General features: G+C 44.3%; 42 protein-coding genes and 1 tRNA gene (1 of these 43 running past the window's edge). 32 read left to right on the forward strand and 11 right to left on the reverse strand.

The annotated features are described in order from the left end of the window. The 11 genes from IQ457_RS12995 to IQ457_RS13045 all read left to right on the forward strand — a co-directional run. A partial coding sequence (locus IQ457_RS12995) for an EF-Tu C-terminal domain-related protein (protein ID WP_446737548.1) occupies positions 1 to 70 on the forward strand: 70 nt, incomplete at its 5' end. 542 nt (positions 71 to 612) lie between these two features. Next, positions 613 to 688: transfer RNA gene (locus IQ457_RS13000), tRNA-Trp, on the forward strand. A gap of 51 nt (positions 689 to 739) precedes the next feature. Next, positions 740 to 1,228 (forward strand): preprotein translocase subunit SecE, encoded by a 489-nt coding sequence (gene secE / locus IQ457_RS13005; RefSeq protein WP_068405077.1) that lies wholly within the window; start codon positions 740 to 742, stop codon positions 1,226 to 1,228. 70 nt (positions 1,229 to 1,298) lie between these two features. Beyond that, positions 1,299 to 1,829, forward strand: coding sequence for a transcription termination/antitermination protein NusG (gene nusG / locus IQ457_RS13010; protein WP_068405079.1), 531 nt, complete (start codon positions 1,299 to 1,301; stop codon positions 1,827 to 1,829). A gap of 87 nt (positions 1,830 to 1,916) precedes the next feature. Then, positions 1,917 to 2,348: a 50S ribosomal protein L11 gene (rplK, locus tag IQ457_RS13015; RefSeq protein WP_068405081.1), complete on the forward strand. Its 432-nt coding sequence runs from the start codon at positions 1,917 to 1,919 to the stop codon at positions 2,346 to 2,348. Beyond that, the gene (gene rplA / locus IQ457_RS13020; RefSeq protein WP_144297916.1) at positions 2,349 to 3,050 is read left to right on the forward strand and encodes a 50S ribosomal protein L1; all 702 of its coding nucleotides are present in this window, start codon (positions 2,349 to 2,351) and stop codon (positions 3,048 to 3,050) included. It begins immediately after the preceding gene. Positions 3,051 to 3,477: 427 nt separating this feature from the next. Continuing rightward, positions 3,478 to 4,005 (forward strand): 50S ribosomal protein L10, encoded by a 528-nt coding sequence (rplJ, locus tag IQ457_RS13025; protein WP_025652244.1) that lies wholly within the window; start codon positions 3,478 to 3,480, stop codon positions 4,003 to 4,005. A gap of 126 nt (positions 4,006 to 4,131) precedes the next feature. Beyond that, complete coding sequence (gene rplL, locus IQ457_RS13030) at positions 4,132 to 4,506, forward strand: 50S ribosomal protein L7/L12 (RefSeq protein WP_200663822.1); 375 nt, start codon at positions 4,132 to 4,134, stop codon at positions 4,504 to 4,506. 803 nt (positions 4,507 to 5,309) lie between these two features. Further along, positions 5,310 to 9,428, forward strand: coding sequence for a DNA-directed RNA polymerase subunit beta (rpoB, locus tag IQ457_RS13035; protein WP_200663824.1), 4,119 nt, complete (start codon positions 5,310 to 5,312; stop codon positions 9,426 to 9,428). 167 nt (positions 9,429 to 9,595) lie between these two features. Continuing rightward, positions 9,596 to 13,816, forward strand: a complete 4,221-nt coding sequence (gene rpoC / locus IQ457_RS13040) for a DNA-directed RNA polymerase subunit beta' (protein ID WP_144297919.1) — start codon at positions 9,596 to 9,598, stop codon at positions 13,814 to 13,816. A gap of 262 nt (positions 13,817 to 14,078) precedes the next feature. Further along, a complete protein-coding gene (locus IQ457_RS13045; RefSeq protein WP_200663826.1) occupies positions 14,079 to 14,621 on the forward strand; it encodes a DUF6586 family protein in 543 nt (180 codons plus the stop codon). A gap of 133 nt (positions 14,622 to 14,754) precedes the next feature. Here IQ457_RS13045 and IQ457_RS13050 read toward each other — a convergent pair whose 3' ends face one another. Continuing rightward, positions 14,755 to 17,442 (reverse strand): penicillin-binding protein 1A, encoded by a 2,688-nt coding sequence (locus IQ457_RS13050; protein WP_200663829.1) that lies wholly within the window; start codon positions 17,440 to 17,442, stop codon positions 14,755 to 14,757. Between the two features lie 193 nt (positions 17,443 to 17,635). On the opposite strand from IQ457_RS13050, the gene IQ457_RS13055 reads away from it, so the two are divergent. The 11 genes from IQ457_RS13055 (at position 17,636) to IQ457_RS13105 (ending at position 34,524) form a co-directional block, all read left to right on the forward strand. Beyond that, positions 17,636 to 18,691, forward strand: coding sequence for a type IV pilus assembly protein PilM (locus IQ457_RS13055; protein WP_200663830.1), 1,056 nt, complete (start codon positions 17,636 to 17,638; stop codon positions 18,689 to 18,691). Beyond that, positions 18,691 to 19,344: a PilN domain-containing protein gene (locus IQ457_RS13060; RefSeq protein ID WP_144297925.1), complete on the forward strand. Its 654-nt coding sequence runs from the start codon at positions 18,691 to 18,693 to the stop codon at positions 19,342 to 19,344. The genes IQ457_RS13055 and IQ457_RS13060 overlap by 1 nt, the downstream gene beginning before the upstream one ends. Then, positions 19,341 to 20,069 (forward strand): type 4a pilus biogenesis protein PilO, encoded by a 729-nt coding sequence (locus IQ457_RS13065; RefSeq protein ID WP_144297926.1) that lies wholly within the window; start codon positions 19,341 to 19,343, stop codon positions 20,067 to 20,069. The genes IQ457_RS13060 and IQ457_RS13065 overlap by 4 nt, the downstream gene beginning before the upstream one ends. Continuing rightward, a complete protein-coding gene (locus tag IQ457_RS13070) occupies positions 20,069 to 20,602 on the forward strand; it encodes a pilus assembly protein PilP (protein WP_068405097.1) in 534 nt (177 codons plus the stop codon). The genes IQ457_RS13065 and IQ457_RS13070 overlap by 1 nt, the downstream gene beginning before the upstream one ends. Positions 20,603 to 20,629: 27 nt before the next feature. Then, the gene (gene pilQ / locus IQ457_RS13075) at positions 20,630 to 23,014 is read left to right on the forward strand and encodes a type IV pilus secretin PilQ (RefSeq protein WP_200663831.1); all 2,385 of its coding nucleotides are present in this window, start codon (positions 20,630 to 20,632) and stop codon (positions 23,012 to 23,014) included. Positions 23,015 to 23,179: 165 nt separating this feature from the next. After that, positions 23,180 to 23,743 (forward strand): shikimate kinase AroK, encoded by a 564-nt coding sequence (gene aroK, locus IQ457_RS13080; RefSeq protein WP_200663832.1) that lies wholly within the window; start codon positions 23,180 to 23,182, stop codon positions 23,741 to 23,743. 62 nt (positions 23,744 to 23,805) lie between these two features. Continuing rightward, entirely contained in the window at positions 23,806 to 24,921 is a 1,116-nt protein-coding gene (aroB, locus tag IQ457_RS13085) for a 3-dehydroquinate synthase (protein ID WP_200663833.1), read from the forward strand. A gap of 172 nt (positions 24,922 to 25,093) precedes the next feature. Then, positions 25,094 to 26,221 (forward strand): hypothetical protein, encoded by a 1,128-nt coding sequence (locus IQ457_RS13090; protein WP_200663834.1) that lies wholly within the window; start codon positions 25,094 to 25,096, stop codon positions 26,219 to 26,221. 817 nt (positions 26,222 to 27,038) lie between these two features. After that, the gene (gene gltB / locus IQ457_RS13095) at positions 27,039 to 31,502 is read left to right on the forward strand and encodes a glutamate synthase large subunit (RefSeq protein ID WP_200663835.1); all 4,464 of its coding nucleotides are present in this window, start codon (positions 27,039 to 27,041) and stop codon (positions 31,500 to 31,502) included. Between the two features lie 135 nt (positions 31,503 to 31,637). Further along, the gene (locus IQ457_RS13100; protein ID WP_200663857.1) at positions 31,638 to 33,059 is read left to right on the forward strand and encodes an FAD-dependent oxidoreductase; all 1,422 of its coding nucleotides are present in this window, start codon (positions 31,638 to 31,640) and stop codon (positions 33,057 to 33,059) included. Between the two features lie 229 nt (positions 33,060 to 33,288). Next, complete coding sequence (locus tag IQ457_RS13105) at positions 33,289 to 34,524, forward strand: FUSC family protein (RefSeq protein WP_200663836.1); 1,236 nt, start codon at positions 33,289 to 33,291, stop codon at positions 34,522 to 34,524. Positions 34,525 to 34,656: 132 nt separating this feature from the next. Here the strand turns inward: IQ457_RS13105 and IQ457_RS13110 are convergent, their stop codons facing one another. Beyond that, positions 34,657 to 35,778: an ABC transporter substrate-binding protein gene (locus IQ457_RS13110; protein WP_200663837.1), complete on the reverse strand. Its 1,122-nt coding sequence runs from the start codon at positions 35,776 to 35,778 to the stop codon at positions 34,657 to 34,659. Between the two features lie 383 nt (positions 35,779 to 36,161). Between IQ457_RS13110 and IQ457_RS13115 the strand changes: the two genes are divergently transcribed. Further along, entirely contained in the window at positions 36,162 to 36,425 is a 264-nt protein-coding gene (locus tag IQ457_RS13115) for a hypothetical protein (RefSeq protein ID WP_200663838.1), read from the forward strand. A gap of 88 nt (positions 36,426 to 36,513) precedes the next feature. Here IQ457_RS13115 and IQ457_RS13120 read toward each other — a convergent pair whose 3' ends face one another. The 3 genes from IQ457_RS13120 to parC all read right to left on the reverse strand — a co-directional run bounded on the left by IQ457_RS13120 (position 36,514) and on the right by parC (position 40,810). Beyond that, complete coding sequence (locus IQ457_RS13120) at positions 36,514 to 37,341, reverse strand: Cof-type HAD-IIB family hydrolase (RefSeq protein WP_200663839.1); 828 nt, start codon at positions 37,339 to 37,341, stop codon at positions 36,514 to 36,516. Positions 37,342 to 37,535: 194 nt separating this feature from the next. Continuing rightward, entirely contained in the window at positions 37,536 to 38,513 is a 978-nt protein-coding gene (locus IQ457_RS13125) for an NYN domain-containing protein (RefSeq protein WP_200663840.1), read from the reverse strand. After that, entirely contained in the window at positions 38,510 to 40,810 is a 2,301-nt protein-coding gene (gene parC / locus IQ457_RS13130; RefSeq protein WP_200663841.1) for a DNA topoisomerase IV subunit A, read from the reverse strand. Before parC ends, IQ457_RS13125 begins: the two co-directional genes overlap by 4 nt. Before the next feature lie 741 nt (positions 40,811 to 41,551). Here parC and IQ457_RS13135 point away from each other — a divergent pair. The 5 genes from IQ457_RS13135 (at position 41,552) to IQ457_RS13155 (ending at position 48,242) form a co-directional block, all read left to right on the forward strand. Further along, positions 41,552 to 43,279, forward strand: a complete 1,728-nt coding sequence (locus IQ457_RS13135; RefSeq protein WP_200663842.1) for an AMP-binding protein — start codon at positions 41,552 to 41,554, stop codon at positions 43,277 to 43,279. Positions 43,280 to 43,821: 542 nt separating this feature from the next. After that, complete coding sequence (locus IQ457_RS13140; protein ID WP_446737549.1) at positions 43,822 to 45,543, forward strand: AMP-binding protein; 1,722 nt, start codon at positions 43,822 to 43,824, stop codon at positions 45,541 to 45,543. A gap of 225 nt (positions 45,544 to 45,768) precedes the next feature. After that, on the forward strand, positions 45,769 to 46,485 hold the full coding sequence (gene rph, locus IQ457_RS13145) for a ribonuclease PH (RefSeq protein ID WP_068403634.1): 717 nt from the start codon (positions 45,769 to 45,771) through the stop codon (positions 46,483 to 46,485). Positions 46,486 to 46,558: 73 nt separating this feature from the next. Further along, positions 46,559 to 47,050 carry a hypothetical protein gene (locus tag IQ457_RS13150; protein ID WP_200663844.1) on the forward strand — a complete coding sequence of 164 codons (492 nt, stop codon included), beginning with the start codon at positions 46,559 to 46,561 and terminating at the stop codon, positions 47,048 to 47,050. A gap of 343 nt (positions 47,051 to 47,393) precedes the next feature. Further along, positions 47,394 to 48,242, forward strand: coding sequence for a hypothetical protein (locus IQ457_RS13155; RefSeq protein WP_200663845.1), 849 nt, complete (start codon positions 47,394 to 47,396; stop codon positions 48,240 to 48,242). 265 nt (positions 48,243 to 48,507) lie between these two features. On the opposite strand, the gene hemJ is transcribed toward IQ457_RS13155, so the two are convergent. The 6 genes from hemJ to serB all read right to left on the reverse strand — a co-directional run bounded on the left by hemJ (position 48,508) and on the right by serB (position 54,205). Beyond that, the gene (hemJ, locus tag IQ457_RS13160) at positions 48,508 to 48,942 is read right to left on the reverse strand and encodes a protoporphyrinogen oxidase HemJ (RefSeq protein ID WP_200663846.1); all 435 of its coding nucleotides are present in this window, start codon (positions 48,940 to 48,942) and stop codon (positions 48,508 to 48,510) included. A gap of 104 nt (positions 48,943 to 49,046) precedes the next feature. Beyond that, on the reverse strand, positions 49,047 to 50,213 hold the full coding sequence (gene bioB / locus IQ457_RS13165) for a biotin synthase BioB (protein ID WP_200663847.1): 1,167 nt from the start codon (positions 50,211 to 50,213) through the stop codon (positions 49,047 to 49,049). A 322-nt stretch (positions 50,214 to 50,535) separates the two neighbouring features. Next, positions 50,536 to 51,042, reverse strand: coding sequence for an SCP2 sterol-binding domain-containing protein (locus IQ457_RS13170; RefSeq protein WP_068403625.1), 507 nt, complete (start codon positions 51,040 to 51,042; stop codon positions 50,536 to 50,538). Positions 51,043 to 51,253: 211 nt separating this feature from the next. Then, on the reverse strand, positions 51,254 to 51,643 hold the full coding sequence (aciT, locus tag IQ457_RS13175; protein ID WP_200663848.1) for an AciT family ciprofloxacin tolerance protein: 390 nt from the start codon (positions 51,641 to 51,643) through the stop codon (positions 51,254 to 51,256). 225 nt (positions 51,644 to 51,868) lie between these two features. Next, positions 51,869 to 52,879 (reverse strand): DUF368 domain-containing protein, encoded by a 1,011-nt coding sequence (locus IQ457_RS13180; protein ID WP_200663849.1) that lies wholly within the window; start codon positions 52,877 to 52,879, stop codon positions 51,869 to 51,871. A gap of 138 nt (positions 52,880 to 53,017) precedes the next feature. Further along, a complete protein-coding gene (gene serB, locus IQ457_RS13185) occupies positions 53,018 to 54,205 on the reverse strand; it encodes a phosphoserine phosphatase SerB (RefSeq protein ID WP_144297801.1) in 1,188 nt (395 codons plus the stop codon). 508 nt (positions 54,206 to 54,713) lie between these two features. On the opposite strand from serB, the gene IQ457_RS13190 reads away from it, so the two are divergent. From IQ457_RS13190 to IQ457_RS13205, 4 genes are all read left to right on the forward strand, one after another. After that, a complete protein-coding gene (locus tag IQ457_RS13190) occupies positions 54,714 to 56,219 on the forward strand; it encodes a hypothetical protein (RefSeq protein ID WP_200663850.1) in 1,506 nt (501 codons plus the stop codon). Between the two features lie 189 nt (positions 56,220 to 56,408). Beyond that, the gene (locus IQ457_RS13195) at positions 56,409 to 56,645 is read left to right on the forward strand and encodes a PA3496 family putative envelope integrity protein (protein ID WP_068403618.1); all 237 of its coding nucleotides are present in this window, start codon (positions 56,409 to 56,411) and stop codon (positions 56,643 to 56,645) included. A gap of 250 nt (positions 56,646 to 56,895) precedes the next feature. Continuing rightward, positions 56,896 to 57,453, forward strand: a complete 558-nt coding sequence (locus tag IQ457_RS13200; protein ID WP_068403615.1) for a UPF0149 family protein — start codon at positions 56,896 to 56,898, stop codon at positions 57,451 to 57,453. Positions 57,454 to 57,544: 91 nt separating this feature from the next. Further along, positions 57,545 to 57,671 carry the beginning of a YbjQ family protein gene (locus IQ457_RS13205; RefSeq protein ID WP_200663851.1) on the forward strand. It continues 344 nt past the right edge of the window, so only the first 127 of its 471 coding nucleotides appear in the window; it begins with the start codon at positions 57,545 to 57,547; its stop codon lies beyond the right edge, outside the window.

Below are 57,671 nucleotides of genomic sequence, written 5' to 3' on the forward strand. Positions count from 1 at the left end.
TCTTCGCTTCGCAATTCGTGAAGGCGGCCGTACTGTAGGCGCTGGTGTTGTTGCTAACGTTCTTAGCTAAGCATCAAAACCCTAACGCTATACAGTTATCTAAGCGTTAAGCAGTAAGAAAAAAGCCATCCTTGATTAAGGGTGGCTTTTTTTGTGGGGTATGAATGAGGATAAATATTTAAAAAGACATATAGTAAACATATCCTAAAAACGCGACGATATTGCTGATATCAATTTTTTGTAGCCTCTGTCTGCACAGGCACAGCAAGCAAGAAAAATTGATATCAGCAGTGTGTGATGTATCTATATTACTTTTCACTCACTATAGTAGAAGAGTAGGGCAGACAAAAACCAATCTCACCTTATATGGGTTTATACATGTACCTTAAAAAGCGCTTATTATCTGCTCGGTGTCTATTGTAATTCTTAACCGAGCTTGCTATATTAACGCTGCGATTCATTAGCACCCTTTATGATTAATTTTTATATTTCTCATATAAGTGGTTTAAGAATGACGCTTAAGAACAGTCATATTAGCATCGCAGCAGAATTTTATTCCTAAATGCTTGCATTCTATGCTCAATATTGTATAATGCTGTCCTTTACACCCATAGGCGATTGGCTCAATTGGTAGAGCATCGGTCTCCAAAACCGAGGGTTGTAGGTTCGAGTCCTACATCGCCTGCCATCTTCTTATCATATCTTTGTCATACCCCACCATCTCCGAAGTGAGTTCTTTATGAGCAATAATCAAGATAACCTCGAGACTAAGTTATCTGATGCTAAGGCAGTGGCTGGTGGAATGCTGTCCAAAGATAAGCACGTTTCGGCGAATAATCAAACAACCGCTGTTGAAGTTGCTAAAACTGGTTCAGTTAAAGATGTGGTATTGTGGCTACTTGCCGCAGTAATTTTGATAGGAGCAACCTTAGTCAATCAATACTTACCAGGCTATTGGCAACCTGCCAATGATGTTTGGATGCGTATTGGTATCATCGTTGCTCTAGTTATTATTGCCTTGGTCTGCTTAGCGTTAACGCATCAAGGCCGCGCTTTTAAAATATTATTAAAAGATGCCGCCGTTGAGCTACGCCGAGTCACATGGCCTGGCAAAGATGAAACCTTTCAATACACATGGCAAACGATTGTCATGATTGCTATTGTGGGTTTTTTGGTTTGGCTATTAGATAACTTTTTTAACTGGTTCGTTGGTATTTTTATTGGTTAATGACGCGTATTAGTGTCCATTAAACCAAATTTACTTATAACGACTTAACTTTACTGATCAGGAGCGTGATATGCGTTGGTATATTGTCCAAGCGTTTTCAGGATATGAAAAGCAAGTACAACGTTCATTAACTGATCGTATCAATCGTAGTGAATTTGCTGATTCATTCGGCGATGTTTTGGTACCTACCGAAGAAGTCGTTGAAATGAAAGACGGCAAAAAGCGTAAAAGTGAGCGTAAGTTCTTTCCAGGCTATGTATTGATTCAGATGGAAATGAACGACAACACGTGGCATATAGTCAAAGACTGCCCGCGTATTATGGGCTTTGTCGGTGGCACGCCTGAAACGCCAGCACCGATTACGCAAGTAGAAGCCGACCGTATTTTAAACCGTTTAAATCAGACTGAAGCTGACCCACGTCCGAAGACTCTATTTGAGCCAGGCGAAGAGTTGTTGGTTATCGATGGTCCATTTACTGACTTTAAAGGGTTGGTGGAAAAAGTGGATTATGAGAAGTCTAAACTGCATTTAACGGTAAACGTATTTAATCGCCCGACGCAAGTCGAGCTTGAGTTTAGTAAGGTTGAAAAACTAGACTAAACCTGTAAAACATTCATCAACCGGGGAGCTGTTAGTCAATGTACATACCACATTGATTTGGCGCTATTACCCATTTAGGAGAGTATCATGGCTAAGAAGATTGATGGTTACATCAAACTGCAAGTGCCTGCAGGTAAAGCAAATCCTTCACCACCGATTGGTCCAGCATTGGGTCAAAAAGGCGTGAATATCATGGCGTTCTGTAAAGAATTTAACGCTGCGACCTCAAACCAAGAGCCGGGCCTACCGATTCCTACTGAGATCACCGTATACAGCGATAAATCTTTTACCTTCATCATGAAGTCACCACCAGCGGCATACTTACTACGTAAGGCTGCTGGTATTGCTAAAGGTTCTGGTACACCTAATACCGCTAAAGTCGGTAAAGTTGACCGTGCGCAATTAGAAGAAATCGTTAAGACTAAAGATGCAGATTTAACCGCTGCTGGTCTTGATGCTGCTGTCCGTACCATCGCTGGTACTGCACGTTCAATGGGTATTACCGTGGAGGGTGTGTAAATGAGTAAACTTACTAAGCGTCAAAAGCTAATCGCTGAGCGCGTTGAAAACGAAAAATTATACACTCTTGAAGAAGCGGTTCAAATCCTAAATGATTTGCCAGCCCTTAAATTCAAAGAGTCTATCGATATTGCAGTAAACTTGGGCGTAGACCCACGTAAATCTGACCAAGTCGTTCGTGGCGCTACTAACCTACCTGCGGGTACTGGTAAAACCAAACGTGTCGCGGTATTTGCTCAAGGCGCTGCTGCTGAAGCCGCTAAAGAAGCAGGCGCTGACATCGTCGGTTTTGAAGACCTAGCTGAGCAAATTAAAGCTGGTAACATGGACTTTGACGTGGTTATCGCAGCACCTGACGCCATGCGTGTGGTTGGTCAATTGGGTACTATCTTAGGTCCACGTGGTCTAATGCCTAACCCAAAAGTTGGTACGGTAACGCCTAACGTTGCTGAAGCTGTGACTAATGCGAAAGCGGGTCAAGCACAGTACCGTGTTGATAAAGCGGGTATCATCCATACCACGATCGGTCAAGTTGGCTTTACTGCTGAGCAAGTTATGCAAAACGCTCAAGCATTGCTATCTGATCTTAAACGCGCTAAACCTGCGACGTCTAAAGGTACTTTCATTAAGAAAATTACCTTGTCTAGCACTATGGGCCCAGGCATCTCAATTGATCCTGTTCCATATCGCGTTGCCAAATAATTTTTCTATATAAAAACTGCTCTTTATTCAACTATTTTGAATAAAGCGCCTATATTGTCTTAAAGAATTAGGTCAGCGTAGCAAACGCTCCGCTGTCTAAGACCGTAGGTAGAAAGCGGTTTATGATTACTTGTGATGGTAAGCTGCTTTTGTTAATCGACGACAGGTGAAAATCTTAGTTGTCCTACGCAGACGGTGACCCACCCAGTTGTTGATAAGAGCCAATAGATTGGTATTTATACCAAATTATTACTCGATGTCAGTCTGATAACGGTGCCGTAATCAGTCGTTATGAATGAACTCTTTATGGGGTTTATAAATAACGTGTCGTATCAAGTCAGTCGTCGTAAGTTATTTACATTGTCCAAAACTTTGGTTTTAGAATATTAAATAATGAGCGGATTGATAAGATTAAAGGAGTCAACTTATGGCATTAACGCTAGAGCAAAAACAACAAGTTGTGGCTGAAGTGTCTGAAGTTGCTGCTAATGCTTACTCAGCAGTAGCTGCCGAATATCACGGTATTGGTGTTGCAAAGCTTACTCAGCTGCGCGAACAAGCTCGTGATAAAGGTGTCGTTTTGAAAGTGGTAAAAAATACCCTAGCAAAACGCGCTTTTGAAGGCACTAAGTTTGAGAGCATGTCAGACCGTATGACTGGTCCACTACTTTTGGCTTTCTCTATGGAAGATTTGGGATCTGCTGCTCGAGTCGTTTTCGACTTCAGCAAAGATAACAAAGCTTTAGAGACCAAATTGGTATCAGTCGGTGGTGAAGTTTATGGTCCAGAAGAGCTAGAGCGCGTATCGAAGCTACCAACTCGCGACGAAGCAATCTCTATCCTAATGGCTACTATGAACGCACCAGTGACCAAGCTTGTCCAGACTATGAACGCAGTTCCTGGCAAGTTCGTTCGCACGGTAGCGGCAATCAAAGACGCAAAAGAAGCTGCTTAATTGCTTGTTTTAACGTAACTTTGACATCGCCGATTGCACTGCATTGCCAACCCTATTTAAACATTTGGCAAGCAATCCAAGCGATATTAAAACCAACTAAATTTTATCAGATAACGGAGAGTTCTCATGGCACTATCTAAAGATGATGTGTTAAACGCAATCGCTGAAATGTCAGTAATGGATATCGTTGAGTTAATCAGCGACATGGAAGAAAAATTCGGCGTAACTGCTGCTGTTGCCGCTGCTGTACCTGCTGCTGCTGGTCCTGCTGCTGCCGCTGCTGAAGAAAAAGACGAGTTTGACGTTGTTCTTGCTAGCTTTGGCGAGAAGAAAGTTGGCGTCATTAAAGCAGTGCGTGAAGCTACTGGCCTTGGCTTGAAAGAAGCGAAAGATTTGGTTGAAAGCGCTCCAGCTCCAATCAAAGAAGGCGTAAACAAAGCTGAAGCTGAAGAGTTGAAAAAGAAACTTGAAGAAGCTGGTGCAACTATTGAACTAAAATAAGTTCAACTGCTGTACAAAAAAAGCTGGTAATGCCTTGCATTATCAGCTTTTTTTTATTATAATCCGTAGCTTGACCTTTTGTGTCTGCCAACATACGTATGCAACATCACGGTGGATACCCATCAAAAGGACAGACGATATACATGCAAGCACACTTAGTAGTTATTGAAATCAGTTAACGAGCTAAACGTCGATCGATGTTTGGCATTTTTTTGTGTCTGCATGCTTTTCATTAACACTATAATTTATACTGATTCTAAAAGTCACTGCTTTACCATAAGTCACTGTTTCAAAATTTATAGTTATCTCAGATTTTTAATCTAAACGTTGTTAATTAAATCATCTGGTAAGGTTTTACTGTCAGTATATGCACTGGTAGACGGTAGATATCAGCGACGATATTACTTATGATAGTAGATGATGAGTAGGTTTTTAAAAGAGAAGTAGCAATAGTACTTTAAGTGAATTTACAAAGAGAATCAATAGTATCTAAATGCCAGTTATTGGTCTTAGATACGGTGCAGTGGTTACTCGTAAGTACTACAAAGTTAAAAGGTGCAAAGCATTGAAATTTTTAGTGTTAGCACTCATATAGGCATGCTTAGATGCCGATTTACGCTTAAATAAACTGGATTAATTATGCACTATACGCGTGAATTAATTAGCAGTCATTAAATGAGCATGAATATCCGTTTTATATTATCGTTTACGTTGCCAAGTTTGCATGATATTCATATTAAATAGTATTGATGCAAGTCGGCCGCGCTTTCAATTTGTTTCCACGTTTACTGTAAGGACTCTCGATGGCATATTCTTATACTGAAAAAAAGCGTATTCGCAAAAGTTTTGCTGAATTGCCTACTGTGATGGACATTCCCTATTTGTTGTCTATCCAAGTAGATTCTTATGAGCAATTTTTGCAAGAGCATAAAAAGCCAAAAGCTCGTGAGAATACTGGTTTACAAGCTGCGTTTTCTTCTATTTTTCCAATTGAGAGTCACTCTGGTAATGCAGAGCTACAATTTGTTGAATATTATTTAGGCACGCCTGAGTTTGATGAGCGTGAGTGTATCTTACGTGGTTCGACCTTTGCAGCGCCAATGCGCGTTAAAATCCGTCTGATTATCAAAGATAAAGACAGCAAAGACAAAGACAGCAAAGCGGCGATTAAAGACATCCGTGAGCAAAGCGTCTATATGGGCGAGATGCCACTAATGACGGCTAACGGTACTTTTATTATCAATGGTACTGAGCGTGTGATCGTATCACAGCTACATCGCTCACCAGGTGTGTTCTTTGACCATGATAAAGGTAAGTCGCATTCAAGTGGTAAGGTGCTTTACAACGCCCGTATCATTCCTTACCGTGGTTCTTGGTTAGACTTTGAATTTGATGCTAAAGATTTGGTTTTCGCTCGTATTGACCGTCGCCGTAAATTACTTGCGTCTATTATTCTACGCGCGCTTGGTCTGACTACCTCTGAAATCTTAGATTTGTTCTTTGACAAAGTAAAAGTATATAAAGGCGAAGAGCAGTTTGAGATCGATTTGGTTGCTGATCGTCTGCGTGGCGAGATGGCACAGTTTGATATCGTATCACCAGAAGGTGAGGTGATCGTCGAGCAGGGTAAACGTATCAACGCCCGCCGTATCCGTCAGCTTGAAGAAGCGGGTATGACCAAAATTGCGATTCCTGATGAGTATTTATACGAGCGCATTTTGGCCGAAGACATCGTTGTCAATGATGAAGTGATTGCGCGTGCCAATACGCTTATTGATCATGAATTATTGGTTAAGTTAAGCTCGTATGAAGCCAGTGATTCTATCAAAGAATTCAACATTCTATTTACCAACGATATCGATCAAGGCAGTTATATTGCCGATACGCTACGTGCCGATAGCACCTCAAGCCGTGAAGAAGCCTTGATTGAAATCTATAAAGTTATGCGCCCAGGTGAGCCACCAACGGTTGAGACTGCTGAAAAACTGTTTGAGAGCATGTTCTTTAACGCTGACCGTTATGACTTATCAAACGTTGGCCGCATGAAGTTTAACCGTCGTTTGGGTCTAGAGTTTGAAGACACTGACGATGCCGATGTACAGCGCGCGCGTAGTGTTTTGACTAATGATGATATTGTCAATGTCCTAAAAGAATTGATTGAAATTCGTAATGGTCGCGGCGAAGTCGATGATATCGACCATTTAGGTAACCGCCGTATTCGTTCGGTTGGTGAGATGGCTGAAAACCAGTTCCGCGTGGGTCTGGTTCGTGTTGAGCGTGCGGTAAAAGAGCGCCTGTCATCAGCGGAATCTGATAACTTGTCACCACAAGATTTGATTAACTCGAAGCCTGTAGCGGCAGCAGTGAAAGAATTCTTTGGTTCAAGCCAGTTGTCACAGTTTATGGATCAGAACAATCCGTTGTCGGAAGTGACGCATAAACGCCGTGTATCAGCGTTAGGACCGGGCGGTCTGACCCGTGAGCGTGCAGGCTTTGAAGTTCGTGACGTTCACGATACCCATTATGGCCGTGTCTGTCCGATTGAAACACCTGAAGGTCCAAACATTGGTTTGATTAACTCGCTAGCAACCTTTGCTAAAACCAACAGCTTTGGCTTCCTAGAAACGCCATATCGCCGTGTGGTTGACGGTAAAGTCACGGATCAAATCGAATACTTGTCAGCGATTGAAGAAGTCGGTACGGTCATTGCTCAGGCGGATTCACCAGTAACGGCAGAAGGCGCGCTATCTGATGAAATGGTCAGTGTGCGTAGCTATGGTGAGTTTGTGCGTATGCCGCCAGAAAAAGTGACGCATATGGATGTGTCGCCAAGTCAGGTGGTATCAGTTGCCGCCGGTTTGATTCCGTTCCTAGAGCATGATGATGCTAACCGAGCGCTTATGGGCTCGAACATGCAACGTCAGGCTGTTCCTACGCTACGTGCTGATAAGCCGTTAGTTGGTACTGGCATGGAGCGTCACGTTGCTCGTGACTCTGGTGTTTGTGTGATCGCGAAGCGTGGTGGTGTGATCGAAGACGTTGATGCGTCGCGTATCGTCGTGCGTGTCAATGAAGATGAAATGGTCGCTGGTGAAGCGGGTATTGATATCTACAACTTGATCAAATATACGCGCTCAAACCAAAACACTTGTATTAACCAACGTATTATCGTTAACCAAGGCGACGAAATTGCCTTTGGTGATATCTTAGCCGATGGTCCATCGACGGATCTTGGTGAATTGGCCTTAGGTCAGAACATTCGCATCGCCTTTATGCCTTGGAATGGTTACAACTTCGAAGATTCGATTTTGTTATCTGAAAAAGTGGTCAAAGAGGATCGTTTCACCACCATTCATATCCAAGAATTAACTTGTGTGGCGCGTGATACTAAGCTTGGCACCGAAGAGATTACTGCCGATATTCCAAACGTTGGTGAAGCGGCGTTATCAAGCCTTGATGAAGCAGGTATCGTTTATATCGGTGCTGAAGTTGACGCTGGTGATATCTTAGTTGGTAAAGTCACGCCAAAAGGTGAGACGCAATTGACGCCAGAAGAAAAACTGCTCAGAGCGATCTTTGGTGAAAAAGCGGCTGATGTGAAAGACACCTCATTACGTGTACCTACATCAAGCAAAGGTACGGTCATTGACGTACAAGTCTTTACCCGTGATGGCGTTGAAAAAGATGCGCGTGCCAAAGCGATTGAAAAATCACAGCTTGATAGCTATCGTAAAGATTTAAAAGAAGAGCTACGCATCTTTGAAGAAGCGGCTCGTGGCCGTATCGCAAGCTTGCTTGACGGTCAAAAAGTCAGTGGCGGTTCTGGTTTAAAAGCCGGTACCGTTATGGCCTTGGCTGACATGAAAGAGATGAGCCTTGAAACCTTATTAGATATTCAGCCGGTTGAAGAAGAAATCTCTGAGCGTCTGACCCAAATCGCTGATTACTTGGTCGATAAGCAAAAAGACATCGATGTGAAATTTGCTGAGAAAAAACGCAAATTGACCGCTGGTGATGATTTACAGCATGGCGTACAAAAAATCGTTAAAGTATATCTAGCGGTTAAACGCCGTATCCAGCCTGGTGATAAAATGGCCGGTCGTCATGGTAACAAAGGTGTGGTATCGCGCATTATGCCGGTTGAAGACATGCCTTATGATGAACATGGTAATACCGTTGACATCGTCTTGAACCCACTTGGTGTACCATCGCGTATGAACATCGGTCAGGTACTAGAGACGCATTTGGGTATGGCAGCGAAAGGTCTCGGCGAAAAGATTGACGGTATGCTCAAAGCCCAAGCCGCGATTAAAGATTTGCGTGATTTCTTAGATAAAATCTATAACAAGGTAGGCGGTGAGAGCGTTGATCTTGATAGCTTAAGTGATGATGACATCATGGCGCTGGCGGACAACTTACGTGACGGTGTACCAATGGGTACCGCAGTATTTGATGGTGCTCATGAGTATCAAGTCAAAGAATTGCTTGAGCTTGCGGGAATGGATCGTGATGGTCAGCAGACCTTGTATGATGGTCGTACGGGTCAGAAGTTTGACCGTAAAGTAACCGTTGGCTATATGTATATGCTCAAACTTAACCACTTGGTTGATGACAAGATGCATGCGCGTTCTACCGGTTCTTACTCGCTTGTGACGCAGCAGCCACTTGGCGGTAAAGCGCAGTTCGGTGGTCAGCGCTTCGGTGAGATGGAAGTTTGGGCCCTAGAAGCCTATGGCGCGACTTATACCTTGCAAGAGATGCTAACGGTGAAGTCGGATGACGTTGAAGGCCGTACACGTATGTACAAAAACATCGTCGATGGTGAGCAATATATGGATCCAGGTATGCCTGAATCATTTAACGTATTGACCAAAGAAATCAAATCACTGGGTATTAATATTGAGTTAAAACAAAGCAACTAAAACCAACGCAGGCAAAATTGCTGTTTAACTTAGTTGTCCACTAAAGGCAGTCTGCTTTATTGCTGCTGCTTTTAGTGATTTGTCTCAACCCTATTCATTGCCTTCATTCATCTTAGCCGCGCTCATAGTACGCTGTCAGATGATTATAAAGATAACGGAGAAGCAACTTGAAAGATTTACTCGATATCATGCAAAGCCCTACCGGCAACGGTAACCATGAATTTGACAGTATTCAAATTACGTTGGCCTCACCTGATGTGATCAAATCATGGTCACATGGTGAAGTTAAAAAACCAGAAACGATTAACTATCGTACCTTTAAGCCTGAGCGTGATGGTCTGTTCTGTGCCAAAATCTTTGGCCCCGTAAAAGACTTTGAATGTTTATGCGGTAAATACAAGCGCCGTAAGTTCCAAGGCGTTATCTGTGAAAAATGTGGCGTTGAAGTCACTACTGCGAAAGTACGTCGCGACCGTATGGGTCATATCGACCTAGCGAGTCCTGTTGCGCATATTTGGTTCTTAAAATCATTACCAAGCCGCATTGGTCTTTTGCTAGATATGACGCTTCGTGATATCGAACGCGTCCTATATTTTGAAAGCTATATCGTCACCGAGCCTGGTCTGACTTCTTTAGAGAAGTATCAGCTGCTTGATGATGAAGATTATTATAAAGCGCTTGAAGAGTTTGGCGATGAGTTCACGGCCAAAATGGGTGCTGAAGCGGTTCAAGATTTATTAAAAGACATCGATTTAGATATCGAGATTGATGAGCTGCGTGAAGCCATTCCGCAAACGGGTTCTGAAACCAAGCTTAAAAAGATGTCTAAGCGTCTTAAATTATTAGAAGCATTCCGTGATTCTAATAACAAGCCTGAGTGGATGGTAATGAATATCTTACCAGTACTACCACCAGATTTACGCCCGCTAGTACCGCTAGAAGGCGGCCGTTTTGCGACATCAGATCTAAACGACTTATATCGTCGCGTGATCAACCGTAACAACCGTCTAAAGCGTCTATTAGAGCTAAGCGCCCCTGATATCATCGTACGTAACGAAAAACGTATGTTGCAAGAGTCAGTCGATGCCTTGCTTGATAACGGTCGCCGTGGTCGTGCGATTACCGGTAGTAATAAGCGCCCATTGAAATCTTTGGCAGATATGATCAAAGGTAAGCAAGGTCGTTTCCGTCAGAACTTACTTGGTAAGCGTGTTGACTACTCTGGTCGTTCGGTCATCGTTGTAGGTCCAACGCTGCGTCTACATCAGTGTGGTCTACCAAAGAAAATGGCACTTGAGCTATTCAAGCCATTTACTTATAACAAACTATTGTCTCATGGTTTAGCGACAACGATTAAAGCCGCTAAAAAGATGGTCGAGCGTGAAGAGCCACAAGTGTGGGATATGCTGGCCATGGTTATCCGTGAGCATCCAGTACTACTGAACCGTGCGCCGACGCTTCACCGTTTGGGTCTACAAGCATTTGAGCCAGTATTGATTGAAGGTAAAGCGATTCAGCTGCACCCTCTCGTTTGTACCGCGTTCAACGCTGACTTTGACGGTGACCAAATGGCGGTACACGTGCCATTGACCCTAGAAGCACAGCTTGAATCACGTGCGCTTATGATGTCGACCAACAATATCTTGTCGCCTGCCAACGGTGATCCAATCATCGTACCGTCACAGGACGTTGTATTGGGCTTGTATTACATCAGCCGTTCGTCAATCAATGCCAAAGGCGAGGGCATGATCTTTGCCACCGTTAATGAAGCATTGCGTGCGATTGGTTCAAACGATTTGCATGTTAACGCTAAGATTAAAGTGCGTGTGACGGAAACTCATGTCAACGACGAAGGTAATGAGACCAAAGAAGTCAAGATGCAAGATACCGTTGCTGGCCGTCTACTTATCTGGAATATCATGCCTAAAGGTATGACGTTTGATGAGTGTAACCAAGAGATGACCAAGAAAAATATCTCTAAGTTGATCAACTCTTGCTACCGTAAAGTTGGCGTGAAAGAAAGTGTTATGTTCGCTGACCAATTGATGTACCTTGGTTTTGCACAAGCAACCTTATCTGGCGTGTCTATCGGTATCGATGACATGGTTATTCCACCGCTGAAAAAACAAATCATCGAAACCGCTGAAGCAGAAGTTCGCGAAATTGAAGATCAATTCGAGCAAGGTTTTGTGACCGCGGGTGAGCGTTATAATAAAGTCGTCGATATCTGGTCGCGTACCAATGATAAAGTCGCTAAAGCGATGATGGATAACTTGGCAACTGATAAAGTTATCAATGCCAAAGGTGAAGAAGACGAGCAGAAATCGTTCAACTCTATCTTTATCATGTCGGATTCTGGTGCTCGTGGTAGTGCCGCTCAGATTCGTCAGTTGGCAGGTATGCGTGGTTTGATGGCAAAACCGGATGGCTCAATTATTGAGACGCCGATTAAAGCCAACTTCCGCGAAGGTCTGACCGTACTGCAGTACTTTATTTCAACGCACGGTGCGCGTAAAGGTCTTGCCGATACCGCTCTAAAAACTGCGAACTCAGGTTACTTGACGCGCCGTTTGGTTGACGTAGCGCAAGATTTGGTTATCACTAGCGAAGATTGTGGTACTGAGGAAGGCTTGCTCATGAAGCCGCACATTCAAGGTGGCGAAATCATCGAGAAGCTCGGTGAGCTAGTCCTTGGTCGTGTGACCGCGCGTGATGTTACTTACAACGATGATGCGTCAAAAGTCTTGATTCCAGCAGGTACCTTGATCGATGAGTATTGGGTAAATGTGCTTGATAACAACGCGATTGATGATATCTGGGTACGTTCGGTCATCACGTGTGATATTGAGCATGGCGTTTGTTCACAGTGTTACGGTCGTGACCTTGCTCGTGGACACAAAGTCAATATCGGCGAGTCAGTCGGTGTTATGGCAGCGCAGTCTATCGGTGAACCAGGTACTCAGTTAACCATGCGTACGTTCCACGTTGGTGGGGCTGCAAGTTCTGCATCTGTAGACAATAGCATCTCGGCACGTAATGCGGGTCAAGTGCACTTTGAGAACATGAAAACGGTACAACATACCGATGGTCATTTGGTTATCGTATCGCGTTCAGCAGAATTGGCATTGACCGATGAGCTTGGCCGTGAGCGTGAGCGCTATAAAGTACCTTATGGTTCTAGCGTTCTTGTGAAAAACGAAGAGCAGGTCGAAGGTGGTCAAACCATCGCTAAATGGGATCCGCACACGCACCCAATTATCACAGAGTTCGCCGGTACCGCACGCTTTAGTGATATTGTTGATGGTTCGACAGCAACGGTTAAAGTTGATGATGCCACTGGTATGAGCTCGTTTGAAATCCTAGCGACTCGTGACCGTTCAAGTTCAGCCAAAGACTTACGTCCAGCGATTATCTTGAACACTGACGAAGGTAAAGAAGTGGTTTACTTCTTACCAGCTGAAACGATTATTCGTGTCAGCGATGGTGAGAAGGTTGCTGCAGGTTCTATCTTGGGCCGTGTACCACAAGCGTCTTCAGGAACCAAAGATATTACCGGTGGTCTACCACGAGTTGCTGACTTATTTGAAGCGCGTCGTCCGAAAGATCATGCCATCATGGCGGAAATGACCGGTGTCGTCAGCTTCGGTAAAGAGACCAAAGGTAAAAATCGCTTCATTATTACCAATGAAGATGGTGAAGTCCATGAAGAGCTAATCCCAAAATGGCGTCAAATCAACGTCTTTGAAAACGAGACGGTTGCTCGTGGTGAGATTATCGCTGATGGTCCACAAAACCCGCACGATATTCTACGTCTGAAAGGACAAACTGCGCTTGCTGATTATATCGTAAACGAAGTACAGGACGTTTATCGCTTGCAGGGCGTGAAAATCAACGACAAGCACATCGAAGTTATCATTCGTCAGATGCTGCGTAAAGTTGAAGTAACAGACGGTGGTGATTCAAGCTACTTCAAAGGCGATCAGGTTGAGTACGCTGATGTTAAAGCGTTGAATGCGAAACTGGAAGCGGAAGATAAATTCCCAGTTAAGTATGAGCGTCAATTGCTTGGTATTACCAAAGCAAGTCTGGCAACAGAAAGCTTTATCTCAGCGGCATCGTTCCAGGAGACAACCCGTGTCCTAACGGCAGCAGCTGTGACAGGTAAAGTCGATGAGCTACGCGGTCTAAAAGAGAACGTGGTGGTTGGTCGCTTGATTCCTGCTGGTACTGGTCTTGCTTATCATAAAGCCCGCAAAGAAAAAGCGGAGCAAAAACTGCAAGATAATGATTTGAATGCAGCGTTTGATATGTCTGCTAGTACCGATAGTACAGACTTTGCAAGCTTTGATGAAGCCTTTGCTCAAGAGCTTAACCAAGGTAATCATTAATCTAGATAACCTTTAGTTATTTTTCTCAATAAAAAAGCCAGCCTCAGTCGCTGGCTTTTTTATGGCTTTAAGAAAATAAATCAGGTAAATTATTTTCTTAGACAGTCACTTAAGAGAATCGTACATTGTCATACAGAGGCTTTTTAAATTATTATTAATAGATTTTGAGCGCGTTATAGAATGATATGACATTTTCAATGATGGTAGCCAATTAAACGATTCACTTCACTCAATTAACTCATAAACACATAAGGATAAGCGCATGGCAGGTAAGACTCGCGTTGCTAAATATCAAGCTGATCGCACCAATCAAAAATTATATTTTTGTCGTTTGGCCTGTCAAGCAGCTGCTAATACGAGCGATAAACAACTATACCAAGCGCACTGTGAAACCGCTATTTTTCATTTATACGGCGCCTATCTTGCTTTTATACAAGAGCTTGGAAATTTTTATGGTTTAACGATGACCGCGCCAACCTTAGCAGACATTGAAGAAGCATTAGGCGCCCGCACGCAAGTATCACCTGAAGTACAGCGCTTAGAGCAGCTTTTACAGCAAGGTTTTTTGGCTGATATAGAGCGTGCCTATCAGCGTTGTTTATATCCAGTGTTACCTGAGAATATAATAGATGATAAGGTAATAGATGACAGGGCAGGTCGCGGCACAGCAGCGGCACCCGATCTGATTGTTAATGTCGTTACCTTATCAAATCAGTGGCTGCCAGATGAGGCGACCGTACGCGAATGGCGTCAGCAATTATTAGAGCTGATCGAACAACTGCGCGCGGGTATGGTTGAGTTTTAAATAACCTCTAGGCTTTTATACTCTGTTTAAGTAATAGGCTTTATTTTTATAAATAAGTGTTAATAAAAAAGGTCTGGCACAGTGAAATTGTGCCAGACCTTTTCTTTACATCTACACCAAAACTGCCCCTTATTTATTCGGGCATCGGCGGCATACGCTCAACCGGCGTGGCTGATAAAGGTTTGTTTTGGGAATTACCGTTATCTGTACGACTTGGTTTTGGTTTTTCAGGAGCGGGTCGATTTTGAATCTGCTCTTCAGCTGACTCAGGAGCAGGTGGCTTACGTTGTTGGGTAGTGGTTTTGACTGGCTTTGCTGATTTGCCATCGTCGGTATCTTCATCTTCAAGCTCAGCTGCGCCTTCGTCCATCATTTCTATGATAGTCTGCTTCTGCTTTTTAGATTTGGCACGGTTATTGATAGGCACCCATTGATGAGGGGTGTTCTTTAACTGGGCTTTCATAAAGTCCATCCAAACAGGCAGCGCTGCCACGCCACCATATTCACGGCGTCCAAGCGTTGATGGCTGATCAAAGCCCATCCAAACGACAGTAGCATTGGTAGGATGGAACCCTGCAAACCATGCATCTTTTGCTTCATTCGTCGTTCCGGTTTTGCCACCAATGTCATCGCGTCCCAATGCTTTTGCCCTCACAGCCGTACCGCGCTGGATAACGTCGCGTAGAATATCGGCCATCTCAAAAGCCACTCGCGGTTTCAAAATACGCGGCGCTTGCTCAGCACGTACATACTGCAAAACTGGCGCTTTTAGGCGATCTGAATCTGGACTTGCATCATAAACTTCTACATCAAATGCTTTGCTATCTTTTATCGAATCATCTTTTACCGGACTGTCTTCTGTCGAATTAGTGCTATTTTCTGCCTTCAAATTACTATCTGACTTCTTCTCTAACGCCTTATTTTCTTCTTCTACTTTTGCTTCATAATTTTCGATAAGTTTTTTGTTGAGGTCGTCGAGCTGTTCATTAAAACATAACGCGCATGCTTGTTGCGGGTTGGCTTGAAACAGCAGCTTATTATCATAATTATAAATTTGGTCGATAAAATAAGGCTGAATACGATGACCACCATTGGCAAAGGTCGCATAAGCCGTCGCCATTTGTAATGGGGTAGCTTGACCTGTGCCCAATGCTAATGACAAAGTGGTAGGCAGCTTTTCTTTATCGAGTCCAAACTCATCTAATAAATTACGTGCATCGGAGATACCAATGGCTTGTAGCAAGCGAATGGACACTAAGTTACGTGATAAATAAAGTCCACGGCGCAAGGTAATATCGCCTAAAAAACGTTGGTCAGAGTTTTTAGGTTTCCAGTCGCCTACTTGAATCGGACGGTCTGAAACAATACTATCTGGGCGGTAGCCTTTTTCTAGGGCCGCGGTATAAACCAGTGGTTTAATCGTTGAGCCGGGCTGGCGCCAGCCTTGTAGGGCGCGGTTAAATTTACTGTGATTGAAATCAAAACCGCCAACCAAGGCTCGTACCGCGCCTGTTTCAGGGTTTAAGGAAACCAAACTGCCTTGTACGTCTGGTATTTGACTCAATTGCCAACTGCCATTAGCGGCTGGTATCAAGCGCACGATGTCATTTTTACTAACAATCTGGCTGGCATTACTCGGAAAATAGCCAATACGGTCGGCAGAAATATATTTACGTGCCCAGCTCATGCCAGACCAGTTGACGGTGACGTTTTCACCGGACTGCAGGATTGCTTCAAAACTGCGCGAGTTAACCTTAGTGACTTTCGCCGGCGACATACTGCTATAACGACGGAATTTTTCCAGCGGTTCACCGTTTGCTTCTGGACCGCGCCAACCATGACGATGCTCGTAGGCCACAAGCCCCGTCAATATTGCCTTTTCTGCTGCTTTTTGCGCTTCACTATCAACAGTCAAACGCACGCGCCAACCGCCATTCATGACTTGTTCGCCATAGCGCTCGACCAAGGCAGAACGTGTCATCTCTGCCAAATACGGCATGTTCATATCAAGCTTTTCTTGATACAGGTTGATACCGATAGGGGCGTTGATGGCTTCGTCGTGCTGCGCCTTAGTGATATAACCAAGCTCATGCATACGGCCGATAATCCAGTTGCGGCGGGTGAGCGCACGACTAGGATTGGCGACAGGATTGTATTTAGAAGGGGCTTTTGGCAAACCTGCAAGCATAGCCATCTCGGCCACCGTCAGGTTATCAAGTGATTTACTATAGTATTTCTTGGCAGCAGCACGGATACCGTAAGCGCCTTCGCCTAGATAGATTTTATTGACATATAAAGTAAGAATGTCGTTTTTACTGAGCTCATCTTCTATTTTACGGGCCAAAAACAGCTCTGTTAATTTACGATTTAATGTACGTTCCGGGCTTAAGAAATAGTTTTTAGCGACCTGCATAGTGATGGTAGAGCCGCCGGTTTGACTTTCATCGTCGGTTACCACTTCGGTCACAGCGCGACCAAGTCCTTTAATGCTGATACCGCTATGCTGAAAAAATGTTGCATCTTCTGCCGCCAAAAAGGCATGGGTTAAGCCTTCAGGGATTTCGTCAAACGTAACCGGCAACGATAGACGATTGCCATACTGGCCAATTAGCTTATCGTCACTACTATAAATCTGTAAAGGCATCTCAAGATTGGCGGTTTTAATCTCTTGGGTACTGGGCAAGGTTGGCGCTAAATACATCGCCATACCATAAAAACCAATCGGTACAGCAAGCGCTAAAATAAGCGCTAACGCTAAGCAGGCAATGAAAAGCCCCACCAAAAAGTGAATGAGACGAGCGGTAGCATTTTTTTTGGTCATAATCAGGCTTATCAATTAAAATTTGCAACAGGTAGGAGATTATACCTTGAACAAAATAGGCAAGTAATAATAAATGTGTAATTGTGCCTTAATAGGTAATTTAAATGCTTGAATCTATCTATTAAGTAAAGTATTGTACTAAATTATTACAAATAACTATCAGAATGTACACTTAATATAAGGTATAGAGTTCGTGAGGCTATTTACTTCTAAAAGTCGGCATTTGATTGGCGTGGATATTTGCGCCACGTCAGTAAAGCTGGTCGACATTCAGCGCCAACAAGGTATCTTTCATTTAAAGTCTTACGGTATCGAAGCGCTACCAGAAGGCGTAGTCGTCGACAAACTCATCGTAGACACTGAAGCAGTGGGTAGTACTATAACAAGCCTAGCAAGGCATTGCCAAGCTGCGGGCAGTAGTGCGGCAACTGCTGTATCAGGTTCTGCTGTGATTACCAAAATTATTGATATGGATATGGTGCTTAACGATGTGGAGCGTGAAGCACAGATTCGTTTGGATGCCGATCAATATATTCCTTATCCATTAGAAGATGTAAATTTAGATTTTGAAGTACTAGGGCCGTCACTGATAAACGATGATATGGTGCAAGTGCTCCTAGCGGCGTCGCGTTCAGAAAACGTCGACCAAAGAGTCGATGCGCTTACTTTTGGCGGTTTACAAACCAAAGTGATGGATATCGAATCGCATGCCATTGAGCGTGCTTTTGGATTAATGGCAGATAACTTGCCAAATGTACCAGACTTGGTCGCTTTAGTCGATATTGGTCATAATCAAACGACCTTATATATTGCTAAAAATGGTGAGTTTATATATAGTCGTGAACAATTATTTGGTGGTGCTCAGCTCACTGATGCGATTCAAAACCGTTATGGACTATCTGCTGAAGAAGCAACCATTAGCAAACGTGAACGCACTTTACCTGATGATTACTATCCTGAGGTTTTGACACCGTTTATCGAAAATACCATCCAGCAAATTACGCGCTCATTACAGTTTTACTTCTCATCTAGCCAATACAGCAGTATTGATCATGTCGTGCTAGCGGGTGGTAGCAGCTCTATTGCAGGGCTTGCCGGTATGGCGCAGCAACGATTGGGTGTCCCTGTCACTATCGCAAATCCGTTCATCAACATGACCATCGCTCCGCACATTGACAATGAGCAACTGGCGATTGATGCACCAAGCTTAATGGCCGCGTGCGGTCTTGCGTTAAGGAGCTTCGACTAATGGCTCGTATTAACTTATTGCCCTGGCGGCAAGAAGAGCGCGAACGCCGCAATAAAGAATTTATCACTTTGGTGGCTGCAGTAACTTTGTTAACTCTATTAGCGGCATTCGCCTCATGGAGCTATTTTAACAATGAACTCGATGAGCAATTGGATGCCAATGCGCTGATTGAGCAAGAAAACGTTCGCTTAGACAAAGCCTTGGTCGAGATTGATAGCTTAGAGCAGCGCCGTGAAGACATCATCTCACGCATGCAGGTTATCCAAGATTTACAAGGACGACGCCCGGTTCCAGTCCGTATATGGGATGATCTTGCCAAAGCAATACCGCCCGCGCTGTATTTAACCAATTTAAAACGCGAAGGCGATGTACTGACGTTAACAGGTCTTGCTGACAATCCAAACGTCGTCTCTAGCTTGATTCGTAATTTAGATAGCAGTAAATGGATGGGCAATTCAGCGGTAAGCAATATTCAGCAGAATATCAGCGCTTATCAAGCCGCGCCCGCCTTAGAAAATACGGTAACCACTGGAGAGCAGTCGCGCCCGGTTTATCCTGAAGACAGCTATGTTCAGTTTGTTGTCACGACTAAAGTACAGTCAGAAACAGCAGAAGAGATTGAGGCTAACGCTGCGTCTGGAGGTGAGTTATGAAACTGATTCGAAAAAAGAGCTTGGTTAAAACCAAGAAAGAGGCGCTAAGTACAAAAAAGCAGTTTGACTTAAATGAGTTTCGCCGCAGTTTCGAATCACTAGACAGCGAAAACTACGGCAGCTGGCCGCTTCCTGTCAAAGTCACCGTGATTGGATTTATTATTGCTTTGATTGCAGCACTATCTTGGGCGCTGCCAATCAGCAGCAAAATTGATGAAATTAATGCGGCTGAAAGTCAGCAGCAAACTTTACTTGATAGCTACCGCGAAAAAGAATCGCGTGCACGTCATTTAAAAGCCTATCAAGCGCAAGTGATTCAAATGGAAACTGAGTTTAATACTTTACTCGATCAACTCCCAAAAGATACCCGCGTATCAGAGCTGGTCGAAGGTATCAATATGACGGGCGTTGGCAGTAACATTCGTTTTCAAGATATCTCTGTTGAGCCTGAAATTGAAAATGAGTTTTTTATTGAGCAGCCTATTCGTATCGCCGCCTTAGGAGAATACCATCAGTTTGGTAGCTTTATCAGTGGTCTTGCTGCCTTGCCACGTATTATTACCATGCATGATTTTGAAGTCAGTAATCCACAGCCAACTCTAGATGTATTGCCTGAGCTCAATCTTGTGCTACAAACCAAAACCTATCGCTCAAAAGAAGCCGCTCCTGAAGGTGAAGAAACCACTGCACCAGATGCTGCTACTGATGCTGCAGGAGGCAACTAATGCGTATCCAAAAACTGCCCATGCTGCTGATTTTAAGCGCGACTGTTTTGTCAATGACCGGTTGTACTGACCGTATTGGCATGGCAGAGCAGGCGATGACTGATATTCGTAATCAGCCAGCACAGCCGATTGAGCCGCCGCCCAAGGCTGAGCTGGTAGAAGATTTTGTTTATAGTGCCAGTACGCAACGCAGCCCATTTTTGCCGCCAAGCTTAGTAAATGTCCAAGGCCCTGCCACCTCTATTGATGGTGTGCGCCCTGATATAACCCGAGTGAAAGAACCACTTGAACAATATGAGCTATCGCAACTCGTCTTTCGCGGCGTCGTTATTTCACCTGAAGGTCAGCAATATGCTTTAGTACAGCGTCCTGACGGTTCGGTTGCGAGCGTAAGAGTCGGTAATTATCTTGGCTTAAATGACGGCCGTATTGTTGAAATCACGCCGACCCAGATTAACTTGATCGAAATTGTGCCAGACAGCCGCGCTGGGTTTGTTGAAAAACCCCAGTCGCTGGTCTCCCCTATAAGCTAAGTCGGCAGATTTTTTGAGGAATATATAATGACAGTACGCAACAACAAGGTAATGACGATGAGCGACCGCGTATCTTCTAGTTTTGCCATCTCTGTATTGGCAATGAGTATGGTAGCAATAAGTAGCAGTGCTCATGCTGAGCAGCGTATCAATAACGTCTCTGTGGTACAAACAGCGCCAGCGGTTACCCAAATGCGCTTAGGGTTTGCCGGTAAGCCAGTATTACCTGCTGCCTATCAGCTTGATAATCCAAGCCGTTTGGTATTAGATTTTGAACAAGTGCAAAATGGGCTTGCCAGCCGTTTTAGTGAATATAATGTCGGTATGATCAACGATGTCACCACCCTAAATAGCGACAATACCACGCGTCTGATCGTCGGTCTCAAACAAGCAGGGAATTACACTACCGCTATTGAAGGCAATAATTTGCTGCTAACCATCAGCGACCCTAATCGTCCGGTGGTTAATCAAGTAGTTACCAATGACCCAGTCCAAGACGTACTAAATGGCAACGCAGCTATCACCACTACTGCGGTAGTGACGCCAATTGTTGAGAGCAGTAGCGTTGCCGTTGCGCCAATTAAAACCAAAGCAGTGAAAACTCAAGCAGTTACAACACAGGCACCTGCTGATACTATGGTAGTGCGCGTCAATCCTTTGTTAAGCCCACAGCTTGCCGCCTCACAAGTGAGTAAGCAATATAGTTATGATGGTTTAACGGCGGTTAATTTCACCAAAGGCAATGACGGCGGCGGTAATGTCAGTATTGCGCTTGTCAATGAAGCTATTCCAGTAGACGTTCAACGCCAAGGTAATAAGTTGGTGGTGCGTTTAACGGGTAGCACGGTACCGAGAAACTTGCTGCGCCGCTTGAATGTTAATAGCGGTCTGGTTGATAGTATTGATACCAAAAACCAAGGGCAAAATGGTGTGATCACTATTAATGTCAAAGAAGATTTTGAATATCAGGCTTACCAATCAGGCAATCAATTAAACATCAATATCAGAAAGCCTGAGCTACTACGCGAGCCGACATTAGAAGAAAAAGTCTATACCGGCGAAGCATTATCGATGGAGTTTCAAGACGTCGAAATCCGTAGTGTTTTAGATATATTGGCCCAGTTTACAGAAATGAATATTGTGGCGAGTGACTCGGTAGCGGGCAACATCACTTTGCGCTTGATTAATGTTCCTTGGGATCAAGCGTTAGATATCATTCTAAAAAGTAAGAATCTTGGCAAACGTGAAAACGGTAATGTGATTTTGGTCGCACCTTCGACTGAGCTTGCAGAACAAGAAGCGCGTGAGCTTGAAGCGCAGCAAGCGGTTGAGTCTTATGCACCGCTACGCACGGAATACATTCGCTTAAGCTATGCTAAGGCAGCAGATGTATTGACGCTGATCTCTCAAGGCAGTGGTTCAACAGGTAGTAGCGGCAGTAGTAGTAACACCGGCAACGCAAACTCTGTTGATAACAATACCTTGTTGTCTAACCGTGGTACGGTAACGGTCGATGAGCGTACCAATACCTTGATTATCAAAGACGTTGCTGAAAGCATCGAAAATATTCATAAATTGATTGGTAAAATTGATATTCCAGTCCGTCAGGTCATGATTGAAGCGCGTATCGTTAGCGCAACCGATAGCTTTAGTAAAGAGATTGGTGTGCGTTGGGGGATTTTATCAAACGGCGCTGCCAATAACCGTAACTTGCTGGTCGGTGGTAGCAATCAGACGCTATGGGACTTGAAAGATTTTGACGTAGAGACGACGACCGTCAATGGTCAAACAGTTTCTTATCCTAAGTATGATATCAGCCGTCCTGATAACTTAAACGTTGATTTAGGGGTTGCCAACCCAGCGGGTAGGATTGCTTTTGGACTGCTTAGCATGTCAGATGTGATGCTCGATCTTGAGTTATCAGCCCTACAAGCGGATAACCGTGGTGAAGTGATTTCGACGCCAAAGATTTTGACTGCTGATAAACAAACGGCAAAAGTATCTTCTGGTACGCAAATTCCTTATCAAGAAGCCTCGGCCAGTGGCGCGACTACCACCAGCTTTAAAGAAGCGGCATTGAGCTTGGAAGCCACGCCAAACATTACCCCAGACGGTAAAATTGGTTTGCAGCTGCTTATTACCAATGGCACACCGACTATTATTAACAATCAGGTCGCGATTGCTGAAGATTCTATTTCAACCAATGTGATTGTGGAAGATGGGCAAACCGTTGTACTGGGCGGGGTATTTAAAAACCGTAAAAGCAATGGGGTCGATAAAGTACCTTTCTTAGGCGACTTACCTTATGTTGGTCGTGCGTTCCGCAAGGATGTACGTAACAATGCCAAAGAAGAGCTATTGATCTTTGTCACGCCAAAATTGATTAATGATGGTACCAGTCGCCTAAATTAATCTAGCGTTTCATTATTTCATAATAGAAAAAAGCAAGCAGCAACGCTTGCTTTTTTTATGGCTGATTTTCGTAATTGCTTAGATTTTACTGACAATAATCAATACACGTTACTAGCCAGAATATCCATGACGTTGTATCATACCTAATTTAGCTGAGTGCGTATTATGGTTGAGGAATTACCGTCGGTATTTCTAGTGGGGCCGATGGGAGCGGGAAAGACCACCATTGGCAGATTGCTTGCTAAGCAGTTAGGACGCTCGTTTGTAGACAGTGATTGGTATATTGAGTCACAAACCGGCGCAGATATTGCTTGGATATTCGCCAAAGAAGGCGAAGCGGGCTTTCGCGAACGGGAGACGCGCGCCATTGATGAGCTGACGCAGCAAACACAAATTGTCTTAGCAACCGGCGGCGGTGCGGTAATGGCCCCTGAAAACCGAGCATTTCTTCATGAACGTGGTATCGTCGTCTATCTCAATGCTCCGGTGGACGTGCAAATGGCGCGTACTGCCAAAGATAAGTCGCGACCATTATTACAACAACCGAATCCTAGAAAAATATTGCAAGATTTATACAGCGCTCGCGACCCCTTATATCGGCAAGTGGCGCATATTATTATGCCGACCGGCCATACCTATCCTCGCCATATGGTCAATCAGTTATTGCAGCAACTAGACGCATTTTGTGCCTCAACTTCTATTAGCTCAGCACATCAAGAAGATCAATAAGAAAAAGTTTAATAAACAACGCCGCTCAATTTAATTCAATCCTCATACTTAAGGAGATTTTCATGGCAACGCCACTGTTTCATGCCAACTTAACAGTACAGACGAAAAGTCATGATTACCCTATTATTATTACTGAAGATAGTAATGCCATTAGCCCTAAAAAAAGCAGCATGGCAAGTCAAATCGCGCCTTATATTACCGGTCATCAAGTCCTTATCGTCACCAATAAGACGGTTGCGCCTTTATATTTAAAGGCTCTACAGGATGAGCTTGAAGCGCAGTTTACGGTCAAGGTTTGTGTGCTGCCAGATGGTGAGCAGTATAAAAACCAGACCAGTATTAACCAGATCTATGATGCGCTGATGGCAGAGCATTTTAACCGTGATGTGACCTTAATCGCGCTTGGTGGCGGCGTGGTCGGCGACATGACAGGATTTGCCGCGGCAAGCTTTATGCGTGGGGTCAATTTTATTCAAATCCCAACCACTCTGTTATCACAGGTGGATTCGAGCGTCGGCGGCAAGACCGGCATCAATCATCCGCAAGGTAAAAACATGATAGGCGCATTTTGGCAGCCGCAAATGGTGCTTGCCGATATGAGCACGCTAAAAACCTTACCCGCGCGTGAGCTATCGGCAGGCTTGGCAGAAGTCATCAAGTACGCGCTGATTATGGATGCAGAGTTTTTGACGTGGCTTGAGCACAATCTACCAGCGATGATGGCGTTAGATTTAGCCGTACTTGGCGAGGCAGTGAACCGCTGCTGTCAATATAAAGCCGATATCGTCGCCCAAGACGAAAGAGAGTCCGGCGTACGCGCTTTGTTAAACTTCGGTCATACTTTTGGCCATGTGATTGAAACCCATCAAGGCTACGGTAATTGGCTACATGGCGAGGCGGTCGCGGCTGGCATGGTGCAAGCGGCTGAGCTGTCGCAAAAGCTTGGCTGGTTAACAACTGCGGACGTTGAGCGTATTAAACGCGTACTCACCTTGGCAGATTTGCCGATTACGCCGCCCGCTATTGACGTACAAACGGCTTTAGGTTTGATGGGTCATGATAAAAAAGTCAAACACGGACAAATCCGCCTTATTTTGTTAAAATCATTAGGTAAAGCGGTATTGACCAATGATTTTGATGCCAAGCTTTTGACCGAAGTTTTGTCGCAGCATCAATAGTACAAGCTCGTGAAGTATTCAGTAGGTAAGTAGCACGTTTAATTTATCAGTTAATATATAATCGTTAAACGCTTAAAATAATCATTTTAACCATTATTTTTTTAAGACCATTATTATATAAAACTCTTTTATAAGTATCTTTTTACAAGTACCCTTTTCCAAGGACCTCTCCATGGCAGCATCACGCTCGACGACTCGCACAGCTGGGCAGAAATATCGCCGTCAAGCACTGATCTGGCTGATAGCAACCCTGCTATTGGGCGTGTTTACCGCCTTAGTTTGGATGTTTAGCCAAACGCCAGCGATGGGTGCTAAGATTGAGAATGAGCCAATTTCAGCGCCACAAACCTCAACCGCTGAGCTTGAGCAGCCGCTAAAGATAGAGTCTTTGCATGAGCTCGATACAGACGTGCAGCCGATTAGTTTTGATACCACGGTTAAAGACTTACGCAGCTATCCTGATGAGTTTAAAGACAAGCGTTATCTGCTCGCTAACAAAGGCAAGTGGACAGTGCAGGTGATGAATGTCGCTGAAAATGATGTCATTGTCAGCTATTTAGAAAGCCGAGAAGATCGCGATAAGTTCGCTTATTTCCGCTACCTCGATGAAAATGAGCAGGTACGTTATATGCTGACTTACGGGCTGATGAGCAGTCCACAAGAGGCGGTCGGTGCCGCGAAATTGATAGATTTTAAACTACCTGCAAATGTACGCGTCTTACCTGAAGAGATCAATCGTTACGTCAGTATCATCGATAATTATGAACGTCCGGATCCGGTTAAGGACTTGAGCACCAAGCGCACGCGCAATGTAAACTTGCGCCCAACCAAACGCGAAGTACCAGTACGTCAACAGACACAAACGTCTGATGACAGTAATGGCCAAATGGTAAATAATAATGCCAATCGCGGCGCACAAGATGGCGCTAATGAAAGCATACGTCAGTCAGATGATACTTCTGACACTTTGATTGTCAATGAAGAGCGGACGGTCGAGATCGAAGGACAACCAACGACCACGCACTCCTCTACAGATACTAACCGTAAGCCTGAAGCAACCACTGGCAATGCAACAAATAATGGCTCAAGCAATAATAATGCACCGAAAAAACCGCCGGTGGTTGAAGCGCCTAAACCACCGAGCGCCAATGCAAATAGTAACGCCGCCAATAAAAATACCAACGCTGCTGGCAAAAACCCCAATGCCAACGCAGCTGGTAAAAACCCCAATGCTAATGCTAACGCTTCAAAAGGCAATAATGACAGCATCAAAGAGCTTATAGAGGAAAAAAGTAACTAACTTCACCGAGCATACCGTTTTATAAACGCTCCTGTCGTATTTTATGGCAGGGGCTTTTTTGTGAACGATTTATTTACTATTAAAAAAGCTTAGTAACGCTTACAAGAGCGGCTTTGAATAAGTAATTATTCTCAATAGTTAGTCATTAATACGACTTTAATAATATATTTTTTTACAAAAACTAGAGTATGAGTTGATAGAAAAGACTAGATTTTTTAATCATCATTAACTAAGATAACTGAGGGCGACGTTCTGTATAGTTATCGTAAATTGTTATTTCATACCTCGATATGGTCGTTTCAAGCGCTGCTACTTGCTACCTATTTAAGCTTATCGCAAGTGGCGCAACTCCTCATTTTATCCCGATTGGGATTGTTAAGGCGCTTGAATGTAGAGCGTCTGATATTCATATTTGACGGCGGTTTAACCTATTCATCGCCAATTTATCCATAACTTTCTTATCAGCTGCTTTGCTTATTGTCCATTGGAGGGGTTAAGGCGTCACCGTTTTTATTAACGTTTACGCCGCTCATATTGAGTTTTTAACCGTTAAAACAGACATAAAAGTAAGTAGAGTCCGATAAGAATTTAGGTATAGATGTCTTAGCGGTAACGTTAAATCAATCGCTGTGATGGTTATAAAATAAAGAGAGTCGTGATAAGTATTTTTATCACCCTCAAAACGCTTGCACTATTTTCTCCGCTTGCGCTTTGTTAATCCGCTTATGTGAATATATTTAGCCCGTTCTGCCCGCGGAGTTTGGTTGCTACTTCATATTGAAAGTATAGGCCGTCCGCTCACTCAAAAGGACAAGCTATGTCAATGATTTCCTCCTCTACGCATTTGGCGGCGCCAGATGACTTCTCTGATAATTGCGGCTTTGGTTTGATAGCTCATATCGAGGGCCAAGCCAGTCACGATTTGGTAAAAACAGCTATTCATAGTCTAAGTTGTATGACCCATCGCGGCGGTGTTGCAGCTGATGGTAAGACTGGCGATGGCTGCGGTTTATTGCTGGCAACGCCGACGGTATTTTTTAGCGATATAGCCGCTGAGCAAGGCTTTACCCTGACTGCTGATTTTGCCGTTGGCATGGTGTTTGTCAGTTTGGATGAGACAAAAGCGCAGTATAGTCAGCAGGTGCTTAATGAAGAGATTGCCGCCCAAGGTTTAGCAGTGGCGGGCTGGCGCGATGTACCGCTTGACTTAAGTATCGTTGGTGAGATTGGGCGTCAGACATTACCTGGTTTTCAGCAGATATTTGTCAATGCACCAGACGAGATAGCGGCCGATGACTTTAACCGCAAATTATTTGTCGCCCGTAAAAAAGCCGAACAGCGTCTGCATGATGACGAGTTATTTTATGTTTGTTCATTAAACTGTCAGACCATTATCTATAAAGGTTTGGTCATGCCATCAGACCTGCCAGCGTTCTTTTTAGACTTACAAGATACGCGTTTGGCCTCGCATATCGTGGTCTTCCATCAGCGTTTTTCAACCAATACCTTGCCGCGTTGGCCCCTAGCACAGCCTTTTCGCTATCTGGCGCACAATGGTGAGCTTAATACCATCACCGGCAACCGTAGCTGGTCTGAAGCGCGCACGCCAAAATTAAAATCTGATAAATTGCCCAATTTAAGCGAACTAACGCCATTGGTTAATAGCACCGGCTCAGACTCATCAAGCTTAGATAATATGCTAGAGGTGCTGATGTCGGGCGGTATGAGTTTATTCCACTCGATGTCGATTCTAGTACCACCCGCTTGGCAAAATGTCGATAGCATGGATATGGACTTGCGCGCGTTTTATGAGTTTTACTCGCAGCATATGGAGGCGTGGGACGGCCCAGCAGGGCTAGTGATTCAAGACGGTCGCTATGCGGTCTGTATGCTTGACCGTAATGGTCTGCGGCCGTCGCGTTGGGTGACCACCAAGAACGGCTATATCACGGTGGCCTCAGAAGTCGGCGTTTGGGATTATGCGCCAAAAGATGTGATTGCTAAAGGGCGCGTTGGGCCCGGTCAGATGTTAGTTATCGATACCATGACTGGTCAAATTATGGATACCAAAGCGATTGCGACGTTACTGAAAAAAGCACATCCGTATCGTAAATGGCTGCGCGAAGAAGCGACGCGTATTCGTGATGATGAGCGCTTAGAAGAAATGCTTGCCGCCCAAGCCTGCCGCGGTGAGCCGCTAAAAGCTTTGCAAAAAATGTATCACATCACCAATGAAGAGCGCACTGAAATCATTCGTCCTAATGCCGAAAACGCGCAAGAACCCGTCGGCTCGATGGGCGATGATACGCCGATGGCGGTGCTATCGCAGCAAATACGTCATGTCGGTGACTTTTTCCGCCAGCAGTTTGCGCAGGTGACCAATCCACCGATTGACCCATTGCGCGAGTCCATTGTGATGTCGCTACAGACGTGTCTTGGTGCCGAGACCAACGTGTTTGCGCCGTCAGCACGCGACGCGCATCGTATTATCTTATCGTCGCCGGTTTTATCAGCCAGTAAAATGCAGCAGCTTGAAAATTTGGCTGATCCGGCGTTTCAAATGGCGCGCATCGACTTAAACTACGATGCCAATCTTGAGCTAGCAGCCGCTATTAAAGCCATTTGTAAGCAAGTGGCAAGCAGCATCCGTGCGGGTTACACTTTGATTGTGTTGTCTGATAAGAATATCGCAGCCGACAAACTACCGGCCAACGCCATTATGGTCACAGGTGCGGTGCATCATTATCTGATTGCCCAAGGTATTCGTACCGATGCCAATTTAATTATTGAGACTGGTCTAGCTCGTGACTCACATCAAGTAGCGGTACTGATTGGCTTTGGTGCGACCTGTGTGTATCCGTATCTTGCTTATGATGTCATCGATGATTTGGTTGCGACGGGTGAGCTGCTTGGTGATCCGATTCAAGCGCGGGTCAATTTCCGTAAAGGCTTGGATAAAGGTCTGCTGAAGATTTTATCAAAAATGGGTATCTCTACCATTGTCTCGTATCGCGGCGCGCAGTTATTTGAAGCGGTTGGTCTTTCTGAAGAAGTCGTTAACTTATGTTTTAAAGGCGTGCAAAGTCGTATTAAAGGTGCAACCTTTGCTGATTTGGCAGCAGATCAAGCGCAGCTCGCGGCTAACGCCTTTAAGCGTCGTGCACCACTTGATCAAGGTGGCTTATTAAAATTTGTCTTTAATAAAGAATATCATGCCTTTAACCCTGATGTGATTAATAGTCTACATATGGCAGTACGAACTGGTAATTATGACAATTACCGTCAGTATGCAGAAATCGTCAATAGCCGTCCGGTCGCCACTTTGCGAGATTTATTACAGCTTAAAACCGACAATCCGCTTGAAGTAGACGAGGTTGAAGATATCTCAGCAATTTTATCCCGCTTTGATTCTGCTGGCATGTCTTTAGGGGCATTGTCACCCGAAGCGCATGAAGCCATCGCTATTGCTATGAATACCATTGGCGGTCGCTCAAACTCAGGTGAGGGCGGTGAAGACCCTGTCCGTTACGGCACCTTGCGCAACTCAAAAATCAAGCAAATCGCTTCTGGTCGTTTTGGGGTCACACCTGCCTATTTGCGCTCAGCAGAGGTTATGCAGATCAAGGTTGCTCAAGGGGCAAAACCGGGTGAAGGTGGTCAGCTGCCAGGCGGTAAGGTCAATGCTTTGATTGCGCGACTGCGTTATTCAGTGCCGGGTGTGACGCTCATATCACCGCCGCCGCATCATGATATTTATTCGATTGAGGATCTGGCGCAGCTTATTTTTGATCTCAAGCAAGTCAATCCTGATGCCTTAGTTTCGGTCAAGTTAGTCTCGCGTTCAGGCGTTGGTACGATTGCGACGGGTGTGGCAAAAGCCTACGCTGACCTAATTACCATCTCAGGTTATGACGGCGGTACGGCAGCATCGCCACTTTCGTCCATCCATCATGCTGGCTCGCCGTGGGAGCTGGGGCTTGCTGAAACGCATCAATCGCTACGGGTCAACGGCTTGCGTGATAAAGTTCGTATTCAAACCGATGGCGGTCTAAAAACGGGTCTTGATGTGGTCAAAGCCGCAATTCTTGGGGCAGAAAGCTTTGGTTTTGGCACCACGCCGATGATTGCCGTTGGCTGTAAATACTTGCGGATTTGCCATCTTAATAACTGTCCAACCGGCGTTGCCACCCAAAAAGCCCAGCTACGTGATGAGCATTTCATCGGTGAAGCGGAAATGCTGATTAACTTCTTTAAATTTGTCGCAACCGAAACGCGTGAATGGCTTGCCGCTCTCGGTGTACGCAGTATGGAAGAGCTGGTCGGACGCACTGATTTGCTTGACGTATTAGAAGGCAATACCGATAAGCAGCGTCATTTGGATTTAACGCCGTTATTGTTTAGTCATCCAGCGAGTAGTGGCAAAGCGCAAACTTGTCAGGTGGCGCGCAATGAGCCGTTTGATAAAGGCTTGCTTGCTGAGCAAATGATTAACGATATGCTGCTGAGTATCCGTCAAGGGAACGGCGGCGATTTCAGCTATGCCGTCGGCAACTGTGATCGCTCTATCGGCGCGCGTATCTCTGGCGAGATTGCGCAGGTCTGGGGCAACCTTGGTATGAGTGATAGGCCCATTAAACTGCACCTAAACGGTACCGCAGGTCAGAGTTTGGGGGTCTGGAATGCAGGCGGTTTGCATATTGAGCTAGAAGGCGATGCCAATGACTATGTTGGTAAAGGCATGGCGGGCGGTGAGATTGTCATTTATCCACCGCAAGATTCAAGTTTCACCACGCATGAAACCGCCATCATCGGCAACACTTGTCTGTATGGCGCAACTGGTGGCAAGTTGTATGCGGCGGGTACAGCAGGCGAGCGTTTCGGCGTCCGTAATTCGGGTGCTCATGCGGTTATCGAAGGCACGGGCGACCATTGCTGTGAGTATATGACCGGCGGCATCATTACCGTTCTTGGGCGTACGGGGCTGAATTTCGGCGCAGGCATGACCGGCGGCTTTGCTTATGTCCTCGATATGGATGGTGACTTTTTCGACCGCTGTAATCATGAACTGATTGATTTAAACCGTATCTCAAGCGAGCAAATGGAAGGTCATCGTATTTACTTGCAACAAGTGATTGAAACCCATGTTGATAAAACGGGCAGTGCGTGGGGACAAACCATCTTAGCGGACTTTGAGCATTACGCGCGTAAGTTCTATTTGGTGAAACCCAAAGCGGCAAACGTTGCGACCCTGCTTAAAACCACGACGGCTGACCCACAATAAGTGAGACAGTAAGAGGTTTACAAGCAGTTTAATTCATAGGTTTTCAGCAGGTAAATGACAGCCTCTATCCGTAAATTTGCCTCATTTAGGCTGCAGATATTGGCTGTCGTTACCCACTATAAAAGAGACAATACCATGGCAAAACGCTTAGAAAATAGTTTTCAGTTTTTAGATGTACCGCGCCTTGAGCCGATTAAAAAAGACATCGTTACGCGCTCAACAGAGTTTGTAGAAATTTATCAGCCGTTCGATAGCGAATCAGTAGCGCAGCAATCGCACCGCTGCCTTGAGTGCGGCAATCCATACTGCGAGTGGAAATGTCCGGTACATAATTACATTCCCAACTGGCTTAAATTAGCAAGCGAGGGACAAATATTTCAGGCAGCAGAATTGTGTCATCAAACCAATACGTTGCCTGAAGTTTGTGGCCGTGTCTGCCCGCAAGACCGCTTGTGTGAAGGCGCTTGTACGCTAAACGATGGCTTTGGCGCGGTCACCATCGGCAATGTTGAGAAGTATATCAATGACACCGCTTTTGCCCTTGGCTGGCGTCCTGATATGTCCGAGGTGGTTTGGACGGATAAAAAAGTCGCTATTATTGGCGCAGGACCTGCAGGACTGGGCTGCGCCGATATCTTAGTCAGAAATGGGGTCAAACCTGTTATCTTTGATAAGCGTCCTGAGATTGGCGGTTTATTAACCTTTGGTATTCCAGAATTTAAAATGGAAAAAGACGTCATGCGTAATCGCCGTGTCATTTTTGAAGGCATGGGCATGGAGTTCCGTTTAGAGACCGAAATCGGCAGCGACGTCAGTATTGACGAGTTGTTAAGCGAGTACGATGCGGTATTTATGGGCATGGGCACTTATACCTATATGCGCGGCGGCTTTGCAGGCGAAGAGCTAGAAGGCGTCTACGATGCGCTAGATTATCTGATAGCCAACGTCAATCGCTGCAATGACTGGGAAAAAAATCCAGCAGACTATATCGATTTAAAAGGTAAAAAAGTGGTGGTGCTAGGCGGCGGTGATACCGCGATGGACTGTAACCGTAGCAGTGTGCGTCAAGGCGCGCAGCAAGTGGTTTGCGCTTATCGCCGTGACGAAGAAAATATGCCCGGCTCTCGCCGTGAGGTGGTCAATGCGCGCGAAGAAGGCGTTGAGTTTTTATTCAATCGTCAACCGACCGAAATCATTGGCTTAAATGGCAAGGTAAACGCGGTTAAGGTGATTACCACGCATTTGGGCACGCCTGACAGTCATGGTCGCCGCCACCCTGAGCCCATTCCTAACTCAGAAGAAATCATACCGTGTGATGCGGTTATTCTGGCCTTTGGTTTCCGTCCTAGCCCTGCCGATTGGTTTGCCAGTCAGCAAGTCACAATGGACGGCTCGGGTCGAGTGGTCGCCGCCGAAAAACAAACCTTTAAATTCCAAACCAGCAACCCAAAAATATTTGCCGGTGGCGATATGGTGCGCGGCTCTGATTTGGTGGTGACGGCGATTTGGGAAGGTCGTGAAGCGGCAGAAGGTATTTTGGATTTCTTAGAAGTCTAGCTTTTAGAAGTCTAGTATTTGGCTATTGGTAGTTATTAATAGCCAAATCCAAATATGCTTTTTCATCATTTTTAAAATGAGGACACGCCTTTGTATGTTTATAACGTTGACGTCTTTTATCTTTACGGGATAAAAGGCGTTATTTTTTTGATAATTGCTTTATGAATGGTTAAGCTAGCAGTTATCATTTAAGCTACTTTTTATTTATTCATTATAAGAGACGCCCTGCGTGAAACCGACTTTTTGGCAACGATTTACCGCGCCGTTTGTAGAGCCTTACGCCCGCTATCAGCATGCCGATGTTTTGCATGCCATACGTTTGGGCGTGGCCGTGCTTATTGCCCTGTTGTTAAATGAGTTTACCCACTTGCCACATGGCGAGTGGACGACCATCACCGTGTTTGTGATATTGGGATTATTGCAATATCAAGGAGCGATTTATACCAAGGCCAAAGAGCGCATACTCGGCACTTTGCTCGGCGTGGTGGTCGGGCTGAGCTTTTTATGGTTGATTCAAGATACGGGCGGCTGGCTATGGTTATACTATGGGCTGATTGGTATTATCAGCGGTATTATTGGCTACGTAGCGGTTAAGCAGTTGGGCTATATCGGGCTGCTAACGGGTATTACCATGCTGATGATTGTCTCAAGCCCCGACCATAGTGATATCACCCAAGACGGTCTGTATCGCGCCATTAATATTTTACTTGGCGCAGGGGTTGCGGTCGCTGCGACCTTGATTTTACCGCTGAAATCAACGCTAATGTGGCGGTTTTTATTGGCCAGCAACCTTGAAACCTGTGGTAATTTATACGCTGGGGTAGGCAATCATATTGATGCCGAGATTTTAGTACCAAAACCCTTTAAATATAGTAAGGCGACCAGTTCAGCCAGTATTATTTACCCAAAAAATCCGGCTGTACCAGATACACCCGTTAATAAATCTTTGGTCAAAGCCCTACAAAAAATCAATAAGCGCCTGCTTGCCGTACGCCCGCATATCGCCGCCACAGCGAGCGAATCTGGCATTGATAAAGAAACGCTAGAGACCATTCAGCGTACCCATCGCAATATTATTGGTACGATTGATTTATTATTAAGTGCGGCGCCGCGCTTGGCAAATATCGAAATTGACGATGAAAACCATATTTTACTGATTCATTATCAGCACGAACTGACCCAAGCGATGCAGCATATGGCGGCGGTATTACGCAGTCCAAATGATGAAGTGTTTCGCCCGATTACTCGTATCGCGGTATCAGAATATCCAAGTGTGGAGAAATTAGGCTTTGAGTGGCAAGGCTATTTTTGGCTCACCCAAACGCTGCAAGTACAGTTACAGCGCCTTAGTGAATTATTGCAAACCACCCAGCCGCAATGGTTTGCTGCCTCTGGGTTGCGCTATCAGCGCCGCGAGCAGCGCCGTATCGAGCATAAAGGCAGCGAAACCGATTTGCACTTATAAATAAAAGCCAAATAAAAAATAGCAACCAAATAAAAGACAAATAAAAAACGCTGACTCTATAAAGTCAGCGTTTTTTGGATAGATAATAGGCATCTAAAACAGCAATTAATAAATGTGTATTAACTTACAGAATTAACGCCCTGTTTTAAGCTTATCCCAATACTGCTGATAAACTTGCAACGCTTCATCACCGACATCTTCTTGAAACTCCGCTTTTGCCAATACTTCTTTGCTTGGATAAATGGTTGGATTGTTGCGCACCTCTTCTGGCATCAGCTCACGCGCGGCCATATTCGGCGAGGCGTAACCAATCTCTTCACTGACGATTTTAGAGTTCTCAGGACGCAGTAAATAATCAATAAATTTGTGCGCTGCGTCGACTTGTTTGGCGTTTTTTGGAATAACAAAGTTATCCATCCAAAGAATAGCCCCTTCAGTTGGGTATTTATACACCAAGCTAGTCAAGCCTTCGTTATTGGCGATGATGGCTTCACCATTCCAGCTCATACCAACCGTGGTTTCGCCTTCCATATAGGGCATGCGCGAGGCGTCCGAGTTGAAGGTTTTCACATTTGGCATCAAGGTCGTTAGCTTCTCGTAAGCGGCTTTGATTTCCTCAGGATTTTTACTATTACCTGAATAGCCAAGGGTCAATAGCGCCATGCCAAACACTTCGCGCATGTCATTCATTAGCATCACTTGACCTTGATACTCAGGACGCCATAAGTCATTCCAGCTATTTACGGTGGCAGGATCGACCGCTTCGCCATTGATGGCAAGGCCGGTGCTGCCCCACATATAAGGAATCGAGTATTTATTTTCTGGGTCAACCTTGGTATTGGTAAAGGAGGTATCAAGATTTTTAAAGTTGCTTAATTTGGATTTATCAAGCTCTTGTAGCAGTCCTTCTTTGGCCATTTTTTCCACATAATACGTCGATGGAATCGCTAAATCGTATTGGCTGGAATCATCAAGCAATTTAAGCTTAGCGTACATCGCTTCGTTCGAGTCAAAAGTGGTGTAATTGACCCGAATGCCGGTCTCTTTAGTAAAACCATCGAGGATTTCTTGCGGCATATATTCCGACCAGTTATACAGGTTTAACGTTTCTGCACTGGGCGCAGCGCCATCGGTAGCGGCATTATCTGATTTACTACAGCTCACAAGTACGAGCCCAACTGCCACGGCTAATAAGGCTTTTGGAAGCATGTGAGCGCTACGAGCGGCAGCACGCGACGATGATAAATGAGTCAAAATATCTCTCCTAAAATAAGAATGATGCAAAGCAAGAAAACCCGTAAAACAGGCACGATGCTAAATTTACAGCTATGTAAACCATTATGGCTATGATTGCGCATAATTTAAAGGGCAATCGTACTTAGCGTTTTACTAGTATCGTTACAGCTCAGGCGATTAAAAATGATATGCCAAATGATCATAAGTGATGACAAATGCTGATTTTTATCATGCTTGATTTAACAATAGCCTTTTATAGAATAAACAGATTTACCATAGCATCGTAGTCGAAAAGGCGACATGATAGGCCGGTTTTATGCCACTATAGTTGCCGTATAAGACTTTAAACAATAAAAATAAGACAATTTTACCCAATTTGAGTGAATTAAAAGAGGAAGACAATGAATAATCGTGTACGCGCTGGGATACTGATGGCTTTGATTGGCATCATAGGTTTTATGATGGTATTTAATTCGGGCTCGCCAACCCCAATCGTGAATTGGCCAGTTGAAACCTATCTGGGTTTGGCATTTACCATTGGCTGGTTAAGCCACGTACCAAATTGGCTGGCTTATGTGCTTGCAGCGTTGGTAATTATTTTAATCATCGTCGGATTTTATAAAGTCGGTAGCTGGCTTTATGGTTTAATGGCTAAGCGTCGTTAAATAGCGTCGTTAAACTTTGCTAGGACGTGCTCTTCTTTTAAAAAGGAGGATACGCCTTAGATAAATAGCGGTTTTTATATACTATTTATCAAGACGCTATATGAAATTGCTCGAGTACCGACTGGATGCCGCGCTCTTCAATCGTACCCGTGACAAAATCCGCGCGCTCAATCAACGCAGGCTGGGCATCGCCCATCGCTACTGCATAGCCGACCAAATCAAACATCTCTAAGTCATTCATGCCATCGCCAAACGCCATGCATTCAGTTGCATCTACGCCATAATAGCGACAGACGTCTTTGATACCGCGCGCTTTAGAGGCGTTTGCGGGCAGAATGTCTGCGCCAATATGATGCCAATGTACCAGTTTTAAATCGTCCTGTGCAAAGTCGATATCTTGCATTTTATCGAATTGATTGTTAAAAAACACTGAGCATTGATAAACAGGGTTTGATTGATAATAGAGTGGATCCACGATAGAGTTGGGCGTTTTGGCATTAAAATCACGCAAACGCTCATTTTCGTCTGACCAAGCAATGTGCGTCGCCGAGTCAAACTTATGAATCAGCTGACTGGTTTGGCATAACTGCACAATTTTGTCCGCTTGCTCAGCAGACAATGGATAATGGCTAATCAAGCCTTTATTATCAAAACTATATTGTCCATTCATACAAATGATGGCATCTAAGACATCCGCTTCGAGCAAAGCTAAAATATCCGCTGGCAATATCGCTTTAGAGCGTCCGGTCGAAATCACCAGTTTAATATCAGTTTTGGCCAGCGCTTCAAGCGTCGCTTGGTTGTGCGTAGCGATGATGCCATTACGGCTGAGCGTGTCATCAATGTCAAAAAATATTACTTTCGGCACTGGTAACGCCTGATTGATACTGGCTGGCGCCTTATCTACAATAAACATGAGTATCCTTTATATTTAAAAAACGACTGTATAGGTATTCAAAGCTAGTATAAAAAGTCGTTGGAACTTGCTGAATAATTTTAAATGTAGGGTGCGCCCAGCACACTATTTCCATACTTTATTAATCTTATCGGTGCGTGGAACGCACCCTACTCAAACTTTAGTCTTAATTTTCTTCAACCCATATTTATATATTAAGCGTTAACCCTAATAAGACTTTTATCAGTGCTAAAATTAACATACTTTGGGTCAATGGCTAAAATCTTTTGCTCAATTTCGTGTTCTGTAAGATGGTCTAAGAGTGGATTGTTAAGGGTTTGGCACTTTAATTGCTCAATAACATTAGATAAACCAACCCAATCTTCACTAACCTCATTCTCATTAGCTAATTTAATAATAGTTGTGCGAACGATATCAATAAAAGCAGGAAAGTTGAATTTTCTAACTAGCATATGACTGTCTTCAATCTTGCATTCGAACTTCACTAGCTTTTTTAATAACCCTGATAGCTTTGCACGTCCATAAGTACGTGTATCAAAATCTGGTTTAACATTATTAATATAGTTACCTATTACTGCTAAGCTAGCCCAACCTTCATCGTCAGAGTTATCTTTGATAGCTTTATAAATCAAATTTAGAGTAGAGATATCAATTTCAGCATTTCTATCATCGATTGACGCTGATTGTGAGATTATTGCTTTTTTATCAACCCTAACTATTGTTATGGAAGCCTTATTTTCAGGCTCAGGTAATAAGTTTTCTACATAAATAAACTTATCACAGGCATTTACAAATGATTTAACCGTACTTTTTTTCCCAAACCCATAAACAAGTAATCCGCTTTCACGAATGCGAGATGCTAGTGGCGTGAAATCACTATCACTAGAGACAATACAAAAACCATCGACGTCTCCTGCATATAGTATATCCATAGCGTCAATAACTAATTTCATATCTGTAGCATCTTTTTGAGTTACATAAGCAAATTGCTGTACAGGTGTAATAGCATTCGGCAATAGTTTATCTCGCCATGATTGAAGCGCTTCTACACTCCAATCACCATAAATGCGTTTGACACTAGCAATACCATATTTTGCAATCTCTTCTAGAATAGGCTCTATACTGCGGTGTGATGAATTATCAGCATCAATTAATACAGCAAATTTTTTCATAACCCAACCTCAACACTCGTCACATTCTGAAAGCCTCTTGGCAACTGTCCACCGCGATTACCGCGAGTGCCCGTATAATTAGCCAAATCATTAGGCTTTAGCGTCACATGGCGTTTGCCAGCGGTGATGACTAGGCTGTCTTGCTGACTGAGTGGCGTGATGGCAAGTACTTCTTCACCGTCTTTTAATTTGATCAGCTTATTACCCTTACCACGTGCCTGTTCAGGCAAGTCATCAAGGGCAAATATCAATAGATAGCCTGCATTGGTTACGACAGCGAGATGGTCAGGTGTGGCTGTTACCGCTTCACTATTATCGCCATTAGCTTCTGCATTAGCATCGATCTGCGCAACAGGTAGCAAGCGGCTATCAGTTGCTAGGTTGATGATGTTTTTACCCGCTTTTTGATTGCTATCGAGATTGCCAACGGTGTTGATAAAACCATAACCTGCTGAACTTGCGAGGATGATACGTTGGTTATTATCGCCCGTTAATAGTTGCTCAAAGCTCGCGCCTGCTGGCGGTTTGAGTACGCTGGTCAGCGGATCGCCTTGACCACGGGCCGAGGCGAGGCTATGCGCGTCGATACTATAGCTGCGTCCGGTACTATCGAGCACGTAGATTCTCTCATTGGATTTAGCACGTACATGCGCTTGATAGCTATCACCTGAGCGGTAAGTCATGCCAGCAGCATCGACGTCGTGACCTTTGGCAGCGCGAATCCAGCCCGCTTTCGATAGGATGGCAGTGACAGGCTCGCTTGGTACGAGGTCAGACTCTTTTAACGCTTGCGCTTCTTCACGTTCTGCCAATTGCGATACGCGCTCGTTGCCGTGTTCCTTCATGTCGGCGCTAAGCTCGTCAATCATCAGATTGGTCAGGCTGTCTGGATTGTTCAAGTATTCTTGAATGATGGCACGTTCGGCAGCCAGTTCATCTTGCTCGCGGCGCAGCTCAATCTCTTCTAGTCTTGCCAGCTGGCGCAGACGAATATCCAAGATAGCATTGGCTTGGATTTCAGTCAGATCATAGCCTTGCATCAATGATAATTTTGGGTCGTCTTCTTCGCGAATGATACGAATGACTTCATCGATATTCAGATAAGCAATCAGCAAGCCTGCGAGGATATGTAAGCGTTTATCAATTTTGTCGAGGCGATATTTCAGACGGCGCGTGACCACTGAGCGGCGACAGACGAGCCATTCTTCAAGGATTTCTTTGAGGTTTTTGACCTGCGGCTTACCATTTAAGCCAATCATATTCATGTTGACGCGGTAATTACTCTCAAGGTCAGTACTGGCAAATAAATGACTCATGACACGCTCGACATCGACGCGCGATGAACGTAGTTCAAGTACGATACGGCAAGCGTTTTCGTGGTCTGATTCGTCATGGATATCCGTTACCCATGGCAGCTTTTTATCCATCATGAGTTTAGCGATTTGCTCTTGAATCTTATTGCCTGACACTTGATAAGGAAGCGCGTCGATGATAACGAGGTTTTTTTCTTTTGGGTCGATATGGAAAGTGGCGCGCATTTTATAACTGCCACGACCGCTTTCATACATCGCCTGCAAGTCTTTTTTACTGGTGATGATTTCAGCAGGGGTTGGCAAATCCGGTGCGGGAATCGATTGGGTCAATTGCTTGACCGATAGCTCAGGGTTTTTAAGCAAGCGAATTGCCGCCCGTACCACTTCATTAAGGTTATGGGGCGGAATATCGGTCGCCATACCGACGGCGATACCCGTTGTACCATTCAATAAAATATTGGGTAGGCGCGCGGGCAGGGTGACCGGCTCTTGCATGGTGCCATCAAAGTTATCTTGCCAATCGACCGTGCCTTGACCAAGTTCGGCAAGCAAGGTATTGGCATAAGCCGACATCTTGGCTTCGGTATAACGCATGGCAGCAAAGGATTTGGGATCATCAGGGCTACCCCAGTTACCTTGACCTGTAATCAGCGGATAGCGATAACTAAACGGCTGTGCCATCAGCACCATCGCTTCATAACAGGCGCTATCGCCATGCGGATGGTACTTACCCAGCACGTCACCGACCGTACGCGCGGATTTTTTGGCTTTGGCAGACGATTTTAGCCCAAGCTCGCTCATCGCATAAACGATACGGCGCTGCACAGGTTTTAGACCGTCAGCGATATTGGGCAATGCGCGATCCATGATGACGTACATGGCGTAGTTGAGATAGGCTTGCTCGGTGAATTCCGCCACGGAGCGGGTATCCATCGGTTCATTAGGAATAATAGGGTCAATCGTATGATCAATAACATCGGACATAAAATAAGGTTCGCTTTTGATTCTTAAAAGAGGTTTTTAATCAGTTTATATAGGCAGTCCACTATAAAATAAGCACAGAGCTACTGGTATTAATTTTGCGCAGCCTCTGTCTGCGTAGGCACAGCAAGCAAGGAAAATGAATACCAGTAGCGCGTTATAATACTTGTACTAAGTTTATTTAGGACTGACTATATCGATAAAATAGGGAAAAATAAGATAGTGCTATCGTAAAGGATATTGGCAAAATTAAAAAGGGATAAGTCAGAATAGACGACAGGACGTGACGCGCTTGATATAACAGCTTTAATATCAAATATTGAGAATGAAGTATTGAGCAAAATAGAAATTTGACGGTTTCATAATTTTAGAAATGGTGGAAAATAGTGAAAAAACTGATAAATTTTTTAATAACAAATAAAAGTTTATTATATAAATAGTCGTAATTATAACCAATTTTAGTATTTAAGTCACTGATATTAATAAAGATAGATATCGTCAAGTAAGTTTAAGAACTTAAGTTTCAATCTTTTGTATTGAGTAGTTTGTATAAAGTGTGTATGTTAATCAACAAAGGGCTATTTACCGCTATATTGTTGATCCTTCGCCATATTTTATATCGTCAGCCGCCGCCATTACATGCATTATATCAATGGCTAGCTGTACGGCGATGTTTGGTATGTTTGACCTTTTCGATTAGGGATGGATTGATACCAGCACACTATTATTAGGAGCAGTAAGATTATGGAAAATCAAGGTAACGTAATTCGTCGCGATGACAAACCGTGGGTAAAAACTTACGAAAAACTTGGCATCCAATACGATATTGATATGCCACCCGCCAATACTTCTTTGATCGATATCCTCGAGCAGAATTTCGTTACCCATGCAGGCCGTACCGCTTTTGTGTGCATGGATGTGACACTTTCTTATGAAGATTTAGACCGTTATAGCAAACAAATTGCCGCGTATCTACAGTCGCTTGGCCTACAAAAAGGCGATAAAGTTGCGGTTATGATGCCCAATATTTTGCAGCTACCGGTTGCCGTATTAGGCGTGCTACGCGCTGGCATGACCTTGGTCAATGTCAATCCACTTTATACCACCAAAGAGCTTGAGCATCAGTTAAAAGACTCTGATACCAAAGTGCTATTTATCCTAGAAAACTTTGCCAAAACCTATCAAGACATCGGTAAAGACTTGGTTGATCACGTCGTCATTACCTCGATGGGCGATTTGATGAGTCCGTTAAAAGGCTTTATCGTGAATGCAGTCGTGCGCCATGTCAAAAAACTGGTGCCTGATTATAAGGTTAACGGTAGCGTAAACTTTAAAAAAGCACTCAATAAATTGTCTGTCAAAAACTATAAACGCCCAACCAATATCGGTCTTGATGACGTGGCGGTCCTACAATATACCGGTGGAACCACAGGTGTTGCCAAAGGCGCGATGCTGACGCACGGCAACTTGGTCGCCAACCTTATTCAATGTGATACTTATCTTGGCGATGCGTTTGATAAGTTCCAAGAGCGTAACGAGCAGCCGGTTATTATGACGGCCTTGCCGCTGTATCATATTTTCTCATTTACCGTTTGTGGTATGTACGGTTTATACAGTGGTTGTATCGGTTTATTGGTACCAAATCCACGTGATGGCGCAAGCTTGATCAAGGCTTATAAAGACTATCCACCGGCGTTTTTCCCAGCGGTCAACACGCTATTTAACGCGCTTGCCAACAGCGAAGCCTTCCAAGCATTGGACCATAGCAAGCTTGAGATGTCGATGGGCGGCGGTATGGCAGTATTAAAAGACACGGCGACTAAGTGGGAAAAAATAACCGGCAATATTATCGTGCAAGGTTATGGTTTATCAGAGACATCTCCTGTCGCGTCGGCAAATCCGCAAGGTACCGGCAAGTTCTCAGGAAATATCGGTCTACCGATGCCAGCGACTGACATGGCTATCTTGGACGAAGAAGGTAATGAGTTGCCAATTGGCGAGCGCGGCGAAATCTGTGTTCGTGGTCCGCAGGTCATGAAAGGCTACTGGAAACGCGAAGATGCGACGGCTGAGGTCATGACGGCTGATGGCTATTTCCGTACCGGCGATATCGGCGTGATGGATGAAGAAGGCTACTTTAAAATTGTCGATCGCAAAAAGAATATGATTTTGGTCTCAGGCTTTAACGTTTATCCAAACGAAGTAGAAGATGTGATGTCTGGTCATCCAAAGATTTTGGAATGCGGCGTTATCGGTATCGACGATGAAAAAAGCGGCGAAGTGCCGAAGATTTTTGTTGTGCGTAGTGATAGTAGCCTGACCGAAGAGGAAGTGCTTGCTTATGCCAAAGAAAACCTCACCGGTTATAAGCGTCCTCGTTATGTTGAATTTATCGACGAGCTGCCAAAGTCTAACGTCGGTAAGATTTTACATAAAGACTTACGCGCCCTAGAAGAAAAGAAACACGCTTAAACCGTTTCATATAATAAATAACCTAATACCAAATTTAGCGGGCTTTTTATAGCGCTTTATCAATACTGAGCATTGATAAAAATATCTTGATATTTGATAGGCGAATGGTGAAAGATGATAAGGTCTTATGCAAATGACCTTATCATTTTTTTTGTTTTTCTATAAGGGGTTGCTAGTATTCATAGAGAACTGGGCGCAAAACTGCTATAGTTCTTGCCCATAGATACTCTATTTAACAGGTGTATTTGACGATAAATGTAGAATATTATCGTCATAAATACCCTTAGACAGGCTCTATATGTCTCGAGATTTTTAACTTAAAAGTTTGTGAATGACAAATTCTCTTGAATAAGCAGTTTCTTATGTCATAAGACTTCTTATTCACAAGTTTTTGCTTTTATAACTCAGTGATTGTAAACCACGGTGATTCTATTTAATAAATTTTGATAGCAACTTACTAACAGTAATATTTAGGGAAGATTATGACGGACAGTACCAATAAAGAAGCCAAAAACCATAACGCTGCGGCAGATAGTCAATCAATGGTTGAAAATACCTTTCCTACCATGCCGACGATAGATAGCGACAGTCCGTGGTTAGGCGCGTATGAGCGCTATGGCATCAATGCAACCATCGATATGCCAGAAGACAATACGTCTTTACTGGAAGTGTTCGAACGTAATTTTAGCCGTTATGGGCAAAAACCTGCTTATATTTGCATGGGTTCATCAATCACCTTTAAGCAATTAGATTTATACAGCCGCCAAATCGCCAGTTATTTGCAGTCATTAGGATTGGTCAAAGGTGACAAAGTTGCCGTTATGATGCCCAACATCTTGCAGTATCCTATTGTGATGCTCGGTATCATCCGCGCTGGCATGATTTTGGTCAACGTTAACCCGCTATATACCAGTCGCGAGTTGTCGCATCAGCTAAACGATAGCGGTGCCAAAGCGTTATTTATCGTTGAGAATTTTGCCAAAACTTACCAAGAAGCCGAAGACAAAGGTCAAGTGCAGCACGTTATCGTCTGTAAATTGGGCGATATGCTTGGTTTGGTCAAAGGCACCGTCGTCAATCTTGTTGCGCGCCACGTGAAAAAAATGATTCCGGCTTACCGCTTGCCCGGTAGCACGAGCTTCAAACACGCGTTAAATGCTGTCTCTGCGAGTAAATATAAGCGTCCTGATTTAAACTTAAGCGATGTCGCTTTATTACAATATACCGGCGGTACCACCGGTGTTGCCAAAGGCGCGATGCTGTCGCACGGCAACTTAGTCGCCAACATGCTCCAAATCAGTGTCTTAATGAATAGCGCCTTCGACGACGATGTCGATGCCGATGACGTGATTTTGACCGCGCTGCCGCTATACCATGTGTTCTCGTTTATGGTTTGCGGTATGTACGGCATGTATCAAGGTTATGCTGGCTTGCTGATTCCAAATCCGCGTGATTTGGATGGCTTGATTAAAGAGATGGCGAAATATAAACCGGCATTTATCCCGGCGGTAAATACTTTGTTTAACGGTTTGGTCCATAAAGAAGGTTTTGCTGATTTAGATTTCTCTAATCTAAAAGCCTCGATTGGCGGTGGCATGTCGGTCTTGCCAAGCGTAGCAAAAGAGTGGCATAAAATCACTGGTCTGCCCATCGTTGAAGGTTACGGTTTGTCGGAAACCTCACCAGTAGTGGCCTTTAACCCGATGACCATCTCTGAATTTACCGGTAAAATTGGTATTCCTGCTTCTAGCACTGATATTATTTTAATCGATGATGATGAAAATGAAGTTGCACTCGGCGACCGCGGCGAAATCTGTGTCAAAGGGCCACAGGTGATGATTGGTTATCAAAACCGCCCACAAGAAACGGCTGAAACCTTTACTGCCAAAGGTTTCTTGAAAACGGGCGATATCGGTATCATGGACGAAAAAGGCTTTATCAAAATCGTTGATCGCAAAAAAGATATGATTTTGGTGTCAGGCTTTAACGTCTATCCAAATGAAATCGAAGAAGCCATGAGCGAGCATCCGAATGTGGTAGAATGCGGCGCTATCGGCATTCCTAATGACGAGCGCGGCGAAGATCCTAAGCTGTTTGTGGTCAAAAAAGGCGAGGTAACCGAGCAAGAGCTGATTGATTTTGGCAAAAAGCAATTAACTGGTTACAAGCGTCCGCGTCATATTCAGTTCGTAGATGAATTACCAAAATCAAACGTCGGTAAAATCCTGCGTAAAGAATTGCGTAAGATGGAAGGGTTAGAATAAGGTTGGCAGCAGACCTTTAACACTAAACTCTTGGCATCAAACTTTTAGCACTAAATCTTGCGAAAGTAGCGGCGTAATAGCTTGGTGATTCTTGCTATTGCGCCGCTGCCACGTTAGGATAACGTCATCTTTTCGCTTGCCAGCATAGCTGTTGACGGAGCGACGACCCTATTGTTTTATAACGCTTTATCACTTTGATTTTATAACATCGTACTAGGAAATTTTATGCGTATTGATAACCGTGAGCTTAACCAACTTCGCTCAATCAGCTTTGAGCGCCATTATACGAAGCATGCTGAAGGTTCAGTATTGGTCAGCTTTGGCGATACCAAAGTACTATGTACCGCGAGCGTGGAGGCGGGCGTACCGCGCTGGCTCAAAGGTAAAGGCAAAGGTTGGGTTACTGCCGAATACGGCATGCTACCACGTGCGACCAATACCCGAAACCAGCGCGAAGCAGCACGCGGCAAACAGTCAGGGCGTACGCAAGAAATTCAGCGTTTGATCGGTCGCAGCTTACGAGCAATGATTGATTTGGGTAAGCTTGGCGAAAACACCATCTATCTTGATTGTGATGTCTTGCAAGCGGATGGCGGCACGCGTACCGCCAGTGTGACGGGCGCGGCGATTGCCCTTATTGATGCATTAGAGAGCCTACAAAAAGCCAAAAAACTAAAAGCTGATCCGTTAATTGGTTTGGTCGCTGCGGTATCGGTTGGTATGAAAGACGGTGAAGCCTATCTGGACTTAAACTACGAAGAAGACGCCAGCTGTGATACCGATTTAAACGTGGTGATGACCCAAAAAGGTGAGTTTATCGAACTACAGGGTACGGCAGAAGAAAAACCTTTTACCCGCGCTCAAGCAGACGCTATGCTAATCCTTGCTGAAAAAGGCATCGCTGAGCTGATCGATATGCAAAAAACAGCATTAGGTTGGTAAATCTCTAAGCGTATTTTTAAGGTTTATTATTTCAATTTTTAACCATCCACTGCTCTTAAACAGGTAATCATGCATGCTAAAGCTGACCGATGACGGCGCCAAAATCACCTTGCAAGGTCAGTCGCCCGCAGCCGATAATGGGCTGTTTTGGTTTGGCACCGCATTGTTGGTTGGAGCGGTGGCGGTTGCTTTGGCAATGAGCTTGCTACCTGAGCGCTTAGCAATTGGGGCTTTGGCACTATTGATTATTGGTAGTTTTATTTTTAATCGTCAGCGCCAGCAGCGTAAAAAAACCATGAGCGGCGTTATTAGTAGCGGCGTCTTGTGGGTGCGCGATGGCGAGTTGGTACATGACCATCAAGGTAAACGCGCGCATATTCATCTGACCGCTGGCGACAAAATTACCTTAATTGGCGAGCAGCTACAAATTGTTGACTGTGATGACATTCTTAAATATCTAATCAGTGGCTTTGATAATATCCAAGAAGCAACCGCTGCCAAAGCCATCTTACAAGGTCAGGCTTTGAGCAAACGCCATGCCAATATCAAAATGAGCGATGAGTAAATTATTGATTAGCTTGCATCCTTTGGTCTGTTTTTCTATAAATAGTCTACAATCTGATAATAGCTAATTATCCTTCCTAAATCTCCGTTCATATTTCTAAAGCCGATATTTTTATAAAAACCAAGCCTCGTTTTACCACTTATCCTTAAAATTATACCTTTTATCGCTAACCTCAAAGCAATAGTACTTGCAGATTCCTGTACAAATGGTTTATAAGTAGGATTGAAAAATTTATCTTATTTACCGTTAATACGCTTATTGATGCCAGCTTATAAAGATCAAACTTTGTGAATGGTCAAAGCTCAAGCTAAGTCATCAATAATATGTCGCCAAGGAGTTGGTCATGTCGCGTTTGTCCTTTTGGTCAATCACAACGTCGAGCAGTGCATTATTATTTACCTTTGCTACAATTTTTCCGGTCAGCCAAGCAAATGCCGATAGCATGAGCGCCCTGATTGCACAAAAATCCGCCCAACCTAATTATAGCGCCCGATATACCCCAACGTACTCAGCGGTTCCTCCTGCTAAAATCACGACGCGCTCTACCATTCAACGCGCTGGCAATACGGCTAGCTATCGCTCGAATGCGAGCAGCGCGCAACCAAGTTATACGACTAATAGCGCGTCTAATAACAGCTACTCGAATAATTCGTATTCTAATCAAAATGCTTATATCGGTAACGCGCAAAGCAGTTATCGCTATCCGGCAGTCCAAGGCCAAGCGCCAACCGTTCTGCCGGCATTTTTATCGGGCAGTTATGATAATGTCGATAGCGAATATTTGCCGCTACTCAGTAATGCTGAAACCCAAAGTAGTCGGGCAGCGCGGGAAGTCATCAGCACCGCGCGCAAGATGGCGCTCAATGAGCGGACGATTATTAAAGGTGGCTGCTGGGATTATCTCAATGCGGTATTTAATCGAGCAGGGGTGAGCCGTAATACCATCCATAAAGGCACCTACGGACAAGGCCCTTATGCCAATAGCAGTGAGATAGAAGTCGGTGATTGGCTCTACTATATCAATCACGGCTACAATGGCGTCGAGCACAGCGGGCTGTTTGTTGGCTGGGTCGATGAGAATGCCAAGCAAGCATTGATACTTAGCTATGCTGGTGAAAACCGCCGTGAACCTGCGCGCTATCGTGTTTACGACTTAAGCAATGTTTATCAAATCATGCGGCCAAATGTTTAATATAGTAAGTGAAAAGTAATATCGATACATCACGCACTGCTGATATCAATTTTTTGTAGCCTCTGTCTGCGCAGGCACAGCAAGCAAAAAAATTGATATCAGCAATACCCTCGCGTTTTAGGATATTTTGACTATAGCGTTGATTTGAGCCAACAAGACTTAAAAAAAGCGTCCGTCACTTTAATAAGTAACGGACGCTTTTTTGTGAGTTTCAGACTCAAGATAAAAATACTTTTAAGGTAAGTCAGCTTTACTTTCCATTATTTTAAAAAGGTTTTACCACCACTAAAATGACGATAAAAATTAACGCAAATACGGGAATTTCATTAAACCAGCGCCAAAATTTATGTGATTTATAATGCGGATTATCAATCAGCTTTTTACGATAAAATCCGCAAGCGCCATGATAGCCTGATAGCAGTAATACCAATAATAATTTAACGTGTAGCCAGCCCTGAGTTTTATAAACATCCCAGCCCATTCCCAACATCCATAAACCAAACAACCAAGTGGCTATCATCGATGGCGTCATGATACCGCGATAGAGCTTGCGCTCCATAATGGCAAAGCGCTCGTGGCTGATGCTATCGTCACTCATCGCATGATACACGAATAGGCGTGGCAGATAAAATATCGCCGCAAACCAGCACACCATAGAGATAATGTGAGCCGCTTTAATCCAATTAAAATAGTCTGCCATCATTTTCTCTCTTACGTTTTAGTATTTTGTGCGCAATTTCTTAATTAATAATGTCGGCAAGCTTAGCGTAGATGACGCGATAATGGTAGCGGCACGTATGGCATTTACTCTGCTAAGACAACTTGCGACTGATGACCACTCATGGCGTCAAGCACCGCTACTTGCTTTGGCGCTCGTGGCGCGGCAAATTGCTTAGTCAAACCAAGCTCGCGCATCAGTCTATCATCACCTGACTGGCTAGCATTGCCAGTGGTCAAAAGCTTATCACCATAAAAGAATGAATTTGCCCCTGCCATGAATGCCAATGCTTGTTCAGCGTCAGACAAGCTTTCGCGTCCAGCAGATAAGCGTACGTAGCTGGTTGGACAGCAGATACGCGTTACGGCAATCGTCCGTATCCATTCAAGAACAGATAGCTGACCTTCTGCTAAGACTTTATCACCGATGGGCGTCCCTTGAATAGGCACTAATAAATTGACTGGAATAGATTCAGGCGCTTTGGGCATTTTCAGTAGCTCATGGACCCAATCGATACGATCATCACGGCTTTCACCCATGCCAACGATGTTGCCGCTACAAACGTTAATACCTGAATTTCGTACGTTTGCAATGGTATCTAAGCGCTCATCATAGCTGCGCGTACTGACCACCTGCTCGTAGTAACTTCTGGAGGTATCGAGATTATGATTGTAATAATCAAGACCTGCATCCGCCAATTGCGCCGCTTGATTCGTATCTAGCATGCCAAGGGTCATACAGGTTTCAAGTCCCAATGCTTTGACTTCTTTGACCAGTTCGACCACATAAGGCATGTCTTTGGCGCTTGGATGCTTCCATGCAGCACCCATACAAAAGCGCGATGAACCTGTGGCTTTGGCGCGTTTGGCAGCGGCAATGACTTTATCGACCTCGATACGTTTTTCCGCTTGTAACTTAGTGGTATCGCGGTGGTGACCAGACTGCGAGCAGTAACCGCAATCTTCAGGGCAGTTACCGGTCTTGATAGACAGTAAGGTGCTGATTTGTACTTCATTGGCGCTAAAGTGTTGGCGGTGTATGGTCTGTGCTTGCAATAACAAATCCATCAACGGCAAGTCAAACAACTGAGCGATTTGTTCACGGTTGTATTTTGTCTCGCGATTTTTAGTCGCGTCTGTTGCCAATGTCGCTAAAAAATCATGGGACGCATTGTTATTATTAAGTATTGAATCAGTATTATTATGACTATGGTTATTGGCATTTGGTTCTGAGATATTAAGCAATCCTGCCATGAGATAAATCCTTTTATAACGATATTAAGAGGTATTAGATAAATTAATAGCGATTAGTTAAATTAAGAAAAATTGAGTAACCTTGGGTTTATGCCTTTGTTAAAGTGTAGACAAAATAATTTAGGCAATAAAAAAAGGTTGCCGTATAGTATACCGCAACCTTTTTAGAAAATCAGAATAGTGCTAAGTAGTGAAACGTATCTAGGTTATTTTTACACTAGACTGTTTTTACACTAAATTGTTTTTACGCTAGATTATATGGACGTTAGCCAGCTACTATCTGCTTATTTTCATTCGTGACATTATTTATTCGATTGAGTTATTATTTACCCAATTTATGCTTAGCAACGCCGATCCAATGATTGGCAAACTGCTGCGCTTTATAGGCGTAAGGCTTGGCTTGTTGAATATAAGGTTTGTACTGTTCTGGCACCGCTGGCACGATATGTTTGGCAAGCTTATTGAACCACATCATGAGGCTATAGTCGCCCTCGATGCTCAAATTGCCTTCTTGCACGGCAGTCATAAAAGCAGGCAGGCTGCCTTTGGTCAATAGCTTAACGCCAGTCATCGAGTCTTTAAAATTAATCGTCAAATCAGCGTCTTTGGCATGACCGCTATGTTGACTAAATTGACCATTATCAAAGCTATAGTAACGCGCAATATCAGCGTCAGTGCTGGCAAGCTCGATAGTGACTTTGCGATCAGCAAACAGCGCTTTAACGTCTTCATCTTCGCTATCAGCGAGCATCGATAAACGATAACCAATCACCGCTAATAACACATCTAATGGGTCAGACTTAATATCTAATACAGGAACAGTAAACATAATCGAACTCCTAAACAACCTAAAGAATGAGAAATGAAACGCAAAATAATGCGTACTTTATAACAATTTTTATGACAAATATATAATTAGATTATAAACGATTGAACAGATAATAAGTTTCCATTCTTTAGGGTTTACGTAGAGTGCCTTAAGTATCTTGTAACATTCGATGACAGCCGTATGATAGGGACAAGTTTAGTAAATGACTGAATTAGTGAAAGCGCGGTTGATAGTCATCATCATAAACGGGCGTGTGTTCAATATAGCGGGCGGCTTGTCGCTCGCGCTGCTGATGTACAGTGCGGCTGACGTCTTCGTAACGCAATGCTCGATAGAGTACCCAACCTATCAAAGGCAACCAGCTAATACCCATCGCGACCACATAATTGTGCCATTCTGATAGTACCGACCAATAACTTAACAAGCTATGAATGGCTTCAACCGCCAACCAATACGCCATGCCGCCAAACAGATACCACAGTAACCAACGCTGCGACGATAAAGCCAGCGCAAGCACCACACCCATTAGCAGTCCAGTACCCAATATGGCACCTACGCCCCATGTCTCACTGGCAAAAGTAGAAAATATGGTTAATAACATTGTTCATCTCGCTCTTTATCAGGTGAATTCCAACAGGGTCATTATGGAAGTTTGCGAGCTAAAGCTAAAGAGGCTAGCGACGACTTTGCGACAACAGCTGACGTTTGATTTTTTTAAACAGTTTTAAGAAACTTACGCGCAAATATCGCCGTCAATAGCAACAAAAAAGCGCCTTAATCGTAGGCGCTTTTTTGGACTTAATTTACTTTTAACGTAGATTTGGCTTTAAGGACGAACGCCGCGGCGCCCCCACCACGATAAGGCGGTGACCAAAACAGCGCCTAACAACATCAAGCCCAAAGTGGTTAGCCAATGCGCGCCCGTAGGATATTGCCATGGCATGACGTTATTGATAGCAGCGCTATTTAATGTACCGAGCGCATCGGTTTTCCATGGCCAAACTTTCACCAGCGAGCCTGCGATAAAGCCTGTCAACAAGGCAAGCGTTGCTTGATAATAGCGTGATAGCAACCATTTGAGCATACGGGTAAATAATAATAACCCCGTTGCCATGCCAGCTATGACGGTAAAAATAATACTAAAGTTTAGCGTATGCACCGCTTCGAGTACGGTGTCATAAGCGCCCATCAACAATAATATAAAGGAGCCTGAGATACCGGGTAATATCATCGCACAAATGGCAATTGCACCTGCAACAAACAAATAAGGCAAACTTGGCGCGGTGGTCAATAAGGGCAAGCTACTGATGACAACCGCGCTACCAGCGCCTAGCAAGAACAATACCACCCGTCCTATATTCCAACGCGTAATCTCAGTCAATAAGATAAAGACTGTTGCCACCACCAAACCAAAAAAGAACGACCAAATCAGTAAAGGCTGATGGTCGAGTAAATGCTTAATAAATCCAGCTAACGTAGCAAAACTGGTGGCGATACCAAGTAACAAGCACACCAAAAAAGTGGCATCGACTTGCTTCCATACGGCGACCAAGCCTTTAAGCCCGCCTTGTTGACGAAATATTTGCCAAAGATGAGGACCGACGCTACTCAAAGCATTAATCAAGCGCTCGTAAATCCCTGCAATTAGGGCAATCGTGCCGCCAGAAACACCGGGTACAATGTCTGCTGCACCCATCGCAATGCCTTTGGCATAGACGCCAAATAGCTGCTTTGGACTGTCATTATAAATAGGGGTGCTTTCTTGGGATAAAGACGCATTATCTATAGGAGTGGAAGATGACGGCGCATCTGGCCGCGGTGATTGTGATGCCGTCATGGACAGTCCTTTTTTATTTAATAAGATAAAAGTAAGATGAATAGGGTAAAAGAGATGTAGATATAAAAAAGCTTCAACCATAAAAGCTAGGCTAAAGACAAATCCTTAACCTAGCTAATTTTTTAGAATGGTTAAGCGTTATTTAGTACGGGCAAAGGCTGGATAGCCAAGCGCATAAAGCACGCCTTCAAGCCCTGTAACATTGACCGCAGCGTCCGCACGCGCTTGAACGATGGGTTTGGCATTAAACGCCACGCCCAAATCCGCTAGCGCCATCATCGGTAAATCATTGGCACCATCGCCGACGCAAACCACTTGTGACATATCAATACCCAAGCGCTCAGCAGTATGTTCAGCAATCGCCGCTTTTTTGGCGCCATTAATAATTGGCAGTTGCACATGACCGGTCACTTCGCCGTCTTCGATATCTAGCGCATTGGCGTGCACTTCATCGATACCCAATTGCTCAGCGATATAACGGGCAAAGTAGGTAAAGCCGCCTGAGACCAAGACCGTATGATAACCCAGAGCTTTAAGGGCGCTAATAGTGGTCAGCGCGCCTGTTGATAAGGTTAAACGGCTACAAATATCATCGAGCACATCGGTCGATATGCCTTTTAATAACGCCACGCGCTGTGCAAAGGATTCATCAAAATCCATCTCACCGCGCATCGCCGCTTCGGTAATGGCTGCAACTTGCTCGCCGATACCCGCAGTTTTTGCCAGCTCAACGATGACTTCTTGTTCAATCAACGTCGAATCCATATCAAAACAGGCCAGCTTATGGGTACGTAGCATATGACCGACCGACAAGATATGACAGTCGACCACATCTAAATGCTCGCTACCTATGGCAGTTTGCGAGTTTTTATAGTCTTCAATTAATTCGTGGCGCAGACGGGTGGTCAATTGGTCATCGATAATGTGCGCCGCTGCTGTCTTTTTAGCAGGGTGCATGAGAGTATCGGTGACGGGCACCAGCAGATAGCGGAACACTTGCACATCAATAAACGAGCGCTTGGCAAATGGCTGCGTGGTATCTATATCAGCAATCTCAATATCGACAAAATTGGCGTCGGCGTCTTCTGCGACAGTGACCAAGTGCCAGTTTGGCTGCTCATCGACCCAAGACTGCACATATTGATGAATATCGAGCGAAGATACATGCGTCGGCAATACCACAATCAAGGCAAACACGGGCAAGGATTGTAGCGCATCAAAATCATGTAGATTTGTGCCTTCAGGCAATAATGAGGCTACAGAATCGACCGCTTGTTGCCAAGCTTTGCTGTCTTTTGGTAACGAGTAAGATGTATTTTTTTGCATCGCTCAATTGTCCCTTGTATGCTGATATAAGATTGGGAATAATAGCAGCTTTACTGGGCAGCGCCTATAGGTGAGGTACAAAGTCTCACAGTCTGATAAAAACGCTTAGCATACCCAATTAACAGGCCTAAAAAGCGCCGCCGCATAGAAGAAAATTCTTACAATAAATTTATGCGATTCGCTAACGCCATAACCCTTACTATGATGATATAGTAGAGAAAATAAGCGCTCGATTTGTCGGTAAAGGTATGAACCAAACATAATTGCACAACAAAACTGCTGTACGATGGCAAGGTCTTATCAATAGTATTGGTTTCAGTGTCATCTGTTTAGGTGCTATTTGTTTAGGTGCGATGCGTTTAAATACTGTAATACTATTGATTGAGTGGCGGCGCTAGTGAATTAAGCAAAAAACAAATAGACAAATTAAGAGCGGCATACACTTCTAGAAAATGAGCCTTAGACTCGTTTTTTTTACTTCCATTTATCCAAAAAAGTTTACCATATCATGACGTATTTAGCGCCGCGGCAAGGGTTGTTTGCCATTATTCTTCTGGTTAGTTTTTGTTTGCAGACCCTATTATTGGTCATCAGTACCGATCAGCAGCTGAGCAATAGCCGTGCCCAAAAGGGCGAGCAAATGGTCGCTCAGCTTATTGATGAAGCGCGCTTATCTTTAGAAAATAAAGACCGCGTCAGCCTTAGCGTCATAGCCAATCGTTATACCAGCGAGCAGGATGTCACGCGCATTTTGATTAAAGACAATAATGGCGATGTCTTGGTGCCAGTCGGTAATGCACCGATGCAGCAAGGCGATACCATTAGCCAAATCGCCACCAAAGGCGATGCAGTCATCGGTAGCGTGGCCTTGACCCTCAAAGACATTAGCAAGGGTGAGATTATTGCCATGCAGTGGCCGTTTGTGATTGGTTCGATGCTGCTGCATTTATTGCTATGGCTGATTTATGGTTATATTGCGCGCCCAACCAAAGAGCAAATCAATGCCCTAAGCCGCGCTATTCAAGATTTACATCGCGAGCAGTACAGGCAGATCGATCAGCGCGAATTTGCGCGCGGTTATGAGCGCAACCTTGAGCGTGGCGATGAAAAAGAAGATGTGTCAACAGAATCCGCTAGTGCCGCCAATGCCGCGGCTACCAGCCGCAATCCAAATGTTGATAAATCAGACCTACCGCGTAAGCTGGATATTCATAGTGCGGTCAATCAATACGTTAGAGGGCAGCAAGGTCAAAATCCTGAGCTTGATGCGACGCATGACACCACTGCACATGCTATGAGTAACGATGGCGCGGACAATCTACAGGACCAACTGACTGCTGGCAATGCTAACAATCATGACAGCCATAAGTCTAATGGCTCTAATGGTATGGCTCGGCTGTCTGCCAACCGTCCATTTGATAGTGTCAGCGTCCAGATAGTCTTTCATGATGAGTTCAATATGCTCGAGCGCTTAGCGCCGTCGCAGCGCCTGCCTTATTTGGCATTATGTACGCAGTTATTAAATCAAGCGGTGACCGAATTACTGAAGCAGCCATTATTGCTTGGGGTCAGCGCGATTAATGAGCCACACTTTGATGAAAGCGGCGCTTATGTGATGCTAAAGGCAGATAATAGCCATGCCAAAGTAGCATTGGCAGGGGTGATGCTCGCTAAGCTGTATCTCATGCTCAATAAAATTATCCACGATAAGCATATCGAGCTGTCAAGATTTGCCTTACCAGCGAAAGCGGGTGTCAGTGACAATGCGCAAGTTGAGGCGATGAGTCATCTATTAGAGAGCGTTGGTAAAAAAGAGCAGATGCTTATTTTGCTACCAAATGCGGGTATTAAACAAATCAATCATCATGTGCAGCTCCAAAGCGTCATGCGCCCAACGACGGTTTATGAGAGAGAATGTGCGATATTCGATGGCGGTAATGATGCCATGATTCAGCGGCTGGCTGATGTACGTAATGCAGTATTGATGATTGAAGAGACAGAAGCGCAGGGGTGAATTTGCCACTTTAGACGTCAGTGAATCTCTACAATTGCCTGTAAGATAAATGCCTGTGTGCTTATTAGCTTTGAGCATAACGTTGTCATACTGATAAAAAGGATTGACAACGCTTGGGAGAGACTTTATAAGGCATATATATATTTACGTATTTTCAATACCTTTGCCGAAAAACGATAGGAGCTTGTCATGAGTGACGCTGATATTGATGACGATTTTGATGACGATTTTGTCGATGATGACGACGCCAAGATGGTGGAAGAGGCCGAAACCAGTGTGCGCACGCGCTTAAGCAGCCTTGAAAAACGCCGTTTGATTGATAACTTACTAGAAGAAAAACGTCTAGAAAAAGAGCTCAAAGACGATCTTGATGACATCGATAATTTTGATGAAGATGGCGATGACTGGGATGATGACGATATTTAACCCGTTATTTCTGTTTTAAGTTTGCCGCCTGATAATCAGGAAAAGTAGAGATAATGGCTTGTGTTAGCCGAAAGTTGTTAACTGGTGACACAGATAAGCAATCATCATGTTAAGTATATTGTGCTAAGCTGATTGTCAGATATTTTTAATAATATTAAATTGTTAAAAATGATGCTGCAATCAGCTCTTTTTATGTTGCCATACTCATGTATGGCGTACGCCGTAATCTAGCCGCCAAGGACTCCCTGCTATGAATAACCCACTCAGTTTCGATGAATTATTAGACTATTTGGACAATGATGAGAGCCAGTTCGTGCTGGATAGTGTTGCCACCCATGGTTTTTTGACCGCGACAGTTATTGGTCGTCCGTTGCCAAATTGGCTCGATGCGCTGTTTGAAGGTCACGTCAGTGACATTCCTGCAAATGTGATTGACGGTATTCAGCGCTGGCGCGACTCAATCATGGCTGAGCTAAAAAACGAGACGCCGATCGAGTTACCCTTTGGTGAAGATGCGGGTGATGAAGAAGTGGCGGTCGATTTCTCAGAAGAATCTGATATTGTTGCTTGGTCGATTGGTTTTGTCGATGCGATGTATGGCGATGAAGCCAGTGACTGGTTTGAAGATGAAGAAACCGCAGAAGATGTGGCGGTCTTAACCTTACCGATGATTGTGCTAAGCGGTATCGATGATGAAGATCCTGAGCTTGCCGAAATGCGCGCTGATGAAGATAAAATGGCACAAATGGCCAATAGCATCGAAGGCAATTTGACCGAGCTGTTTTTATTGTTTCATACCAATGACTAGCAGGGTTTGTTTCAACAATATTGATTGTTTATTATGCACTGACACCATCAATCTTCATTAAATTCATATAAGTCACCAATAAGGCTGTAGCATGACTGTGCAACTTTCCAACCTTGAGCACTTACCCAACTACCAGATTACCGAGCGCTTAGATGTCGTCTACGGTAGTACTGTGCGCTCAAAGCACGTGGGCAAAGATTTGTTCGCTGGGCTAAAAA

Source organism: Psychrobacter sp. M9-54-1 (assembly GCF_016613355.1).
Lineage (GTDB): Bacteria > Pseudomonadota > Gammaproteobacteria > Pseudomonadales > Moraxellaceae > Psychrobacter > Psychrobacter faecalis.

Bases quoted from the DNA above. Each gene is read 5' to 3' on its own strand.
- secE (WP_068405077.1), top strand. From the start codon at position 740: ATGAGCAATAATCAAGATAACCTCGAGACTAAGTTATCTGATGCTAAG.
- nusG (WP_068405079.1), top strand. From the start codon at position 1,299: ATGCGTTGGTATATTGTCCAAGCGTTTTCAGGATATGAAAAGCAAGTA.
- rplK (WP_068405081.1), top strand. From the start codon at position 1,917: ATGGCTAAGAAGATTGATGGTTACATCAAACTGCAAGTGCCTGCAGGT.
- rplA (WP_144297916.1), top strand. From the start codon at position 2,349: ATGAGTAAACTTACTAAGCGTCAAAAGCTAATCGCTGAGCGCGTTGAA.
- rplJ (WP_025652244.1), top strand. From the start codon at position 3,478: ATGGCATTAACGCTAGAGCAAAAACAACAAGTTGTGGCTGAAGTGTCT.
- rplL (WP_200663822.1), top strand. From the start codon at position 4,132: ATGGCACTATCTAAAGATGATGTGTTAAACGCAATCGCTGAAATGTCA.
- rpoB (WP_200663824.1), top strand. From the start codon at position 5,310: ATGGCATATTCTTATACTGAAAAAAAGCGTATTCGCAAAAGTTTTGCT.
- IQ457_RS13045 (WP_200663826.1), top strand. From the start codon at position 14,079: ATGGCAGGTAAGACTCGCGTTGCTAAATATCAAGCTGATCGCACCAAT.
- IQ457_RS13050 (WP_200663829.1), bottom strand. From the start codon at position 17,442: ATGACCAAAAAAAATGCTACCGCTCGTCTCATTCACTTTTTGGTGGGG.
- IQ457_RS13060 (WP_144297925.1), top strand. From the start codon at position 18,691: ATGGCTCGTATTAACTTATTGCCCTGGCGGCAAGAAGAGCGCGAACGC.
- IQ457_RS13065 (WP_144297926.1), top strand. From the start codon at position 19,341: ATGAAACTGATTCGAAAAAAGAGCTTGGTTAAAACCAAGAAAGAGGCG.
- IQ457_RS13070 (WP_068405097.1), top strand. From the start codon at position 20,069: ATGCGTATCCAAAAACTGCCCATGCTGCTGATTTTAAGCGCGACTGTT.
- pilQ (WP_200663831.1), top strand. From the start codon at position 20,630: ATGACAGTACGCAACAACAAGGTAATGACGATGAGCGACCGCGTATCT.
- aroK (WP_200663832.1), top strand. From the start codon at position 23,180: ATGGTTGAGGAATTACCGTCGGTATTTCTAGTGGGGCCGATGGGAGCG.
- aroB (WP_200663833.1), top strand. From the start codon at position 23,806: ATGGCAACGCCACTGTTTCATGCCAACTTAACAGTACAGACGAAAAGT.
- IQ457_RS13090 (WP_200663834.1), top strand. From the start codon at position 25,094: ATGGCAGCATCACGCTCGACGACTCGCACAGCTGGGCAGAAATATCGC.
- gltB (WP_200663835.1), top strand. From the start codon at position 27,039: ATGTCAATGATTTCCTCCTCTACGCATTTGGCGGCGCCAGATGACTTC.
- IQ457_RS13100 (WP_200663857.1), top strand. From the start codon at position 31,638: ATGGCAAAACGCTTAGAAAATAGTTTTCAGTTTTTAGATGTACCGCGC.
- IQ457_RS13115 (WP_200663838.1), top strand. From the start codon at position 36,162: ATGAATAATCGTGTACGCGCTGGGATACTGATGGCTTTGATTGGCATC.
- IQ457_RS13120 (WP_200663839.1), bottom strand. From the start codon at position 37,341: ATGTTTATTGTAGATAAGGCGCCAGCCAGTATCAATCAGGCGTTACCA.
- IQ457_RS13125 (WP_200663840.1), bottom strand. From the start codon at position 38,513: ATGAAAAAATTTGCTGTATTAATTGATGCTGATAATTCATCACACCGC.
- parC (WP_200663841.1), bottom strand. From the start codon at position 40,810: ATGTCCGATGTTATTGATCATACGATTGACCCTATTATTCCTAATGAA.
- IQ457_RS13135 (WP_200663842.1), top strand. From the start codon at position 41,552: ATGGAAAATCAAGGTAACGTAATTCGTCGCGATGACAAACCGTGGGTA.
- IQ457_RS13140 (WP_446737549.1), top strand. From the start codon at position 43,822: ATGGTTGAAAATACCTTTCCTACCATGCCGACGATAGATAGCGACAGT.
- rph (WP_068403634.1), top strand. From the start codon at position 45,769: ATGCGTATTGATAACCGTGAGCTTAACCAACTTCGCTCAATCAGCTTT.
- IQ457_RS13150 (WP_200663844.1), top strand. From the start codon at position 46,559: ATGCTAAAGCTGACCGATGACGGCGCCAAAATCACCTTGCAAGGTCAG.
- IQ457_RS13155 (WP_200663845.1), top strand. From the start codon at position 47,394: ATGTCGCGTTTGTCCTTTTGGTCAATCACAACGTCGAGCAGTGCATTA.
- hemJ (WP_200663846.1), bottom strand. From the start codon at position 48,942: ATGGCAGACTATTTTAATTGGATTAAAGCGGCTCACATTATCTCTATG.
- bioB (WP_200663847.1), bottom strand. From the start codon at position 50,213: ATGGCAGGATTGCTTAATATCTCAGAACCAAATGCCAATAACCATAGT.
- IQ457_RS13170 (WP_068403625.1), bottom strand. From the start codon at position 51,042: ATGTTTACTGTTCCTGTATTAGATATTAAGTCTGACCCATTAGATGTG.
- aciT (WP_200663848.1), bottom strand. From the start codon at position 51,643: ATGTTATTAACCATATTTTCTACTTTTGCCAGTGAGACATGGGGCGTA.
- IQ457_RS13180 (WP_200663849.1), bottom strand. From the start codon at position 52,879: ATGACGGCATCACAATCACCGCGGCCAGATGCGCCGTCATCTTCCACT.
- serB (WP_144297801.1), bottom strand. From the start codon at position 54,205: ATGCAAAAAAATACATCTTACTCGTTACCAAAAGACAGCAAAGCTTGG.
- IQ457_RS13190 (WP_200663850.1), top strand. From the start codon at position 54,714: ATGACGTATTTAGCGCCGCGGCAAGGGTTGTTTGCCATTATTCTTCTG.
- IQ457_RS13195 (WP_068403618.1), top strand. From the start codon at position 56,409: ATGAGTGACGCTGATATTGATGACGATTTTGATGACGATTTTGTCGAT.
- IQ457_RS13200 (WP_068403615.1), top strand. From the start codon at position 56,896: ATGAATAACCCACTCAGTTTCGATGAATTATTAGACTATTTGGACAAT.